This is a genomic window from Sulfitobacter indolifex (genome assembly GCF_022788655.1).
In the GTDB taxonomy this organism is placed as follows: Bacteria; Pseudomonadota; Alphaproteobacteria; order Rhodobacterales; family Rhodobacteraceae; genus Sulfitobacter; species Sulfitobacter indolifex.
This window is the reverse complement of record NZ_CP084955.1, coordinates 114,200-160,516: the sequence shown is the minus strand read 5'-3', so window position 1 is coordinate 160,516 and position 46,317 is coordinate 114,200. Positions and strand designations below refer to the sequence as shown.

Annotated in this window: 46 protein-coding genes and 5 pseudogenes (1 of these 51 running past the window's edge); 23 read left to right on the top strand and 28 right to left on the bottom strand. The window is 57.6% G+C overall.

Annotated elements, in window-relative coordinates:
- Positions 1-54 precede the first annotated feature (54 nt).
- Positions 55-701: pseudogene (locus tag DSM14862_RS20575) on the top strand (IS6 family transposase).
- A 196-nt stretch (positions 702-897) separates the two neighbouring features.
- On the opposite strand, the gene DSM14862_RS20570 reads toward DSM14862_RS20575, so the two are convergent.
- On the bottom strand, positions 898-2,433 hold the full coding sequence (locus DSM14862_RS20570) for an IS3 family transposase (protein WP_243254663.1): 1,536 nt from the start codon (positions 2,431-2,433) through the stop codon (positions 898-900).
- Between the two features lie 139 nt (positions 2,434-2,572).
- Here DSM14862_RS20570 and DSM14862_RS20565 point away from each other — a divergent pair, with 139 nt between their 5' ends.
- The 4 genes from DSM14862_RS20565 (at position 2,573) to DSM14862_RS20550 (ending at position 5,056) form a co-directional block, all read left to right on the top strand.
- The gene (locus tag DSM14862_RS20565; RefSeq protein ID WP_040702139.1) at positions 2,573-3,457 is read left to right on the top strand and encodes a DUF1403 family protein; all 885 of its coding nucleotides are present in this window, start codon (positions 2,573-2,575) and stop codon (positions 3,455-3,457) included.
- 1 nt (position 3,458) lies between these two features.
- Positions 3,459-4,049 carry an SMC-Scp complex subunit ScpB gene (gene scpB / locus DSM14862_RS20560; RefSeq protein ID WP_243254662.1) on the top strand — a complete coding sequence of 197 codons (591 nt, stop codon included), beginning with the start codon at positions 3,459-3,461 and terminating at the stop codon, positions 4,047-4,049.
- A 122-nt stretch (positions 4,050-4,171) separates the two neighbouring features.
- On the top strand, positions 4,172-4,549 hold the full coding sequence (locus DSM14862_RS20555; RefSeq protein WP_007121563.1) for a response regulator: 378 nt from the start codon (positions 4,172-4,174) through the stop codon (positions 4,547-4,549).
- Between the two features lie 150 nt (positions 4,550-4,699).
- Entirely contained in the window at positions 4,700-5,056 is a 357-nt protein-coding gene (locus DSM14862_RS20550; RefSeq protein ID WP_007121564.1) for an H-NS histone family protein, read from the top strand.
- Positions 5,057-5,279: 223 nt separating this feature from the next.
- Here the strand turns inward: DSM14862_RS20550 and DSM14862_RS20545 are convergent, their stop codons facing one another.
- From DSM14862_RS20545 to DSM14862_RS20505, 9 genes are all read right to left on the bottom strand, one after another.
- Positions 5,280-5,777 carry an isoprenylcysteine carboxyl methyltransferase family protein gene (locus tag DSM14862_RS20545; RefSeq protein WP_243254661.1) on the bottom strand — a complete coding sequence of 166 codons (498 nt, stop codon included), beginning with the start codon at positions 5,775-5,777 and terminating at the stop codon, positions 5,280-5,282.
- A complete protein-coding gene (locus DSM14862_RS20540; RefSeq protein WP_243254660.1) occupies positions 5,777-6,841 on the bottom strand; it encodes a type III polyketide synthase in 1,065 nt (354 codons plus the stop codon). The genes DSM14862_RS20545 and DSM14862_RS20540 overlap by 1 nt, the downstream gene beginning before the upstream one ends.
- Before the next feature lie 477 nt (positions 6,842-7,318).
- Positions 7,319-7,705, bottom strand: coding sequence for a DUF2127 domain-containing protein (locus DSM14862_RS20535; protein ID WP_007121531.1), 387 nt, complete (start codon positions 7,703-7,705; stop codon positions 7,319-7,321).
- Positions 7,702-8,301: a DedA family protein gene (locus DSM14862_RS20530; RefSeq protein WP_243254659.1), complete on the bottom strand. Its 600-nt coding sequence runs from the start codon at positions 8,299-8,301 to the stop codon at positions 7,702-7,704. Before DSM14862_RS20530 ends, DSM14862_RS20535 begins: the two co-directional genes overlap by 4 nt.
- Positions 8,302-8,340: 39 nt before the next feature.
- Positions 8,341-9,369, bottom strand: coding sequence for a metallophosphoesterase family protein (locus DSM14862_RS20525; protein ID WP_243254658.1), 1,029 nt, complete (start codon positions 9,367-9,369; stop codon positions 8,341-8,343).
- Positions 9,370-9,536: 167 nt separating this feature from the next.
- Positions 9,537-9,875 carry a PepSY domain-containing protein gene (locus DSM14862_RS20520; protein ID WP_007121560.1) on the bottom strand — a complete coding sequence of 113 codons (339 nt, stop codon included), beginning with the start codon at positions 9,873-9,875 and terminating at the stop codon, positions 9,537-9,539.
- An 87-nt stretch (positions 9,876-9,962) separates the two neighbouring features.
- Complete coding sequence (locus DSM14862_RS20515; protein WP_165481312.1) at positions 9,963-10,364, bottom strand: GtrA family protein; 402 nt, start codon at positions 10,362-10,364, stop codon at positions 9,963-9,965.
- Between the two features lie 26 nt (positions 10,365-10,390).
- A complete protein-coding gene (locus DSM14862_RS20510) occupies positions 10,391-11,386 on the bottom strand; it encodes a glycosyltransferase family 2 protein (protein ID WP_243254656.1) in 996 nt (331 codons plus the stop codon).
- On the bottom strand, positions 11,383-12,903 hold the full coding sequence (locus DSM14862_RS20505; RefSeq protein ID WP_243254655.1) for an ArnT family glycosyltransferase: 1,521 nt from the start codon (positions 12,901-12,903) through the stop codon (positions 11,383-11,385). The genes DSM14862_RS20510 and DSM14862_RS20505 overlap by 4 nt, the downstream gene beginning before the upstream one ends.
- A 144-nt stretch (positions 12,904-13,047) precedes the next feature.
- Here DSM14862_RS20505 and DSM14862_RS20500 point away from each other — a divergent pair, with 144 nt between their 5' ends.
- The 4 genes from DSM14862_RS20500 to DSM14862_RS20485 all read left to right on the top strand — a co-directional run bounded on the left by DSM14862_RS20500 (position 13,048) and on the right by DSM14862_RS20485 (position 17,080).
- Complete coding sequence (locus tag DSM14862_RS20500; RefSeq protein WP_243254654.1) at positions 13,048-13,719, top strand: winged helix-turn-helix domain-containing protein; 672 nt, start codon at positions 13,048-13,050, stop codon at positions 13,717-13,719.
- Positions 13,712-15,085, top strand: a complete 1,374-nt coding sequence (locus DSM14862_RS20495) for a HAMP domain-containing sensor histidine kinase (protein WP_243254653.1) — start codon at positions 13,712-13,714, stop codon at positions 15,083-15,085. Before DSM14862_RS20500 ends, DSM14862_RS20495 begins: the two co-directional genes overlap by 8 nt.
- Positions 15,086-15,389: 304 nt before the next feature.
- Complete coding sequence (locus DSM14862_RS20490; RefSeq protein WP_007120825.1) at positions 15,390-16,055, top strand: transporter substrate-binding domain-containing protein; 666 nt, start codon at positions 15,390-15,392, stop codon at positions 16,053-16,055.
- Positions 16,052-17,080: a cation transporter gene (locus DSM14862_RS20485; protein ID WP_007120826.1), complete on the top strand. Its 1,029-nt coding sequence runs from the start codon at positions 16,052-16,054 to the stop codon at positions 17,078-17,080. Before DSM14862_RS20490 ends, DSM14862_RS20485 begins: the two co-directional genes overlap by 4 nt.
- Before the next feature lie 413 nt (positions 17,081-17,493).
- On the opposite strand, the pseudogene DSM14862_RS22055 reads toward DSM14862_RS20485, so the two are convergent.
- The 3 genes and pseudogenes from DSM14862_RS22055 to DSM14862_RS20470 all read right to left on the bottom strand — a co-directional run.
- Positions 17,494-18,032: pseudogene (locus tag DSM14862_RS22055) on the bottom strand (transposase); the annotation flags it as partial.
- A 155-nt stretch (positions 18,033-18,187) separates the two neighbouring features.
- Positions 18,188-19,417 (bottom strand): MFS transporter, encoded by a 1,230-nt coding sequence (locus tag DSM14862_RS20475; RefSeq protein ID WP_007120828.1) that lies wholly within the window; start codon positions 19,415-19,417, stop codon positions 18,188-18,190.
- Between the two features lie 7 nt (positions 19,418-19,424).
- Positions 19,425-19,685 carry a metal-sensing transcriptional repressor gene (locus DSM14862_RS20470; protein WP_007120829.1) on the bottom strand — a complete coding sequence of 87 codons (261 nt, stop codon included), beginning with the start codon at positions 19,683-19,685 and terminating at the stop codon, positions 19,425-19,427.
- Positions 19,686-19,766: 81 nt separating this feature from the next.
- Between DSM14862_RS20470 and DSM14862_RS20465 the strand changes: the two genes are divergently transcribed.
- Genes DSM14862_RS20465 through DSM14862_RS20455 form a run of 3 tightly spaced genes read left to right on the top strand, consistent with a single transcriptional unit; the run spans position 19,767 to position 21,583 of the window.
- A complete protein-coding gene (locus DSM14862_RS20465; RefSeq protein WP_007120830.1) occupies positions 19,767-20,123 on the top strand; it encodes a hypothetical protein in 357 nt (118 codons plus the stop codon).
- A 57-nt stretch (positions 20,124-20,180) separates the two neighbouring features.
- Positions 20,181-20,909 (top strand): HupE/UreJ family protein, encoded by a 729-nt coding sequence (locus DSM14862_RS20460; RefSeq protein ID WP_243254651.1) that lies wholly within the window; start codon positions 20,181-20,183, stop codon positions 20,907-20,909.
- Positions 20,910-20,926: 17 nt separating this feature from the next.
- Entirely contained in the window at positions 20,927-21,583 is a 657-nt protein-coding gene (locus tag DSM14862_RS20455; RefSeq protein ID WP_007120831.1) for a hypothetical protein, read from the top strand.
- A gap of 38 nt (positions 21,584-21,621) precedes the next feature.
- Here DSM14862_RS20455 and DSM14862_RS20450 read toward each other — a convergent pair whose 3' ends face one another.
- Together DSM14862_RS20450 and DSM14862_RS20445 are read right to left on the bottom strand one after the other, a co-directional pair.
- Positions 21,622-21,945 carry a YnfA family protein gene (locus DSM14862_RS20450; protein WP_007120832.1) on the bottom strand — a complete coding sequence of 108 codons (324 nt, stop codon included), beginning with the start codon at positions 21,943-21,945 and terminating at the stop codon, positions 21,622-21,624.
- Positions 21,945-22,370, bottom strand: a complete 426-nt coding sequence (locus DSM14862_RS20445) for a MerR family transcriptional regulator (protein WP_007120833.1) — start codon at positions 22,368-22,370, stop codon at positions 21,945-21,947. Before DSM14862_RS20445 ends, DSM14862_RS20450 begins: the two co-directional genes overlap by 1 nt.
- Positions 22,371-22,524: 154 nt before the next feature.
- Here DSM14862_RS20445 and DSM14862_RS20440 point away from each other — a divergent pair, with 154 nt between their 5' ends.
- The 6 genes and pseudogenes from DSM14862_RS20440 (at position 22,525) to DSM14862_RS20415 (ending at position 30,451) form a co-directional block, all read left to right on the top strand.
- A complete protein-coding gene (locus tag DSM14862_RS20440; protein ID WP_007120834.1) occupies positions 22,525-23,307 on the top strand; it encodes a ZIP family metal transporter in 783 nt (260 codons plus the stop codon).
- Between the two features lie 82 nt (positions 23,308-23,389).
- Positions 23,390-25,651, top strand: a complete 2,262-nt coding sequence (locus tag DSM14862_RS20435) for a heavy metal translocating P-type ATPase (RefSeq protein ID WP_050770445.1) — start codon at positions 23,390-23,392, stop codon at positions 25,649-25,651.
- Positions 25,652-25,670: 19 nt separating this feature from the next.
- Entirely contained in the window at positions 25,671-26,138 is a 468-nt protein-coding gene (locus DSM14862_RS20430) for a DUF411 domain-containing protein (protein WP_007120836.1), read from the top strand.
- Between the two features lie 94 nt (positions 26,139-26,232).
- On the top strand, positions 26,233-26,667 hold the full coding sequence (locus DSM14862_RS20425) for a CBS domain-containing protein (RefSeq protein ID WP_007120837.1): 435 nt from the start codon (positions 26,233-26,235) through the stop codon (positions 26,665-26,667).
- A 94-nt stretch (positions 26,668-26,761) separates the two neighbouring features.
- Positions 26,762-27,295 (top strand): annotated as a pseudogene (locus DSM14862_RS20420) (cation diffusion facilitator family transporter); the annotation flags it as partial.
- A gap of 600 nt (positions 27,296-27,895) precedes the next feature.
- Positions 27,896-30,451, top strand: coding sequence for an NAD-dependent epimerase/dehydratase family protein (locus tag DSM14862_RS20415; protein ID WP_007120841.1), 2,556 nt, complete (start codon positions 27,896-27,898; stop codon positions 30,449-30,451).
- Positions 30,452-30,882: 431 nt separating this feature from the next.
- Here the strand turns inward: DSM14862_RS20415 and DSM14862_RS22020 are convergent, their stop codons facing one another.
- The gene (locus DSM14862_RS22020) at positions 30,883-31,416 is read right to left on the bottom strand and encodes an ATP-binding protein (protein ID WP_407705397.1); all 534 of its coding nucleotides are present in this window, start codon (positions 31,414-31,416) and stop codon (positions 30,883-30,885) included.
- A 63-nt stretch (positions 31,417-31,479) separates the two neighbouring features.
- Here DSM14862_RS22020 and DSM14862_RS20410 point away from each other — a divergent pair, with 63 nt between their 5' ends.
- From DSM14862_RS20410 to tnpC, 3 genes are read left to right on the top strand one after another with little or no spacing between them, the layout of a single operon-like run.
- Positions 31,480-31,887 carry a transposase gene (locus tag DSM14862_RS20410; RefSeq protein ID WP_040701328.1) on the top strand — a complete coding sequence of 136 codons (408 nt, stop codon included), beginning with the start codon at positions 31,480-31,482 and terminating at the stop codon, positions 31,885-31,887.
- Positions 31,881-32,234, top strand: coding sequence for an IS66 family insertion sequence element accessory protein TnpB (tnpB, locus tag DSM14862_RS20405; protein ID WP_007120093.1), 354 nt, complete (start codon positions 31,881-31,883; stop codon positions 32,232-32,234). The genes DSM14862_RS20410 and tnpB overlap by 7 nt, the downstream gene beginning before the upstream one ends.
- A 55-nt stretch (positions 32,235-32,289) precedes the next feature.
- A complete protein-coding gene (gene tnpC, locus DSM14862_RS20400) occupies positions 32,290-33,882 on the top strand; it encodes an IS66 family transposase (RefSeq protein WP_243254230.1) in 1,593 nt (530 codons plus the stop codon).
- Here tnpC and DSM14862_RS20395 read toward each other — a convergent pair.
- Positions 33,794-34,837 carry a sensor histidine kinase gene (locus DSM14862_RS20395; protein ID WP_243254650.1) on the bottom strand — a complete coding sequence of 348 codons (1,044 nt, stop codon included), beginning with the start codon at positions 34,835-34,837 and terminating at the stop codon, positions 33,794-33,796. The genes tnpC and DSM14862_RS20395 overlap by 89 nt on opposite strands.
- Before the next feature lie 409 nt (positions 34,838-35,246).
- Here DSM14862_RS20395 and DSM14862_RS20390 point away from each other — a divergent pair, with 409 nt between their 5' ends.
- Together DSM14862_RS20390 and DSM14862_RS21900 are read left to right on the top strand one after the other, a co-directional pair.
- Positions 35,247-35,489: a hypothetical protein gene (locus tag DSM14862_RS20390; protein WP_007120843.1), complete on the top strand. Its 243-nt coding sequence runs from the start codon at positions 35,247-35,249 to the stop codon at positions 35,487-35,489.
- Positions 35,490-35,641: 152 nt separating this feature from the next.
- Positions 35,642-35,773 (top strand): annotated as a pseudogene (locus DSM14862_RS21900) (DUF488 family protein); the annotation flags it as partial.
- A 522-nt stretch (positions 35,774-36,295) separates the two neighbouring features.
- Here the strand turns inward: DSM14862_RS21900 and DSM14862_RS20380 are convergent.
- The 11 genes and pseudogenes from DSM14862_RS20380 to DSM14862_RS20330 all read right to left on the bottom strand — a co-directional run.
- Positions 36,296-37,408 (bottom strand): DSD1 family PLP-dependent enzyme, encoded by a 1,113-nt coding sequence (locus DSM14862_RS20380; RefSeq protein WP_007120845.1) that lies wholly within the window; start codon positions 37,406-37,408, stop codon positions 36,296-36,298.
- Positions 37,409-37,516: 108 nt separating this feature from the next.
- A complete protein-coding gene (locus DSM14862_RS20375; RefSeq protein ID WP_007120846.1) occupies positions 37,517-38,071 on the bottom strand; it encodes an IS66 family transposase in 555 nt (184 codons plus the stop codon).
- 29 nt (positions 38,072-38,100) lie between these two features.
- Positions 38,101-38,205 carry a hypothetical protein gene (locus tag DSM14862_RS21840; protein WP_113075752.1) on the bottom strand — a complete coding sequence of 35 codons (105 nt, stop codon included), beginning with the start codon at positions 38,203-38,205 and terminating at the stop codon, positions 38,101-38,103.
- Positions 38,206-38,207: 2 nt separating this feature from the next.
- On the bottom strand, positions 38,208-38,942 hold the full coding sequence (locus tag DSM14862_RS22050) for an IS66 family transposase (protein WP_007120847.1): 735 nt from the start codon (positions 38,940-38,942) through the stop codon (positions 38,208-38,210).
- Positions 38,943-39,204: 262 nt separating this feature from the next.
- On the bottom strand, positions 39,205-40,989 hold the full coding sequence (locus DSM14862_RS20360) for an SLC13 family permease (RefSeq protein ID WP_243254649.1): 1,785 nt from the start codon (positions 40,987-40,989) through the stop codon (positions 39,205-39,207).
- Positions 40,990-41,089: 100 nt separating this feature from the next.
- Positions 41,090-41,380, bottom strand: a pseudogene (locus DSM14862_RS20355) (DDE-type integrase/transposase/recombinase); the annotation flags it as partial.
- Positions 41,381-41,625: 245 nt separating this feature from the next.
- Positions 41,626-41,892 (bottom strand): hypothetical protein, encoded by a 267-nt coding sequence (locus tag DSM14862_RS20350; RefSeq protein ID WP_007120851.1) that lies wholly within the window; start codon positions 41,890-41,892, stop codon positions 41,626-41,628.
- 24 nt (positions 41,893-41,916) lie between these two features.
- Complete coding sequence (locus tag DSM14862_RS20345) at positions 41,917-42,951, bottom strand: sodium:calcium antiporter (RefSeq protein ID WP_007120852.1); 1,035 nt, start codon at positions 42,949-42,951, stop codon at positions 41,917-41,919.
- Between the two features lie 4 nt (positions 42,952-42,955).
- Entirely contained in the window at positions 42,956-45,424 is a 2,469-nt protein-coding gene (locus DSM14862_RS20340) for an NAD-dependent epimerase/dehydratase family protein (RefSeq protein WP_007120853.1), read from the bottom strand.
- A 525-nt stretch (positions 45,425-45,949) separates the two neighbouring features.
- Positions 45,950-46,243 (bottom strand): hypothetical protein, encoded by a 294-nt coding sequence (locus DSM14862_RS20335; RefSeq protein ID WP_007120854.1) that lies wholly within the window; start codon positions 46,241-46,243, stop codon positions 45,950-45,952.
- 65 nt (positions 46,244-46,308) lie between these two features.
- Positions 46,309-46,317, bottom strand: the end of a protein-coding gene (locus DSM14862_RS20330) for a PRC-barrel domain-containing protein (protein ID WP_007120855.1). 738 nt of this gene lie beyond the right edge of the window; only the last 9 of its 747 coding nucleotides appear in the window; the start codon falls outside the window, past its right edge; the stop codon is at positions 46,309-46,311.

Genomic DNA, 46,317 nt, shown 5'->3' with positions numbered 1-46,317 from the left:
GGAGCGGCGTGATGTGGTGCGGTGGGGACATCTCAAAAGCCGGTACGCGTGAGCATGACCAAACAACCTGGTGCCTTTTCATGCCACCGTTTTCTACCTGAAATTATCGCATCCGCCGTCTGAGCCTATCATCGATTTCCCATGAGTTTTCGTGATGTTGAGGATCTGTTAGCCGCACGCGGTGTTGTGGCCAGCTACGAGGCTATCCGCGCTTGGGTTGCGAAGTTCGGGTTACAATACGCCAAGGCGATCCGCCGAGGTCGACTTAAAGTGGCGGACAAATGGCATCTGGACGAAGTCGTCCTTCCGATAAATGTTAAGAAGTATTGGCTGTGCCGCGCCGTCGACAGCAAAGGCGATGTGCTGGACATCCTCATTCAATCCCGGCGCAATAAACGGGCCGCCATTCGGTTCTTCCGTAAATTATTCAAGGCATTCGGTGAGCCACGGGTGATCGTCACCGATAAACTCAAAAGCTACGGGGCCGCCCTGAAGGAGCTGGCCCCGGGAATAGAGCATCGCAGCCATAAGGGCATCAAAATAGATCCGAAGGTTCGCACCGTCCCAGCCGACGACCAGAAAAGGTCATGGGGAGGTTCCAACAATCTTCCGTCCGCGCCGCAGCGGCTGCCTATCGTCAAACCAGAGCCGGTGCCCACTGGATTTGGGGCGACATCACGCGTGAGTTGAAGGCGGCATAAGATCTAGCGCCCCCGCTTTCGATGCCAGAAACGCCGATAACTTGACGAAGCCCATCAAACTTATCAAAGCGTACTGAGGTCGATTTATCGCATTCTGCGCCTTTGATTTTCCAAAGGTCCACTCAGTTTAAGACTGTGCTACAGTATATTCTTTACGGCCCGATAAGGGGGGTGCGGACAAAAACTTGGACTGTTTTCACGGCATAAGGCCGAGGCTTTTACGGTACTCGATTGGGCTTCTGCCACCAAGGGACATCTTGATGCGCGTTTCGTTATACCAATGGATGTAGGCGTCAACCTCGTCAATAAACTGGGCCACGGTGAAGGCTCGCCAATCGCGAGGATAGAAGAACTCAGTCTTCAGGCGTCCGAAGAAGCCTTCACATGCGGCATTGTCCTGCGAGCTCGCTTTTCGTGACATCGAGCGAACGAGCTTCGCTGCGTCAATACGTTCCAGCCAGCCAGGCCAGCGATAGTGGCCCCCACGATCGCTGTGGACGATGGGCCGCGCTTCGCTGTCAGCGATGGTCTCTACCGCTGCATCAAGCATGGTATTTACGAGGTCGGCATTCGGTCTGGTCCCTATGGTCCAACTTATGACGAGGCCGTCGAAGCAATCAATGATCGGGGAAAGATAGACTTTACCTGCTCGGATGTGGAACTCAGTGATATCGGTTAGCCATTTCTCATTTGGCGCTGCCGCCTGGAATTCCCGGTTGATGATATTCTCCGGTGCAGGGCTAATCTCTCCCAGATATGAGCTGTACCGCCGCCGCTTCGGCTTTGGGACGATCAGAGCTTCCTGTTTCATCAGGCGCCGCACCACTTTTTCGGAGATCGAGATGGATTCCCGCGTCATATATGCTTTGAGGCGACGGTACCCGTAGCAGCGATGGTTGCTTTCGAAAGCCTCCTTCATGGCGTATCGAATGGGAAGATACTTATCTTCCAGATTCATGCGAGCGCGGTGGTAAAAGTAAGAGCTGCGCGCGAGACCGAGCCGAGCCAACAGCGCTGGTGTCTTATACCGGTTTTTTAGGGCGACGATGAGCATAGTCTTTTCCCGATTGCTCAGGCTCCGCAGATCGCCGCCAAGTTCCTTTTTTATCATTTCACTCGCAGTCTTGAGCAGATCATGCTCAATCTGGAGCTCGCGAATGTCACGTTGCAGGGCTTCGCGCTGACGCTCCAACTCTTCAAACTCTGGGTGAAGGGCGCTCTTCTTGCGTTTCATCATGGCAGGAGCCTCCGGGCCAAGGATCTGAGTTTTCCAAGCATAGAGCGTCGGCCGACTAACTCCGAACTTTTTGGCCAAAGCCTGGGCACTTTCTTGACGGCTATATAGCCCGACCACAGCAGCCTGCTTCACGGCGTCAGAGTGATTTCCTGGGCCATATGTCGCATTGGAGGTCGTCTTCGTGTCAGGAAAGGCCTCGCGCACCCAAGCCGTCATTGTGGCTCGGCCTGGATAGCCTAAAGCACGCAGCGTCCATGAGATGCAGCGGCCATGGGTTGCATAATGCTCTAACGCCACCTGTTTCTGTGCCGTCGAAAACTTAGGCGTGCGCGGCGCCGATCGTATCGGCAAGTCCTGCAGACGTTGGTATTCTCGATGCCACCCTTTAAGGGCGTTCTTCGTTGGATACCCCAACTCACGGATGGTGGCCTGCGCGCGCTTGCCGAGCTTGATATAAAGCCTAACCGCGCGCAGTCGTTCTTCGTAGCTGTACATGGACTATCTCCAAGATAGTCCAACTTTTCGTCCGCACCCCCAAGTGGTAAACTTATTGGACTTAACTACAAGCGATAACGTGGGGCGGTTTGGGCATAATTTTGTAGCCTAAACCGCCGTTTTGATGTAGTGCGATTAAATGGATTTATCCCGCGCTGGCGACATCGTTCATTTTAAGACAATACCTTGCATGCCGTCGTGGGTCATCTCAGGACGTCCGGAAAACCTTGAAGATGTGGCCTTTTTATCCGGCGCGGCATTGAGTCACCTGCACCTCCTGATGGCGCGGGACGATGTGCATCAAACGCTGATGCGCGCGCGGTTAACGTTGCGCGCAGCTGAGGCCTGCGTCAAATTTTCCGGACGTCCGGAGCGGGTTGGGGACCTGCGCGATGCTATTCATTTTCTGCGCCCCGGGGATTTGGCAGGTCCGGCAGGCGACATCTATCTCAGCTGGCAAAGAGCGGTGGCGCGGCCAGTTACGTTCAAATCATTGCAGCGTGCTTTTCCAACCTACGAGGCTGGGCAGATCGCCGAGTGGTGCGCGGTAGGGCAAGGTAATCCAGTTGCGCGCGCTGCGCAGGTGTTAGAAAGGGTTTTGGCCGTAGCCCCGAGGTCAGCGCGGTTGGCTTTAGCTTTGGCGGATGCCGCGTTGGCACAGGCGCTCGGTTGGCGTCACATCACACCGCTGTTCGCGATAGGCTTGAAACCGGCAGATCTGCGCAAGCTGGGGACTGAGCTGGAGGGTGCCTGTCATCAAGCTGTACGTGTCGCCTGTATCGAAGCTGCGCGTTTGGCAGCTGACCTATTGCGAAAGACGGCGCATCTCGTCGCCGTTGCGCCGAAGCTACGTGCCAAGGGGGCTGGGGAAGCCGTCGAGATGTTTTTGACCCGCGATGCCGTCGCAGCAGCAGAGCTGCCTCTGCCGCCTCGCGCGGCACGGCGCCTTTGTGACAGGCTTGTGGACCTGGGTGCCGTGCGCGAACTCACCGGCCGCGACACGTTCCGGCTCTACGGAGTATAACATGGCGAAGGATCGCTCTGAGGCAGAGCTTGACCGTGAGCTTGCCCACCTTCTGCCAGAGCTGCGCTGGCGGGAATGGATGCGAAGGATTGAGGCTGTGCTTTTTGCCTCTGCCTCACCTGTGCCGCGAGAGGATTTGATGCGGGTTGTAGGGCAGGGGGCGGCAGTCGATCTGCTCATTGAGGACCTGGCCTCCGATTTGGACGGACGCGCATTTGAAGTCGCTGAGGTGGCGGGTGGCTGGATGATGCGCACGCGATCTGCCTACGCCCCCGCGATCCGCGCGGCGGCCGACGTGGGGGATCAACTGCTCGACTTGAATGAATTCGACGTCGCAGTGCTGGCGGCCATCGCATATCATCAGCCTCTTACCCGAGACGGGTTGAAGGATATTTTTGGCAAAGAGATTAGCCGGGACCTGATCGGGCGGCTGCATGCGCGCAATCTGATTGGAATGGGACCACGGGCGCCTCAAAGGGGGGCGCCTTATACGTTTGTGACGACAGAACAGTTTTTGATCGCGTTCGATCTTGAAAGCCTGCGCGACCTTCCGGATCAAGAGCAATTGACGGATGCGGGCTTGGCACAATAGCTCCAAGTTCTGCCTTGCAACGTTCACTCAGATCGAAAAGGTAAAGCTGTCGCGTTTGCGTCAAAGATACTGTAGTGGCGAGGCCGAGACAGGAGCGACCATGATAATTTTTGCGTACCTATATGGCTAAACGAATCCTCCATGTGGATGACGACCCAATCATTTTGGATATCGTCCGAGCGACCTTCGAGAAGGATGATGAGGTTACAGTTACATCCGTCAAAAACGCCTTTGACGCCTTAGCATCCATTCAAGGTCTAAAGCCGGATTTAATCATCGTTGATATAGCGATGCCGACTATGGGCGGCTTCGAGTTCATACTTGAGCTGCGTAAAATTTCGGAGACAGCAACGACGCCGATTATTATCTTGAGCGGTAGAGCCAGAAGTCTCGGTGCGTACAATCCGTTTCAGCAAATGGCCGTGGTGGTTTTAGAGAAGCCTATGGAGCCAGACAGGCTTCGCTATGAAGCCAAGACATTGCTGGCTCGCGTCGAGTGACATAAAATTTTCAGGACGCTCCGCGCGACTGAAATCAGGGCAACTGATCTGATTAGGGCAGATGCCCTACATCAATATATTGAATAGTTAAATCATCGGGCATATGAAGCGTTTCAAGTGTTCAGATCAGCAAACTAATGAAAGAATTGCATGTTCGATAAAAACGAGCTGAAAGCCCTGTCGCGCAAAGAGCTTGAAAAGCTGTTGGCAGACGTCAAGAAAGCATTGTCGTCTGTACAGGCTCGGGATCAAAGAGAGGCGAAGAAAGCGGCGACCAAAGCTGCTGCCGAGTTCGGTTTTTCGCTAAACGATATTACCGAAACCGCCGCGCTGGTTCCCAAGAAAAGGAAAACTAAAGCAAAGGCGGCCAAGAAACAGTCAAAGCCGGTTTTCTTTAACCCGGAAGACACGAATCAGACCTGGACTGGGAAAGGGCGACAGCCCAACTGGTACCGTGAGCAAATTGCAACCGGCATGGACCCCGAGGCGATGCGCATAAAAAATTGAAGAGAACTGGGGACTCGTGGCGGCGGCGAGCCCGTTCAAATCCTGTTCCTGCGCAACGTCGTCGGATAGAAACGCCCGGTGGATGTCTTCGTCAAAAGTCACACGCGGCAAGCTGAGCGCGATGAATGCCATGAGAGCCATAAAGACAACCGTGGCGGCCTTTGGAAGCCTCAGCGCCAGAAGGCCAATGCGTTCCGCGCCAAACCCGATCCCAAGAGACACTCTATCCGGCCCGCAGCGGGGCAAGTGCCTTGTGTTCGACCCCGATACGCACCCAAAGCATCGCCGCGTTAAGCAGGCTGAACACCAAAGCGACCCAGACGAGGCCGAGCACCATGGGGGCCACGATGATCTCGGCCACAACAAGCATGTAGTTCGGGTGAGAGAGGTATTTGAACGGGCCGCGCACCACCAGCGGCTCTTCGAGGATGATGATCCGGGTAGTCCAGCGGCTGCCAAGCGAGGTCAGAATCCACAGGCGCATGATCTGAAGCAGGGCAAAGGCCGCAAGCCAGCCATAGGACAGATGCTCATCATAGCCAAATAACATAAGACAGACGACCCAAGCGCTGTGCAGCGCGACCATCACCGGGTAATGCGCCGCCCCCACCTCGTAGGCACCCCTATCCAGCAATCGCGCCGTATTGCGCCGCGCAATGACCAACTCGCTCAGCCGTTGCAGGATGATGAACGCGAGGAAAAGAGCCGTCGCCAACTCCATCAAGCCGCCCGCTTGGACACGTGAAACGGCAAGAAAGAAGCTGTGAACCCCGGGCCAAGCGCGCAGGCCATCATCTGCCCACTCTGGCCCGCATCAATTACCTTTTGCATGACAAACATCACCGTCGGCGCCGACATGTTGCCCGCACGGCGCAGGGTGCTGCGCTCAGCGTCCAGAGAGCCTTGGTCCAGATGCAACGCACCTTCAATGGCATCAACCACTTTGGCACCGCCCGGATGGCAGACGTATCGGTCAATCTGCGCGTGGTTCAGGTTAGCAGCCTTCAGCGCGCTGTCGGTCGCGGCGGCGAACTCGGTTTTGACAAAATCCGGGATTGATCGGTCGAAGACCACGCCGAAGCCGGTCTCATCCACGTTCCACCCCATGATCTGGAGCGTGTCAGGCCATGTCTTTTGATGACCACGGGACACCGTGACAGTCTTGCCGGTTGTGGGGGGCGTGTCACTGATGCAGGCCGCCGCCGAACCGTCGCCGAAGAGCACCGTGGCGATGATATCGGCCTTTTGCAGACGGTCCGCGCGGAATGACAGTGAACAAGCTTCAACCACCACCAGGAGCACTTTTGCGCCGGGCAGTCCCGCCGCGATCGTCTGTGCTGTGGACAGCCCTGAGACACCGCCCGCGCAGCCGAGCCCAAAGACAGGTACGCGCATGATGTCCTCGCGAAAGCCCATTTCGGTCAGGGCCTGCGCGTCGAGTGAGGGGGTCGCGATCCCGGTCGAGCAGACGGTGACGACACAATCTACGTCTGCACCGCGCCACCCAGCCTCAATCAGCGCGCCCTGAGCCGCGTCGATGAACATTTGCCTGGCCCCGGTCATAAAGGCCGAGTTGCGATCGGCCCAGCCGTGGTCTTGGGAAAACCAGTCCATTGGCACGACGGAATGCCGCTGGTCGATTCCGGCCGTATCAAAGGTGCGAGAAAGCCGTCCGAACTGCGGATATCTGTCCCTAAAAATGAGGGCAGCTCGGTCGCGTACATCCGATTGGTTTAGGCAATAAGGCGGCAGCGCCGTAGCAAGACTGTGAAGATAGATCGACATAACGGACCTTTTTAATATCAGGTCTGACCATCGACGTTCAGTCCTTTTGAATGCGCCCACAGAACGCTCGGGTCCAACTCATCAGACATTGTTCTGTTCCAGAGCCACGTCGAAGGCAGATCAGCAAACCCAATGCGAAGACGACGAGGAGGGTGCGTTTGAATGTCGCGAGGTTCGAGTTGACGTGCCGCATCCCGACTTAGAAAAGATTGACGTGAGCGCGGCAGAGGGGGCGACGAGAAACGCTTCGAAGAGTTAGGTTTCTATAACGAAATGCACGATTTTTCTCTGTTAGGCTGAAGGCTTTAGTCAGGGTGACAATTTGCTTCGCCGGTCAAGATCAGGCGCATTGAAAGCGCTGCAATTTTTACGTTAGGGCCCCCACGACGCACGGCTGCGCTGTTCGCGTACAGTGACATAGATGACCGTCAGATCAATCGCAGTCAGAACCAGCAGAGCCATGCCGCCAACAGTGAGCTATTCGAACAACTGATAGATGACAAACGCCCAAAGCACGTAGACTGCGGCACGATGCGCCCATGCTGCGCCGTAAAGCAGGGCCGCAACAATAGCGATATGAAGCCCGCCATGCGCCAGAAAGTAGGTGGTATAGAAATTTAGATCCGATGTCGGGATGACACCGACGAGCGAGAAGGCGCGGGTGGCGAGGAAATCGTTCGGATCTTCCGCGAGCTCTGTGCGAAAGTACCATTGGGTGAGAGCAGGAAGGCGATCTACTGCTCCCGCGAAGATCGCCGCAGCCATTGCCAATTGAAGAACGCCCAAGACTGCTTTTGCAAAAAGGGTCACCGCAAATAATCGGTGGTTCAGGCTTTTTGAATTATGCTGTTTTAACGCTGTCATCTTTCTGCCTTGGGACGAAGCAACCGCCAAACATAAAGCGCGAGAAGGCCCAGCAGCAGGACGTTTGTCACTGGATTGATCCACGTCTCAACCTTGGCAAACTGTGCCTCAAGCAAATAGCCCGATACGGTGAGGGCGGCCGTCCAAAGCAAGCTGCCCAACCCGGTGTAGAGAAGAAACGGCAATAGCGGCATTCCCGTCATACCAGCGGGGACGGATATGAGCGTTCGGACCCCCGGCACCATCCGGCCCAGAAACACCGCCATGCCGCCATTGCGCCGAAACCACGCAAGGGACCGGTCGAGGTCCCGCTCTGAGATAGTCAGCCACCTGCCGTGCCGCGCGATGAACCTGCGCAATCGTGCTTCGGATGCCAATGTGCCGATCCAATACCATAGGAATGCTCCGGCCACTGAACCGATCGTGCCAGCGATAACGACGCTGACGAAAGAGAGATCACCGCTCGCCGCGAGATAGCCAGCGAAGGGCATGATGACTTCCGAAGGGATTGGGGGGAAGACGTTCTCGATCAGCATCAGGGCTGCAACGCCGAGGCTGCCCATGGAAGCCAGTAGCGAGGTGATGAAGTCAAACATAGTCGAACCTTTTTGATAGGTTTTGCAGAGTTGCGGGTATCAACATTGGATCGTGCCACTGTCTGTTTCCGTCGATCCGGAACCGGTGAGGTAGGTCCAGCTGGCCGCTTTATCTTTGAAGGTCAGCTTCAACATGCCCATCGTCCCTGTAATCAGCCGCTCGGAGAAGGCCGCAGGCTCAATGTTGCCCCGTGTCGACTTGCCGCCGGCCCCTACCACAAAGGCGATCGTGCCGTCCTTTGTCGGCTTGCCATCAGCATTAAGTGGCACAGTGCGTTCGTAGAAGTGGTTATGGCCATGCAAGACAAAACGGACGCCTGCGTCAGCGACAAGCCGGAACAGCGCCCGCGCACTGTCAGTTCGGCTGCGCGTCACGCTCGAATATGCGGGTTTGTGGAAATATGCCGCGGCGCAACTGTCCATGTGCGCTGCGAGCACTTCTTTTACCCATTCTGCCTGTGCAGACCCTGGGGACGCATCAATCTCGCTGTTCAGCGACAGGATCAACCAGTTCCCGGCTTTCAGGGCGTAATAGCCGTTTCGGTCTGGCCCTGCACGATCTTGCCAGTAGTCGTAATAGGCATAGGCAAAAGGTGATTGGTATTCGTGGTTTCCGGGGGTTGGCCATGTGCGGGCCCATGCAGCTCCCCAATAAGGGTCGTAGCAATCTTCAAAGCCCACGGCTTCGCCGCGTCTGTAGACCAGATCCCCCAGGGCGAGCACCATCGTCTCGGGGTATTGCTCCAAGATCGCTGTGGTTTCTATCATGCCCTCGTTCGGCACCGTCTTCGCTCGAGGGAGACCAACCGCATAGCGCAGGTTTCTGTCCATTCGGCTGAGATAACCCCTGCCTGCACAAGAGGCGATGTCACCTGCTGCCAAAACAGAGAAAGGCAGCGTCACATCCAGTTTGTGGACCCGGTTATTGTCGAATAACTGCGATTGCGAGGGGCTGGCCAGTGACCGGATGCCGGAACCCGCGATGGAAAAAATCTGTCCTTCGGTTCCGCCGATCAGAACGAGGGCCGTTGCTGACGCCAGCAGGGTTCGAAAGACGGTCTTATTCATCGGGCTCTCCTTAACTGAAGCTGTAGAGTTTGCCGACTGATCAGACTCTTACCGTAACATTACTATTTGGTAAGGCGCCGATGAGACCGTTGGTGTGGCATGCGAGGGTAGGCAGGGAAGACGTCCAGCGCGGCACCGCGATGACGCTGTGCCGCGCTGAGGTGGACTCAGTCATTGTCGTCATCTTCTTCGTCATCATCGTCCCCATAGGGGCCTTGAGCGATCACGGTGCCGTCATTTACATCGATCAGAATCTCGGTCATAGCCCCGTCCGGTGCGACGGCGACCGCCTCGTAGACCGCCTTGCCATCCTCGCTTTCAAATTCAATTGAGGCGATCTTTCCATCCATCGCATCCAAAGCAACCGTAAGTGCTTTCTGGATGTCGATTTGCGCTTCAGAGAACATCGCCATCTCGTTCGCATCATCGGTCTCAGCCAAAGCCATTCCGGTCGTTGCGACGGTGCCTGCGACAATCATTGCTGTAAGGGAAATCATATGTTTCATCGTGGTCTTCCTGTCTTGCACGGCCCCCAACTGGAGCCTCGCCTTAAGAGATAACCGACCCTTGTAGCCGGGAACGTCTCCACCAGATTACTGATTGGTTAGATTGGCAGACGGATCCACATCGACCGGCCCGCCGGCTTTGTGCGGGGTGCGAAACGCCCACAATCTGCTGAGTGCAAAAGTCAAAACCGCCGCGGAACCGGTTGAGATCCACAGGCTCACTGTGTCAGATAGATCCCCTTCGGATAGCAACATGATCAGAAGCACTTCGTTAAAGGCAAAGCCGATCAGGGCGACAAGCGCAAATTTCCACAGCGCGCTTGATGCGCTGACTTCCTGATCGGCAAAGGAAAATCCGAGATGGCCGATGAAGCTGACCACGAAAGCGATTGTGAAGGCGAACAGGTTCGCCAAAAGAGGATGCCAGGTCGACTGGATCAGCAGAAAGCCGATCATCATGTGAACGAAGGTCGCGAGCAGACCGACCATCCCGAACCGCAACAACTGGCGCCACATCACAGGTGCTCCGAATCTGCGGAAAAATCCTCGGCGATGATAAAGCCAGGACGGCCTTTGACCTCGGTAAAGACCCGCGAGAGGTATTCGCCCAACACACCGATGGAGATAAGCTGCACCCCGCCCAATAACATAACGGCCACCACAAGGGTCGACCAACCCGGCACGTCGATGCCGAAGATCAGGGTGCGGACGGCAATCCAGAGGGCGTAGAGGATCGAACAGGCAGCAATTGTCATACCAACTCCTGTCCAGACCCGCAGCGGCCAAGCAGTGAAGGACGTGAGGCCGGTCAAACCTAACTTAAACAAGCCAGCAAAGCCGAATTTAGAGGCCCCGGTCGCCCGCGGGTCCAACTCAATCGCCACAGCCTTGGTGCAAAAGCCAACCCAACCATACAGCCCTTTCATGAAGCGGTTGCGCTCTGGCAAAGCGCAGAGCGCATCGACAACCCGTCGATCCATGAGCCTAAAATCGCGCGCATTGGCTGGTATCGCGGTATCGCCGCCGATATTTAGCAGGGCGTAGAACGCGCGGGTGAATAACCGTTTACGCCATGTCTCGTCCCGGCGCTGCGCGCGGACGGCATAGACCATCTCATACCCCTCGGCGCGATGTTTCAACATGGTTTCGAGATGAAAAAGGGGTTCCTGAAGATCAGCATCGAGGACAACCACCGCTGCACCCACCGTGCGCTCCAGACCGGCCATGATCGCGTGTTCCTTGCCGAAATTCCGCGACAAGCGCAGCACACGAAGCGGATATCTGGCGCATAGCTCTCGGCTTTCTTCAAATGTTCCATCAAGGCTGCCGTCATCCACAATGATGATCTCGAAGCTGGGCACCAGCCTGCGGGCATGCGCCTCTACCTCGGCCACCGTTCTGGCAATATTGCCCGCCTCATTGAAAGCGGGGATCACAAAGGAAAGATCAGGAACACGCTTTGCAGGCGGAACGATCCGGGGTTTTACAAACCCTTCGGGACGACGGTTCATGATGCTTCACCCTGATCCAGATCTTCGACGAACAAAATGCGGTGCCCGAACCGTCCGGCGGGGCCAAACCGCGGTCCCAAATAGGGAGCGATTTCCGAGGCGACAGCCCTCGGGATGGCCACCGCGTCGCGCAGGCCATTGTCAGCGAAAATGTCGAATGTCGCGGTTCGTTCGGTGAATTTGACGCGACCGCGGGTATAGAACTCGGCAGAAAAGCTGCGACCGCCCCAATAGGTAATCTGCACATCAAGGTCGTAACTTTGCGCCGCAACTACCAATGCGCGCTCGGATCGGTTGGTGACGCTTTCTGGCTGGTAGCGCGCCAGAATCGTCACCGTTAGGAATGCTGCCCCAACGAGGCCGATGGCCACGGCTGTCGCTCTTCGAATCCAACAGCCCGGCTGCCCCCTCACTTGAGCCCAAAGCGAGACCAGGAGAACCGCTGCGGCGGGAAGCCCGGGCAAAGCATAGGCCGGCAAAATGTTTGCGGCGGGCGTGAAGAGGATCAGCGGCGCGACGACCCAAAGTGCAAGATAGCTGTGCCAATCACGGTCACTGCCGGTAATCTCATTGACGCAAGAACCCGCCCGGGGAAGTAAGGCCAAGAAGAACAAGCTCCACGGCAGAAACGTAGCCGAAGCATAGAGCCAGATCAGGCCTTTGGGCTGCTGATGGCCGGACCCGTAGAGATCCCCCTGCCAGCCCGGCACGACAAAGCGCTGGAAGTGCTCTCCGACAAGAAAGTAACGCAGGAACCCCGGCGTCTTGATCTCGGCCAGGATATACCATGGAAGGGTCAGCGCCGCCGCGATCAACAGCCCCGACAGCCAAGGAAATCCATGTAACTCGCGCCAGCGCCCTGTCAGCGCGAGCCACGGCACAAGCGCGATCATCAGGATGACAAGCGCGACCGGTCCCTTTGCCAAAAGGCCGATAGCGATTCCAACAAAGAACCACCGCCCCCAGGCGTTGCGCGCGGGGCTGTGCGACAGGGAATTATAAAAGCCGATCATGCTCAAGGTAGTGCCAAGCACCATGACCATGTCCGTCATCACGAAGGCCGACGCGCCGAAAAACATTAAAGATGAGGTGAGCACCGTCGTCACGACAAGAGCCTGATCTGCGCCTCGATGCTGGCGCACCCAAGTGAAAATTAGGCTTAGCACCCCCAATGAGGCAGCAAAGATGAATACCCGCGCGCCAAAGGTTCCAACGCCAAAAATCTTCATCCCTAAGGCAGACAGCCAAGTATGTAAGGGAGGTTTGCCCCAAAACGGGACGCCATAGTCGAACTGAGGTGTGACCCAGTTCCCGGTCTCGACCATCTTACGCGCGATTTCGGCATAACGGGCTTCTGTTGAATCTGTGAAAGGCCACCAGAACATGGCAAGCAGACGCAAGGCGAACAAAGCACCGAGCGCAAACAACAGGAACCGTTGGTCACCGCGGGTTAAGGCAAAGCGTCCCGCAGGCTCATGCCGCACGGCTGTATCAAATTTCGGATCTATTGCGACCATGATGCCCTGTCCTTTTTCTCAGGGCATAAGACGGTGGTGGTCTGCGAAAGATGGTCGGCACTATACCGATCCGTAATATTACGAAGATGGTGCAAAGCCGCAAAGCAGGCTATTTTCTCAATACCTTATGGAGCTTAGACTTAGATGCGGGTGCTTGTTGTAGAAGATGATGGCGAGACGGCTGAGTATATCTGCACCAGCCTAAAGGCGCTTGGTCATGTGACGAAACATGCGTCGGATGGCAAACAGGGCTTTCTTGATGCGCTGGACAATGACTTTGACGTCATCGTAGTCGACCGGATGCTGCCCGGCTTAGATGGGTTGACCCTCGTCAAATCAGTGCGCAGTGCGAATGTCGACACGCCGATCTTGTTCCTGAGTGCGCTTGGCGGTTTGAACGACCGGGTAAACGGATTGGAGGCCGGGGCAGACGACTACCTTGTGAAACCTTTTGCGTTTTCAGAGCTATCTGCGCGTCTGACTGCGCTCGCACGTCGCCCCCCGATGCAGACCGAAGAAACGCGACTTCAGGTGGCCGATCTGGAGGTCGACTTGATCCGCCATACTGTGAGCAGATCGGGCCAAGAGATCGCTGTGCAACCGCGCGAGTTTCGCCTGTTATCCTATCTGATGAAGAACGCCGAGCGGGTGGTGACACGCACCATGTTGCTGGAAGCCGTTTGGGATTTTCACTTCGACCCGAACACCAATGTCGTGGAAACGCATATCAGCCGCCTGCGCAACAAGATAGACAAACCCTTCGACCGGGCGTTGATCCATACCGTTCGAGGCGCGGGATACAGTCTTCATGGATAAGCCTAAGCGCAAAGGCCCTTCAGCGTTGCGGACATCCATACGGCTGTCTTTGCAATACTCGTTTCTCTATTCGGTGCTCTCTGCGCTCGTCTTCGCCTTGGCATATTGGTTCACGCAATACGAAGTCCAAGACTGGGTCCTCGACCAAATGCGCAGCGATGCGGCCACGCTCGTTGAAATCTTCGAGCTGGGCGGCGATGAGGTGCTGGTCGACCGCGTCGATGCCCTTGCCGAAGTCAGCTTTCAGAATGCCCGGGTTTACCAGCTTCTGAACGCCGAGGGCGCGATTGTTTCTGGCAACTTGTCTTCGGCCTTCGAAAACCCATTGCCGGACTATCTTCCGGCACAGGAATTGCCCCTTGCCGGAGAAATTCACGACGAAGTCACTGGTTATTGGCTGCGCGCGGATGACGTCGGCCCCTATCTCCTCATCCAAGGGGCAGGCGACCATATCGTCTTGGAAATACTGGAAGCGCTCGGCATGGCTTTGGTGGCAGGCTATCTGGCGGTTGTGATCCTCGGCCTTATTGTCGGTGTCCTGATTGGCCGATTCACCGAGCGGCGCATCGCAGCCATATCCAATACTTTGACAGAGGTCTCTTCTGGCAACCTTGATCCCCGGATTCCCATCGCCGAAAACGCGCGCGATGATCTGTCGCGGGTTTCAACTGAGATCAACGCGATGCTCGGTCAGATCAAGCGCCTGCTAGAAAGCCAAGAGCAAATCTCGAATGACATCGCCCATGATATGCGCACACCGCTCCAACATCTTCGGCAGCGGTTGGAAAAGCTACGTGATAGTCCGATTATCCGCCCGGACGATATTTCCGCCAGTCTCGATCAAACCGAAGAAATCATAGCGACCTTTAACGCCCTTTTGCGTATCGCTCAGATTGAGGGGAGTGACCGTCGCGAAAGGTTCGCATGGAACGACCTGCGTGAAATCATAGCCAATGTTACGGAAGTCTTTGAACCTACGGCCGAGGATGCTGGCATTGAGTTGACCACTAAGATACCGGGCGAACAGCTTGAGGTTGTTGGTGATAGAAATCTTCTGACGCAATTACTGTCGAACCTTGTCGAAAACGGGATCAAACATTGCCCGGCTGGATCTAACGTTTCGGTTTCGTGTGAAAACACGCCCGCCGGTCCGACCTTGCAGATTGCCGACAATGGGCCTGGAATCGAATGCGAGGATCGAGAGCGTATTTTTAGACGGTTCTTTAGGGGCGAGAAGAGCCGAAACAGCGCCGGGAATGGCCTTGGCTTGCCACTGGCCAAAGCGATCTGCGATTTACATGGCGCTGAAATAGTCGTTTCGGATAATGACCCGGGGACAACTTTCGAGATCAGGTTTTTGGGATGAATGCGACTTTAGCCTGACCATAGACTGGCTTCGCCGTATTCAAGTAGTGCAGTTAATCCGCTTAATAGCAGAAGACGCCTACTTTTGCTGCTCTGCCTGCCGAGCCCATGTAGTACCTGCCGCAAGGAACATCTTGAATGGCAGTTAGTTGACTTGTTGTTGATCCGGAGCGGAGCAGGTCGTGAGGAACGTCATTAAAGCAAACAGCTGTAGCTTGCAGGCACGGACAGGTGCTTTGAATGGCGTGACGATCAGAGCCAGCTTGCTTTATTCAAGGGTTGTAGCGCTACTTGTGGTCTGCAGCATGCTGATAGCCTGCGACGACATACGTTTCCCCCGCGATCCCGAAAAAACCTTGGAGACCGTTCTTGCCGACGGGGAAATGACCGTAGCATTCGCGGACAATTCACCTTGGGTAACCTTTCACGGCGAAGGACCGCCGCAGGGAATAGAGGTTGATCTGGTTCGCGCATTCGCTGACGAACTGGGAGTCGTGATCGATTGGAAGCGTCTCGGCGCATTCTCAGCGCTTGAGGGGCTGGAGCGTGGCGACATCGACCTCGCAATTGGCGGCTTCGACCGCAAGGATGTGACGCCAGTCGCAGGCGCGGCACCAAGCTACGTTTATTTCAAGGAAGTGTTCGATGTTGGCGCTCGGCCAGCAACTGTTGGCTCGGATGATATGGCGGGGCGTAAGGTCTATGTGCCGCAGGACCTACCCCTGACGAAGATTGTCGAAAATAAGGGCGGAATTCCGGTTGAGGCGTGGTCCGATGCCGTTGACTACGCCGCAGGCCCACGCTGGCTTCTCGAAACTAAAGGCCTTCTTCCAACTGATATTGAGCTGCATCGGGCAGAACATGTGATGGCCGTGCGACAGGGTGAAAGCGCTTGGCTTATGCGGCTTGAGCGGTTCCTCCGGCGCGAAACAAAAGACATCGGAGCACGACTGCGCGAGATCATGCAATGAGCCGGTCGATCCGCACTATGCCCGAAAAGCAGAAGAAGGCGCTGCGACGCGCACGCTGGCTGGAAGGTATTTGGATTGTAGTCTTAGCGACTATCGTGACCGCGATTTACTTCGCGGTGGGCAGCAGTCAAGCAATGAAGACTGCATGGATCGAAGACTTACTCAGCTTTGTCCCACCTATCGCGTTTTTGGTCGGCTCTTGGATCGAGGGGTGGAAGCCGAACCGGCGTTTCCCTCTTGGATACATCCGCGTCACATCAATTGCCTATTTGATCAGTGCAGTGGCCCTTGGAGGCGTCGGGATTTTTCTCATAGTCGACTCGTCTATTGCTTTGATTAAGCAAGAGCACCCGACGATCGGCAGTGTCGAACTCTTCGGGGCAACCATTTGGTTTGGCTGGGTGATGATCGGTGCGCTGGCCTATAGCGTCGTGATGCCGGTCATTTTCGGTCACCTGAAGATGAAGCCGGCCCAAATGTTGCACGACAAGACGCTCTACGCAGATGCCATGATGAATAAGGCTGATTGGATGACGGGCCTTGCTGGCATTGTGGGTATCCTTGGGATCGGCATGGGCTGGTGGTGGGCCGATGCGGTCGCGGCCATCGTGATCGCGCTCGATGTGCTGCACGACGGTTTCAAACATACAGGGGCTGCGATCCGTGACCTCAGCGACGAGATGCCGCGAACGATTGACGACAAGGAGTTTGATCCTTTGATTGGCAAGGTTCAGAAGACCTTTGAGGCGCTCCTATGGGTGAGCGAAAGTCGGCTTCGTTTGCGGGAGGAGGGGCGCTTTTTAACTGGCACAATCTATGTTGTTGCTCACGAGAACTGTCTTTCTGCTGAAATGATAGATGCCGCCGAGGCTAAACTTCTGACTCTACATTGGCGCTTGCACGACATATCCATCATGCCGCGAGCTAAGATAGAGCAAACGCTTACTGTCGATGGCGAGGATGATGGCTCACTGCCGCTCCGGCCTGGCGCCGTGCGGTGCGCTGAACGCCACAGGTATCCCTAATGTCTTTGCGCCAGCCTTGTCCCACATTCGACCGAAACGGATGTCGCCAAAGGGCTGCGAGCGCTTATTGCACTCTTTAGACGGGACGGCAGCTTCTTCCGGAGAACGGACCTCGGTTTTGTCAAAATGTTGCGCGTCTGCCCAAAGGTCCGCTTCTCTAAACGGGCGTTTGGGTCAAGCTCGTTTTCCTTTTTCTTGTGGATCATTGTCACTCATCTGGATCACCGTTCTCTTCGCAGTCTGGTTGATGCCTTCGGGCATGGGTGCACGCATGTGTCGGATGGCAGCGGAGAACCTTGCTAAGGGACGCGCTTCTTGGTGCGCAGCAGCCAATTTCGGCCTTTTTCCACAGACCTCGTCCGGTGAGGGACGTTCCCGTTCGACTTTGGAGGGTGGCGGATTAGGACATGCCGACCCTCCACCTCAGCCGGACGGAACTCGGTACCATCTGCCCACATTCTATGCAGCAGGACGGCCAACCCTCTGGCCACCGCGACAACGGCGCGGCGGCGTCCTTTGGTTCGCACCAGTCGCATGCCCCAAGACTTGATCCAAGAGCCTATCATCGTGCGCATTCGCGGCCGCATAAAGCGTTGCCCGGACATCTTAGTCTCCGACTTTGGAAATCCTGTCGGGATTGTCATGCTCACCAGATTGATAGCGCCTTGGTGTCAACCAAGAAGGGCGGCAACAGTGCGAGAACGTTTGAAGCGCGCAGGATCGTCAACGGCAGCCGTGCAGGTCAACGCCGAAATCGGCCCGACTCCCGGAACGGTCATTATGCGGAGACAGACCTCGTCCCGGGCGGCCGCGCGTTTGACCTGCCAGCCAGCTCCAGAAAGTGCTGATACAAGACCCGGCGTGCATCGAGCAGCAGAATACTCGCGTGTGTCAGGATCTTATCCATTTCACTTATCGGGCGGACAAGGCCGTCAAAGCTGCCATGCTGCACCCCCGCCAGTGACGACGAACGAGCCTGTCGACTGATTGGAGTTCATCCTTTTTTAGCTGGGCGAGGAAGCGCAGCCGCGTCTAAATCTTGGCGTCGCAAAGACCCCTGATGTGGGAGGACAATGCGGCGACGCCCTACGCTGCGGCCCCTCATATTCAGAACTCAGTGTGAGACGCGCCCGTGTTATCCGATACGTCAGCGGGCCAAACGCGCAGGGCTGCTACGATCCCGAGCACGGCCAAACTACCCAGCAGTATCAGCACTGGAACCGTTCCGAATGCGGTCATGGTCCAACCTGCCAAAGGATAGGTGATCAGCCAGCAAGCATGAGACAGCGCGAATTGCGCTGCAAATACAGCAGGCCGGTCTTCTGGCTGAGCCGATCGGCGCAAGAGACGGCCCGAGGGGGTCAGAACCGCAGAATTGCCCAGACCGATCAGCAGCCAAATCGTCAGCAGGAGGGGCCAAGATAAGCCGAAACCTATGATGCCCGCTGCGATCCCAAACAGAGCCAGCATCATCAGCCAAGCCCCTGTCAGCATGACGGGTCTGTCCGGGTACTTGTCCAGCACTCTGGGCAGAGCCAGCGCCGCCACCATGCTGCCAGCCCCGTAGGCGAACATGGACCAAGCCAGCGCCGTATCATCAAGCCCCAGTTGCCCCCGCACCAGCACGACCGAGTTCACCAAAACCATCGCGCCCGCCGACGACACCGCGAGGTTCAGCCCCAGCAGCCCGCGCAACCGCGGTGTTGCGAGGTAGATCCGAAGCCCCCGCGTGGTGCGGTCATAAATCCCGCGCGCGACTGTCGCCTTGGGAACGGGCAGAACGACCGTCAGCACCAACAGCGCCGAGGCCCCAAAACCTGCGACCGTCCCAAGGAAAAGAGCGTTGTAGCTCATCACCGTCAGCAGCACAGCGGCCAGCGCGGGCGAGATGATGTTCTCCAGATCATAGGCCAAACGGGACAAGGACAGCGCTCTGGTATAGCGCGCCTCGTCGGGCAGCACGTCAGGGATGGTTGCCTGAAAGGTCGGCGTAAAGGCGGCTGAGGCTGATTGCAGGAAGAAGATCAGGATATAGATCTGCCAAACCTCGGTCACGAAGGGGAGAGCCAAGGCCACCGCCGCCCGCACCAGGTCCAACGTGACCAACAGAGCGCGGCGCGGCAGACGCTCGGCAAAGGCACCAGCAATCGGCGCGATGCCGACATAGGCCACCATCTTGATCGTAAAGACAGTGCCCAGCACCATGGCGGCCCGATCCCCGGCCAGATCATAGGCCAACAGGCCAAGCGCCATCGTTGCCAAGCCAGTGCCAAGAAGCGCGACAACTTGGGCGAGGAAGAGGTGTCTGTAGGTTCGATCCGAAAGAACACCCAGCATAATGTCCTCAGAGGTAACGGGTGATAGCTTTGAGCTCGGCGCGGTCACTCTCGGAGCCATCGACTTCAAGGCAATGGTCGATGTGGTCATGGATCAACACGCGCTTGGCGTTGGTCACGGCCTTCTCAACGGCCTGCAGCTGCTGCGCCACGTCAACGCAGGGTTTGCCTGCCTCTAACATCGCGATCACCGCACGCAGATGCCCATCGGCACGTTTCAGCCGGGCAATGAGGGCGGGATGACTTGCATGAATATGGTTGTCTGACATACTAAGACCGTATCCCCCTAGGGGGGATAGAGCAAGACGGCGAAAAGCGCCGCGTAATTGACGAGAGGGCAGACAGGGCAGATGACTTTTCTACGGACAACTGGGCAAGCCGCTTTTGCGATGCTTCTCTGTGTGGCCGTGCTTGTCTGGTCCGTGGCGCCGACCTCTTCCCATGTTCCTGCGGTGTTGGATGTTCTTCAAGATCATGAACAGATGATCGCGGATCACGGGCACTCTCACGGGTTAGAAGAGGACCTTGCTTGGGCCATGCATGGGCACAGCCACGACAGCGCAGACCATGACCATAGCCAAGCCGTCGTGTTTGGCCGCGCCCTGGCCGCGCAACCTGTTGAGGTCTACAGGGCCGCTTGGCGGCTCAGTGCCGCTTCTGCAAATACCTCAAGGGTCTACCTGATCGAACGACCGCCGCGCGTGTGACTGGCCGCGCCACTGGCGCTCCCATTCATCAGAAAACACATACGCGGAGTTCAATCCATGAACACAGTCCCACGGGGCTGGACCGATTTTGGCGCACGCCGGATCGCGATCCTGTCCCTTGTCACAGTTACCTTGCTCATTCAGAGCGCAAGCTATGCCTTGGCACATAACGTCACGCCCGGAGATGCCGGCTATATTCAGGAAATCTGGGGGGTGAACATCATTCCCTTCATGTATCTCGGTGCCAAACACATGGTGACGGGTTACGACCACATCCTGTTTTTGTTCGGCGTCGTCTTCTTTCTCTACAAGATGAAAGACGTCGGCATCTATGTCAGCATCTTTGCACTGGGGCATTCGACCACGATGCTGGCCGGTGTCTGGTTCGGCTGGGGCATCAACGCCTATATCGTTGACACCATCATTGGCCTGTCGGTCGTCTACAAGGCGCTCGATAACCTTGGCGCCTATCAACGCTGGTTCGGCGTGCAGCCCAATACCAAGGTTGCAACGCTGATCTTCGGCTTCTTCCACGGCACCGGTCTGGCCACCAAGCTTCTCGACTACGAGATCGCCTCGGACGGCCTTTTGGCCAACCTTCTGGCGTTTAACGTAGGCGTTGAGATGGGCCAGCTGATGGCGCTTGCCGTCATCCTTATCGTCATGGGCTTTTGGCGGAAATCACCCAACTTCTTCCGCCAAGCCTACACCGCAAACGTCATCATGATGGCTATGGGGTTCATCCTCATGGGCCTTCAAATCACCGGCTATTTCGTAGCCGCGTAAGCAAATAGGAGAACCACATGTTCAACGCAGAAAAACCAAGCCTCAACGAATTGCCCACCTCCGCGCAGCTCATCCGCTCCACCGCCATTGCAGCGGCCAGCGCTGTCGCGATCCTCGTGACCGTGGTGCTGCCCGCGGAATACGACATCGACCCCACCGGGATCGGCAGCGTGCTCGGTCTGGCTGAAATGGGCGAGATAAAAAGCCAGCTTGCCGCAGAGGCCGAAGCAGACCGCATCAAAGCGCTGGAAGAGCAGGGCGCGCTTGTGACCCAAGAGCAATCCAGCCTGATGAACGACATCTTCAGCGTCTTCGTCGGCGCCGCCCATGCCGAAGAGGTGCCGTCTGAAGCCGTGCAAGAATGGCGCGATGAAATCACCTTCACGCTGGCACCGGGCGAGTCTGCCGAGTGGAAGTTGGTGATGGAAGAAGGCCAAACCGCGCAATACGCTATGTTGGTCGACGGGGGGCGTGTGAACTTTGACCTGCACGGTCATGGGTCGGGCCAATCCGAGACCTATTACAAAGGCCGCGGCTCGACAGGTGATGAGGGCGAAATCACTGCCGGTTTCGCAGGTGAACACGGCTGGTTCTGGCGCAACCGTGACAAGACAGCGGTCACCGTGACCGTTCAGGTGCGCGGCGAATACGACGAATTCAAAGACGCCAGCTAAACCACATGGCTGCCGGTCCTTTCAGAAGGGTCGGCAGCCTATCCGGCGCGGGGCGCAAGAATAATCACCGCTGCGCCAAGAATGCAGAGGCCCGCCCCGGCAGCATCCCAAAGATCAGGCCGCTGCCCTTCTACAGCCCACATCCACGCCAGCGAAGCCGCGATATAGATGCCGCCATAGGCCGCAAAAGCGCGCCCGGCGAAGCCTGCCTCAACCAAGGCCAACAATCCCGCAAACAGCGCCAAGCTGAGCAGCCCCGGCACCAGCCAAAGTGGCGAAGCGCCGCGCCACCACGTCCAGACCGCGAAACACCCGACGATCTCAGCCAATGCCGCAAGCGGATAGAGCAGGGCGGCAGGCATCAGGCGGTGGTCCCGTGATCGGCGAGACATTCCTCATGGTCGCGCAGCACCTCAAGAATGCGACAATCGCTCACCCGATCCGCGTTGCAGGCACCGATCATGCGCTGCAATTCCACGCGGAGGGCCTGGAGCCGCACCAGCCGCGCCTCGACTTGGCGAAGTTGCCTTTGGGCGATGGCATCGACATCAGCACAGGATCGGTCGGGCGTGTCTGAAAGGTCCAGCAACTCTCGGATCGCCTCCAGCGAAAAGCCGAGCTGGCGGGAATGGCGGATGAAGGAGAGGCGGTCCAACTCGGCATCGCCATAGCGCCGCTGGCCGCCTTCGGTCCTTCCGGGTTCAGGCATTAGACCGATCTGCTCGTAATAGCGGATCGTCTGCACTTTGGTGCCGGTGCGCTTTGCGAGTGTGCCGATGGCGAGCATATCTGAGCCTCTTGTAACCTACAGTCTCTGTAGGTTGTCCGGGGCACTGGCGCAAGTGGACGAGGCGCTCTCCTTTGCCTAGTCTTGGCCCGCTGGCCCGGCGGGCTACGTCGTCGGCGGCTGCAGATAGCTAATGTTAAGGAAGGATTCCCCCTTGGAGACGATGTCACCCCTGATGCTTGGATTTCTTGGCAGCCTGGCTGCGGGGGCCATGACCGCCGTGGGGGCCGTGCCGGTGCTCTTTGGGCGCACCCCGTCGCGGGCAACGCGCGACCTGTCGTTGGGGTTTGCCGCGGGGGTGATGCTGGCGGCGTCTTTCTTTTCGCTCATCATCCCGGCACTGGATGCAGCAGGTCTGCGGTATGACAGCGAGGCCACGCCTGCCGCGATCGTTTGTGTGGCGATCTTGCTCGGCATGGGAGCCGTGGCGCTGATGAACGAGCTTCTGCCGCATGAGCACTTCAAGACGGGCCGCGAGGGGCCGGCGGCTGCATCGCTTCGGCGGGTATGGCTTTTCATTATCGCGATCACGATTCACAACTTCCCCGAAGGTCTGGCCGTTGGTGTGGGCTTCGGCGCGGATGGGCTGTCGGGCGGCACGCCACTGGCGCTCGGCATCGGGTTGCAAAACGCGCCCGAAGGGCTCGCTGTGGCGGTGGCACTCTTGGGCGAAGGCTATTCCAAAGGTCGCGCTTGGGGCATTGCAGCCCTGACCGGGATGGTTGAGCCGATCGGCGGGCTGCTCGGCGCCGGGATCATCGCGCTGTCTGAACCGTTGCTGCCTTGGGGCCTGGCCTTTGCCGCTGGGGCGATGCTTTTCGTCATCAGCCATGAGATCATTCCCGAAACTCATCGCAGCGGGCATCAGAACAAGGCGACGCTCGGTTTGGCGATTGGGCTGGTGCTTATGTTGTTTCTTGACGTTTGGCTGGGCTAAAAAAACTTCAAAAAGCGCTTGAAGCTACAGTTGCTGTAGGTCGTATCTCTGCTTCTGACGGTGAATCGGATTGGAAACAGACATGGCGGACGGCAGCAGAGCACAACGGGAATGGCGCGTCACGGGGATGGACTGCGGTGCCTGCGCGGCCAAGGTGCGCGGCGCGGTGGAGCGCTTGCCGGGGGTCGCGGATGTCGACGTCGCGCTGATGTCCGAACGCCTGCGCCTGACGCTGAACGAGAATGAGACCTCGTCAGAGCGGATCGAGAAAGAAGTGCGCGGTATCGGTTTTGGTATCTCTCCGAAGGGGGCAAAGGCAGAGAGGCCGAAGGGTGGTTTCATCCTACCGGACGATGCGGTGATCGGCGGGGCAGGGGCCGTGCCTCAGGAGCCTGCGCTTGAAGAAACACCAGACCCCGCTTGGTATCAAACCACGAAAGGCCGCTTGGTCCTCGGCAGCGGCGCGTTGCTCGCAGCGGCATGGGCCTCGCGGCTTCTCCTGTCGGCTGAGATTTCACATTGGGCCTTTGTCATAGCCACGCTGATCGGCCTGATCCCCGTCGCCCGCCGGGCCTTTGCCATGGCGCGGGTGGGGATGCCCTTTACCATCGAAATGCTGATGACCATCGCCGCCAGCGGTGCGCTTGTGATCGGAGAGCCAGAAGAGGCCGCACTGGTGGTCTTTCTCTTTGCCGTGGGCGAATTGCTGGAGGGTGTTTCCGCCGGGAAGGCGCGTAACAGCATCCGTGCGCTGACCAAGCTGGTGCCGAAAACCGCGCGCCTTGAGGTCGGCAACAAGACGCGGGAGGTGGCGGCCGAGGCACTCAGCGTCGGCCAGATCGTTCAGGTGCGCCCCGGTGACCGGGTGCCCTGTGACGGCGAGGTGGTTAGCGGCACTTCGGGCGTAGATGAAAGCCCCGTAACCGGGGAGAGCGTGCCGCGTCTTAAGGAGCCGGGTGTGGATGTCTTTGCCGGATCGATCAACACAGAAGCGTTGCTGCGCATCCGAGTCACAAAGGCTGCGGCGGACAACACCATCGCGCGCATTGTGCGGCTGGTGGAAGAGGCCGAGAGCGCCCGCGCGCCGACCGAGCGCTTCATTGATCGGTTCAGCCGCGTCTACATGCCCGCCGTGGTCGGCATGGCCGCTTTGGTGGCCGTGGGGCCGCCGCTCGCCTTCGGGGGCGCTTGGGACGAATGGATCTATCGGGCGCTGGCTTTGCTGCTGATCGGCTGCCCCTGCGCGCTGGTGATCTCGGTGCCTGCGTCGATCACTTCGGCCCTGTCGACCGGGGCGCGCAACGGGTTGCTGATGAAGGGCGGCGCGGTGATCGAAGCAGCGGCGCGGGTCACCCATGTGGCCTTTGACAAGACCGGAACGCTGACCCATGGCAAGCCGCGCGTGACCGATGTGCAGGTGCTTGTGGGAAATGAAGCCGATCTTCTGGCCCTTGCCGCCGGAGTTGAGAACGGCGCGAGCCATCCTCTCGGCCAGGCCATTTGCGGTGCGGCTGAGGCACGCGACATCGACCCCGCCGCCGCGACACAGTCCCGCGCCTTGCCCGGCAAAGGGGCCGAGGCGGTGATCGCAGGAGCGACCATCTGCGTCGGCTCGCCCCGTTTGGCGGCAGAGCGCAGGGCGCTGCCAGAGACTTTGCGTGCTCAGGTCGAGGCGCTCGAAGCGCAGGGCAAAACCGTGGTGATTGTTTTGCGCGACAACGAGGCCCAAGGCCTCATTGCACTGCGCGATGAACCCCGCGCCGATGCGGCAGAGGCGGTGGCGCAGTTGCGCGCCCTTGGCGTTTCATCGGTGATGCTCACCGGGGACAACCGACGCACCGCTGCGGCCATCGCCGACGGGCTGGGCATCGACCACCGCGCTGAATTGATGCCGGAGGATAAGGTTGCGGCCATTCAAAACCTCACGGCTGAGGCGAAGGTCATGATGATCGGCGACGGCATCAATGACGCCCCGGCATTGGCCGCAGCGCACGTAGGTGTCGCAATGGGCTCCGGCACCGATGTGGCACTCGAGACCGCCGATGCCGCGATCCTGCGCGACCGGGTGACAGATGTGCCCGGCCAAATCCGCCTCGCCCGCGCCGCGATGGGCAATATCCGGCAGAACATCGCTATCGCGCTCGGGCTAAAGGCCGTGTTCCTTGTCACCACAGTGCTCGGCATCACCGGCCTCTGGATCGCGATCTTGGCGGATACCGGGGCAACCGTTCTGGTGACGCTCAATGCCCTGCGGCTGCTGTTTTTCCGGCCAACCACCGCCGAGCGGTTGGCCGCCCCCGGTCGGCGCCCTACAACACATGCAACCAACGAAACGACAGTTTGAACCTTTGGAAGGATTTCACATGACCCTCACACGACGCAGCCTGCTGGCCTGTTCCGCAAGCTTTGCCGCCGCCGCACCATTCGCCGTCTGGGCCAAAGAAAAGCCTGCGATCCACGTGATGAAAGACCCTAACTGCGGCTGCTGTTCGGCGTGGATCGAGATTCTGGAGAACGAGGGTTTCGCCGTGACGACCGAACGCAGCATGGGAACGCTCTTGATCAAATACAAACAAGACAACGGCATCCCGCAGAAAATGGCTTCTTGCCACACCGGAAAGATCGACGGCTATATGATTGAAGGTCACGTCCCACCTGCCGACATCCGCAAACTGCTGGCCGAGCGCCCAGATGCCATCGGTCTTGCCGTGCCGGGGATGCCCTATGGCTCGCCGGGGATGGGGCCGGAGAGTGAGAGCGACGCCTATGATGTTTATCTGATTGCCCGTGATGGCAGCAGTGAGGTGTTCTCAAGCTATGACGCTGCATAGAGCCATGCGCTGAGAGTTGCTTGGCGTCGTGCCCCCGGAACTTGCACGTCGGCCTTCGGGTTTTGATCCTGTTACCCAATCAAGGAGTAAGATCATGCAAGTTCAAGAAATCATGACGAGCAACCCCACCTGCTGCGGCCCCGACAACTCGGTTCAGGAGGCAGCGAAGCTGATGGATGACAAGTCGGTCGGTTCTATTCCGGTGGTGAATGACGCCGGTGAGCCGGTTGGCATCGTGACGGACCGAGACATCTGCTGCGGTGCGGTTGCGCAGGGAAAAGGCGCCGATACACGCGTGTCTGATGTTATGTCGAAAGACGTGCTGACCGCGTCCCCCGACGAAGATGTCGAAAGTTGCTGCAACAAGATGGAAGAGAAGCAGGTGCGGCGTGCCGTGGTGACCGACGACACTGGGAAGTGCTGCGGGATCGTCGCTCAGGCCGATGTAACGCGGGAAGCCGATGGCAAAGAAACAGCAGAACTGGTGCAGAAGGTTTCACGCGCCGAAAAACGCTCGGGCTGCTGTTGATCCGGCTTGAACCGAAGCTGACTACGCCTGTGGGCGAAGTGTCTTTGAAGACGCTGATACGACTTCAAAAGACTCAGGAACGCCCCAATGGCACATGATCACGCCCGACCCTAAAGGCGGGGATCGCAGAGTATCACTGGCCATCTGGGCGAATGCCCTTCTAACGGTGGCCCAGATCGTGGGCGGTGACTTTGCGGGGTCGCTCGCACTTATCGCAGACGCGCTACATAATTTTTCGGACATGGCCTCATTGGTCATCGCTTTTGTCGCCCGTAAAATCGCACGGCGTCCGGCAGATGCGCGGATGACCTTTTGCTATGGCCGGATCGAAATCGTTGCGGCTTTGATTAACTACACCACGCTTATCTTGTCGGGATATATCTGATCTACGAAGGCGGAATGCGCATGATTGATCCGCCTGCGCTGGCGGGTTGGACGGTGGTCATTCTGGGCGGGGTCGCGCTTGTCGTCGATACGTTGACGGCGCTTCTGACCTACTCGATGCAGAAGGGCAGCGTGAATATCAGGGCGCTGTTTCTGCACAACCTGTCAGATGCGCTGGCCTCGGTCGCGGTGATTTTCGGCGGCACGCTCATCATCTTTTACGATCTGCGTTGGGTTGATCACACCACCGCGTCGGGTTCCTATATCTCTGCCATGCGCATGCTGCTTCGCCTTGCCACATTCTGCCTCTTGCTCATACTTGCCGCAGTTGGTTCTGCGCTGATCCTACCTCATGTCTCCCTTGCAATGACAACGGGGGCGGCGGTCTATGCCCTTCATTATGACGGCATCGGACCGATCCTCGGCGCAATCCTGACGGCCAGTGCGGCAAGCGCCACGGTATCGAAAGGTGTTTGGCTGTTGGCGATTGGTGCGGTTGGGCGGTGTCTGCATCAAGTGGCGGGCGGGGTCATGGTCCTTATGGGGATCGGGATGATGACGGGCCAGCTTAGCGCTTTTTCGTAGTGGTTATTGGAAACCTTCCCAATGCTGGGGGCAATCGGGTGAAACCGTTTCGGAACCTTCCAGCGCGGGAGGACGGTTATACCTGTAGACTGATCTTTTAACTGTAAGGGGCAAGAGGAGAGCGATGATGGACGGTGACATGATGGGCGGCGGCATGATGTTTGGCATGGGGGTCGGCTGGCTTCTGGTTATCGTGCTTTTGGTTCTGGCGATCGCAGCATTGGTTAAATATCTGCGCAAATAAGACGGGAGGTGGGACATGGAGTCGTCTGACAAGCCAGTCATCGTCGTTACCGGATCAAGCGGCTATCTGGGCGTGGCGGTCGTCAAACGCCTGCATGAGAAATACCGCGTTGTCGGGCTGGACCGCAGTTCGCCGCCGCATCCGCCTCATCAAGCTGAATGTATCTGTTTTGACATCACGGACCAAGGCAGCGTCGATAAAGCCCTGGCGCGGCTGCGGTTGGCCTACGGCGACCGCATCGCTACATGTGTCCACCTCGCGGCGTTCTTTGATCTGAGCGGAGAGGACGATCCGGCCTATGACGCGGTGACGGTGGAGGGAAGTAAGCGGCTGCTGAAAGGTCTGCAAGACTTTGAGCTGGAGCAGTTCATTTTCACCTCAACGATGCTGGTCCACGCGCCGACCACACCCGGCAACCTGATAGATGAAAACGCGCCCCTGGACCCCAAGCTGCCCTACCGCGCCTCGAAAATCCGCACCGAGGCGATGTTGCGCGAGGAAAAGGGCGATGAGAAACTCGTCCTCATGCGCCCCGCTGGCATCTATGATGACGAGGGGCATTCGACCTTTCTCGCCCACCAAATATCCCGCATCTACGAAAAACGCCTGAGCGGTAAGGTCTATCCCGGTGATCTCTCTCGCGGACAAGCGTTCTTACATCTCGACGATCTGCTCGACGCGATCGAACGCATCGTCGACCGCCGCCAAACTCTCCCGGATGTCTTCCCCGTGCTGCTGGGGGAAGCTGAGCCGATCCCCTTTGGCGACCTGCAACGGTTGATCGGGCGCGAGCTGCATGGCGAAGATTGGGTGACATGGAACGTCCCGCCCGCCGCCGCGAAACTGGGGGCATGGGCCGAGAACCGCATTTTTGGGGAAGATGCGTTCATCCGCACTTGGATGGTGGATATTTCCAGCGATCACTACGAACTCAACCTGTCGCAGGCCGAGGAGCATTTGGGTTGGACCCCTGAGCACGCCCTGCGCCAAGACATGCCGCATATGCTGCAAAGGCTGAAAGCCGATCCTTATCACTGGTATGAGGAAAACGGCCTGAACGCGGCGCGGGTCTCTGCCGCCAAGGTGGATCAGGCAGCAGAAAAGGCCGCCGCCGAAGCGAAAGACGAGAGTGCCGCCGAACATCAAAGCGCTGTGCGCGAACATGATAAACACATGCGCATGATGCATTTCCAGATGCTCTGGGTGCATTGGCTGGTCGCGGCACTGGGCCTCTGGCTCGCCACCGCGCCGTCGGTCTTCGGCACATTTGACCAAACCGAGTTCAGCGCCGCCGTGCTGCGCGTGACCGAAGATCGCGGGCTTTGGGCGGCCTCACTGCGCAGTTGGCTGACGGCGTGGAACAACGTGTTTACAGGGCTGGCCATCACCGCGCTGGCCTTCGTCTCGATGAAACCCGGCAACGGCTGGGCGCAATGGGCGAACGCGGCGCTTGGGGTCTGGCTGCTCGCTGCGCCCCTGGTGTTCTGGACGCCGGACCCGGCGGTCTATGCCAATGACACGCTGATCGGTGCGCTTGTGATCGCGCTGACGATCCTGATCCCGATGATGCCCGGTATGTCGCGCGAGGGTATGATGGACGACGGGGACATCCCGCCAGGATGGACTTATTGCCCCTCGACTTATGTCCAGCGTCTGCCAATTATCGCGCTCGGACTGGTGGGCTTCCTATTGTCGCGCATTCTCTCGGCCTATCAGCTGGGGCATGTCGACGGGATTTGGGAGCCGTTCTTTTCCTCGCCCACGGGCCTCAATGGCAGCGAGTATATCGTCACCTCTGATGTCTCCAAAGCTTGGCCCGTCGCCGACGGCGGCTTGGGCGCAATGAGTTATATGTTTGAGATTCTCATGGGCGTTATGGGCAGCCGCCGGCGCTGGCGCACGATGCCGTGGATGGTGGCGCTTTTTGGCATTGTGGTGGGGCCCTTGGGGGTGATCAGCATCTATTTCATCATTATCCAGCCGATCGCAATCGGAACCTATTGCACGATCTGTCTGCTCGCCGCGGCAGCGATGCTGATCATGATCCCGTTCTCTTTGGACGAAATCGTTGCAATGGTGCAGTTCATGGTCTGGAACACCCGGCGCGGACGCCCCTTCTGGCGGGCGTTTTTCCGGGGCGATGCACTTCCAGGCTCAACTAAGGGCGGCACCATGAGCTTTGACGCGCCCCCTCGCGAGATTGCCCGGCAAAGTGCGCGGGGCGTCACTGTGCCTTGGACCCTGGGGGTGAGCGCCGCCATCGGTCTGTTCCTGATGCTGTCACGCACGATCTTTGGCAATGCCATGCCGCTTGCGGGCAGTGATCACTTGGTGGGCGCATTGGTTCTGACGACCGCTGTCATTGCTTGGGCCGAAGTGGCGCGCCCGCTGCGGTTCCTGAACATCGGCCTTGGGCTGTGGCTGATCGTGGCACCTTGGGTTCTGGGCGGTGGAACCGTCGCGGGTAGCCTAATTGGTGTGCTCTCTGGCATCGCTTTGTTAGCGCTCAGCCTGCCGCGTGGGAAGCGGAGCGCGGAGCACTATGGCAGTTTGGATCGCTATATCGTTTAAAGTCGAAGTGTCCAGAATTCGCAGACGGTAGTCGTGTCGAATTTTCGGAGTGTGTTTTAGGGCTAAGAATAACGCCTAACTCCCAGGCGACTGCTTCTCGATAGCTGCGGTGCGGTATATCGAGATTGAAGAAAGTCCGGTTGAGCCGGACGCATTGGTCGAGACCATGAGCGGAAAGCTACTGTGCGCGGCGGATAGCGGGCAAATAAGGGCGACGCACGCTCTTGTGCCACGAATGGCTGCTCTGGGCCGCTCGTGTCAGCCGTCGAAACCCTCACATATCCGTAACTCATTCTGTCACCCTGTTTTTGTCGCTTTTTGAGTACATACAGGTTGATTATGAAAAAGACGACAAAAACTAGTGATTTTGGCGCCTTATATGTGCACGGCTAAAGATAATCTTGGGATGCACTAATAGGCGAAGGCTCATTTCATTTGTCGCGCTTAGCTGCCGCCCGCATTGCTCTATAGGCGCCGCTCGATAGCTCAAAATCTTCTGGTAATCCCCACTTAGCCCGATACACTTCAGGGGACATACCGTGTTCTTGCCTGAGATGACGTCGCAGAAGGCTGAGTTTCGCGCCACATTCGAGGCAAGTAAGCTGACTAGGATCGCTTTGCGGCTCGCTCTCCAACTGTGTATTGTTTGCTAAACTCCCGGCAGTCGGTAGGTAAACCTCGAATTGGGTTCCTTTGCCGAGATGACTCGTTAGAGATATGGTGCCGCCTAGCAGCTCAATCTCACGCTTTATGATGTTCATTCCCAGCCCGGTTCCGCCTCCTTCACGGGCGGTTCGGGGGTCATGCCCCTCGAATTCTTCAAATAGCTTGCCTTGAAGATTAGGCCCAATCCCGACACCGGTATCGCTTACGCGAATAATTACAAAGGCGTTTGGGGGGGTCTCTTCTACCGTTATCCGGACGTCGCCTACCGCAGTGAATTGTAAGCGGTGGCCCGAGGGCACGTTGTAGGGTGTGATCAGGACTGCGAGAACGAACCCATCTTATGATGGGGAGTGCGTTTCGCAATGTGCGCTACAAATTCGTTTCTCAGATCACTGGGCGTTGAGATTTATGCGTCCGGCCACCGCCGTTGGTCGGATACCGCAAAGGCGCGGGCGGTGGCGGACACGCTTGAGGTCGGCGCAACGGTGAACGCTGTCGCTGAGCGGTATGGCATCCTTCCGAACCAGCTATCGGCGTGGCGCCGACAGGCTAAGCAAGGGAAGCTGTTGTTACCCGCCCCGGAGACTGACGAGCCACTCTTCGCTCCGTTGGTGGTTTCTGCTGCGCCGGAAGAGCCCACAGAAGCTCTGACTGTTCCGAATGAGGCGATCAGATTAATCTTTGGACAGATCGCCATCGAGCTGCCGTTGCAGACACCGGCGGTTAGGATTGCAAAGATCGCTCATGCGCTTGAAGCTTCTTCATGCTGATGCCATCGCAAGGCATTCGGATATTGGTTGCAACGCGGCCGGTGGACTTCCGTAAAGGACACGATGGATTGGCTTCGATGGTGCAGTCGGCATTGGCCCAAGACCCCTTTACCGGAACAGTCTTTGTATTCCGCGCCAAGCGGGCTGACAGGATGAAGATTTTGTTCTGGGACGGGAGCGGGCTCGTGATGACCTACAAACGACTTGAGGAGAACAGCTTCATTTGGCCAGCCATTCGAGATGGCGCGATCACCTTGAACCGCCCCCAATTCGAGGCGTTATTTGCAGGGTTGGACTGGCGCCGGGTGCGTTCGTTAGAACCCCGCAGACCGGCTGCGGCAGAGTGACTCGGGGGCGCAAAAAGCCTGCCCATTTGGGCGTAAATCAAGCTATAATCCGGGCATGTCTAACTTGCCGCCCATCGATTTATCTGCCATCCCCGAGAGCCAGCGTGAAGCTGTCTTGGCGGTGCTGCGCGAGAACAAATCGCTGAAGCAAGAGACGACCGGGCTGCAAACCAAAACATCTGAGCTGGAAGTTTTGGTTAAGCGTCTGGAGCACCTTATTGCCGAACTCAAGAACGCCACACATGGCAAGCGGTCGGAGAAGTTAAGCGAGGATGAGCGTCAGCTGGCTTTTGAAGACCTTGAGGTGGCCGTCGCCGAAGTTGAGACTCAGCAAGCTGAGCAGACCTTCTCAGAGGCACGGCCTCGCAAAGCTGCCCGGCGTAACCGTGGCAATCTTCCCGCAGACCTTCCACGGGTTGAACGGGTGGTCGAGCCTCAGAGTTTGAACTGCCCCTGCGGATGTGGCGAGATGCACCGTATAGGCGAAGACCGCACCGAGCGGCTGGATATCATTCCAGCGCAGCTGCGTGTCATCGTCACCGTTCGCCCCAAATATGCTTGCCGTTCCTGCGCTGAAGGTATCACGCAGGCCCCGGCTCCTGCGTATCTGATCGAAGGCGGGTTGCCGACTGAGGGTGCCATCGCACATGTGCTGGTCAGCAAATTCTCAGACCACCTGCCGTTGTATCGCCAAAGCCAAATCCTTGCCCGCTCCGGCGTCGATATCCACCGTAGCACTTTGGCCGATTGGGTCGGCACAGCGGCTTTCCATCTTGGCCCTGTCGTGGACCGCTTGGCTGAGCATCTAAAGAAGTCCGGCAAGCTATTTATGGATGAGACAACGGCCCCCGTCCTGGACCCAGGTCGAGGCCGCACGAAGACCGGATACCTTTGGGCACTGGCGCGCGACGACCGAGGATGGGGTGGAGATGATCCACCAGGCGTTGTCTTCACCTATGCCCCGGGTCGTGCGGGGCAGAATGCAGAACAGATCTTGCAGGGCTTTGACGGCACTCTGCAACTGGACGGCTATGCTGGCTACAATCGGCTGACGCGCCCGTCGCGGAAAGGCGGCGCGCCGATCTCCGTCGCGTATTGTTGGGCACACGCGCGTCGCAAGCTGAAAGAAGTCTTTGATCGAGACGGCTCAGAGATCGCCGCAGAAGGGCTGCGTCGGATCGCGGAGTTCTACCGCATTGAAAGCGAGATCCGTGGGATGGGTCCCGGTCAGCGCCTCTCGGCACGCCAGACCCGCACGGCGCCATTGATTGCAGAGTTCGGCGAGTGGCTTCAGAACCAACGGCGCCGGATCTCCTCGAAGTCCCGCCTCGGCGAAAAGTTGACCTATATCCATCGGCAATGGAGCGGGCTGCAAACCTTTCTGCACGACGGTCGGGTCGAGATTGACTCCAATGCCGTCGAGAACTTGATCCGCCCAATTGCCCTGACGCGAAAAAATGCGCTTTTTGCCGGTCACGACGAAGGTGGTCACGCCTGGGGCCGCATCGCATCTCTCATCGCCACCGCGAAGGTCAATGATGTCGAACCGTTCGCATACCTCAAAGCGACCCTTGAAGCGATTGCGTCAGGTCATCCTGCCAATCGCATCGACGACCTTCTTCCTTGGAATTTCCAGCCGTCAAGCTGATCCCAAGTGCTGGCCAGACACCGCTTACAGTGAATTTGATCGCATTAGATACGAGACGATCTATTACGTTGGTGAGGACGGCAGCATCAAACAAGAAAGTTAGGCTATTTATAGTCTCGGTACTGAGGACCAAGTTTAAGCCTTTGGAATGGGCCGCACCCTCATATTTTGCGAAAATATCCTTGATCAGCTCAATAAGGTCAACAGACTCCGCCTCTATAGAAGCGGTGGCCGTATCCAACTCAGCAATACGGATTAAGTCATCTGTGAGAGCGCGAAGGCGCAACGTATTTCGATCAATCACCTCTACCAGACTACGCGTCTTTGTGTCTGTTGAAGCGGCACTAAGAAGGCGTGCGGCCCCCGAAATAGCGCTTAGAGGGGTACGTACTTCGTGATTTGCATGAGACAAAAAGCTGCTTCGGGCGAGGGCAGCGCGCTCTGCCAAAAGTTTAGCTCTTGCACGATCCCTGACGGCAGAGGCCAACTGGAACTGATCATCCGCGATGGAAGCCAGATGCATCAGTATCTCAACATCTTGATCGGCCCATTCTCGAGGGCGTATATCCATGCAGCATAGTGCACCAATTGGCTCACCGCGCTCGCCGTGAAACGGAACGCCAAGATAGCTAACGACCCCAAAAGCATCTATTGCGGGGTTATGCATATGGATTGGGTCGGCCCGAGCATCAGTTAAAGACAACGGTGCTCCGCTATCCCGTACATACTTGCAGAAAGAATGACTTAGCGGTGTTGCACGATTCTGGTGCAGCTCATCCGGGACACCTACTGCCGACTTTAGAAGCTGGAGATCAGCTGTATCGTCGATGACAGTGAGCAATGAAACCGGTGTGCTTAGGAGGCGCGAAGCCAGATGGGTGATTTTATCGAACCGGATGTCGAAATCAGACAGAGGTATGCCGAACTCTGATAGAGCTAGATGATCGTAATTCATGAGGGGGCTTTCGGACAGAAGGGCATTCGCTCAAACGCTCTGATAAGCATGCAAACGCAAGTAATCAGGATGTAGGAAGACGCCCGACATTGCGCAATATCCGACTTTCGTCTTGCCAACGTTCAGATTTGAAGAGGCAATAAAATGCCTACTTATAGCCGATTCTTGCGCGGATATTGGCCTAATAGAGGAGTCAGCGGCACTTCAAGAAGCGCTTTGAATTAGGGCCCAAGATAGCCACCCTATCTCGGAAGCCTGAGAAGCCGTCGCTTGTCGATCATTGTAAGCCTAGCACTCAGAGCGACCTAGAGGACAGCTCTATAAGCAAAAATACGCAGCACGCCTCTGCGCTGATTGCAATGAGAGTTTGGAAGCTTAGTTTTACTATATCTAGGAAAGGAGCTCACCGGTGAAACAGAGCGATTTTGAAGAAAAGGTTCATGAGCTGGAAAAAGCATTAATCGAGCGTAGAGCTGAACTTGGACGGACAAAAACTTCAGAAGTTGAAGAGCAAAAACTGTTGGATATCCAGAAAAGGATTGAAGCCCTCCTGGATGACGCAAAGCGGGCGAATGGTGAAGAGAATAAGCAAGAAATTGTCCATCGCGCAAATGAAATGCTTATCGAGCTAAGGCAGTATCCCATAGCGTGAACTCCCAGCGATAGATCAGCCTTTGAGTGAGACGGTGCTCAACTGTCACGATGATGAAGAGCACGCTACACGTTGGCACTCCCAATGCACCATGCACTTAGCCGATCTGCGCCGAGCCACGCGCCAGTTAGAAGCGTGTCCGCAGTTTCCAAAACTACGCGGATTATGCCCTTGGGGACGCGTTCCAGACAGCCTTCGCAGAGTTAGTCGATCTGGGGCGAACCAAAATCGTCGCAATGATGTGCTCTGAGGCAGTCTGGTGGCGCTGTCACCGGCGGATCATCACGGATTATCTTCTGCTGCATGGTCATTCTGTCGGGCACATCATGTCAGCAAAGAAAATCACCAAGGCGACACCGTCAGAAGCGGCCGAGCTTCGTCCAGACGGCACCGTGGTCTATCCTCCGCTGAATGTTTCAGACTGAATTTAGAGGCCATTCTGCATGCGGTTTTCAGAAAGCCTCAATCGTACGGGATTTTTTGCGAGAATTTTGATCGGTAGAAAAATATTGATATATCCCGGCGTGACTTAAAAATAGTGAAAGCATCTATTTGGTGGAACTTGCCGCAAGAGTTGGCTGAGCAAATTGGAGATCATTCGAGAAATTGCGGACGCACCGTAGACTTTCGTGAAGTTGCTTTGAGATTTCTGCCCCACGGCCAACGGATCCACGCGGTTCCAGTATAGCTTGGCAGTAATGGCCCATATGCGTAGGCTGCAATCTTAATACTAGATTGAAAAGACAAGCTTGGGCGTGCCGGTTACGGTTGATTGGGCTTCTGTGATGCGAGTTATGCTCTGCTTCTTACCAGCCGTTAAAACGCGGCCAAACGTCAAGCGGACCGCCGTCTTGCCGCACCAGATGGTAGCGGTCGTGCTGGGCGGCGGTGGCACAGGCGTGGTTGGGCAGGATCCTCAGGCGGGTGCCGACGGGAAGGTCCAGCGGCGGCGGGTTTGCCCCCTCGCGCTGCGCGATGATCCCGTGTTCCTGATTGGCGCTGACGACGAAATAGTCGGTCAGGATTTGACCAGTCTCGTCGCACACTAGGCCGTAGCCTTGGTCCACGTCCTGCGCCGCCGTGCCCCGGTCGCGGGACATGGCCATCCAGCCTGCGTCGATCATGGTCCACCCCTTTGCGGGTTGGTGGCCGATGACCGTGGTCAGAACGCTCAGGGCGATGTCATCTTGGGTGCAGACGTCGATCCCGGCCATGACCAGATCGAAGAACATATAAACACCGGCGCGCAGTTCGGTCACGCCTGTCAGGTCGCGCGCGGCATGGGCGGTGGGGGTCGAGCCGATGCTGACCACGGGGCAGGAGAGGCCCGCGCCGCGCAGGTTTTCGGCGGCGGTGACAGCGGCTTTGCGCTCCTGTTCTGCGAAGTTGGCATGGGCCTCGCGGCCCCGGACCGTATAACTTTCGCCCGCATGGGTCATCACACCGCGCAGGCATTCGACGGCGTACAGGATGCGTCCGACCTCAACGAGTGCCGGGTCATCCGGGCGCAGCCCGCCGCGGTGACCATCGCAGTCGATTTCGATCATAGCGGGGACGGCGGCCTCCGCCACGGCCTGCGCTTGGGCTGCGTTGTCGAGGATCACGACTAGATCGCAGCCCCTCTGGCGCAGCGCCTGTACGCGTTTCAACTTTTGCGGCGCGATCCCCACGGCGTAGAGAATATCGCTGTGGCCTGTGGCAAAGAAAACCTCGGCTTCGGCCAATGTCGACACGGTAATCGGGCCGGGCGCCCCACCGGTGAGCTGGCGGGCAACATCGACGGATTTTGCCGTTTTCAGATGCGGCCGCAGCGTGACGCCAAGCTTTTCCGCATGGTCAGCAAGACGCGCGATGTTCCGTTGCATCCGCGCTTCATCAAGCAAAAGGGCAGGGGTGTCGGGGGCGTATGCGTCAATCATCGAGCAATCCTTTCGCGGTTTCGCAATGGCTTAGCATCGTACGCACCGGCGCGATATATTCAAACACATGTCACGCGGTGACTCTCTATCAAGCTCAAAAGCCCGCACCTACCATGCGCGAGCCAGTCCAACCAACCGCAAAAACTTTGCGACAGAACCGGGCAATACGCGCAACGTGTCGGAGAGGTAACTGACCGGATCGACGTCGCACATTTTGCAGTTCGCGATCAGGCTGGCAAGCAATGCCCAGCTCTCTGCGCCGCCCTCGTGTCCAACGAAGAGGGCGTTCTTCCGAATCAGAGCAATCTTCCTGATCTGGTTCTCGACCGGGTTGGTGTCCGGTTCCAGACACCCGTCGTTCAGGAACCGTGTCAAGCTGGGCCAGCGCGCAAGAGTGTAGCAGATGCCCTCAGCCCGCTTTGACGAACGCGGAATACGCGACAACTGCGCCTCGAGCCAAGGGCGGATGGCGGTGATGATCGGGTCGGCCAGCTCCCGTCGGACGACAAGCCGGGTTTGGGGGCCCCTTGCGGGCAAGGATTTCTCAACGGAATAGAGTTCGGCGATCTGACGCAGGGCTTCCTCGGCGACCGGCGGCCGTCCTTTTCCAGACGCTTCACGAAGTGTCGGCGCGCATGGGTCCAGCAATGGACCAGCGTCCATGGCCGCTCGGTCCGATTGACCTTGGTGAGTTAGTCATGGGCTTCATAGCCGTCGCATTGCACGAAGCTCCCGCGATAGCCTTCGAGGAAGCGGAGCGCATGCACGGCGCCACAACTTGGCGCATAATGGAACATCACTATGGGAGGATCAGTGCGCCGTGACCCCGATCGTCTCCAACGATGGCCCAGAAGTATCCGGTCTTCGTTTTTCGCCCTCCCGGAACCGGGGCGCGGGTTTCGCCCATGAAGATCCGGTCCACGCCTTTCAGGCGCTCCTTCAGGTGATGGGCGATCGGGCGCGGGTGAAAGCAGGCGCGCCGGACCAGATGCCGAGCGTCGCTCGGTCCAGCGTGATCCTCTGTCGGGTGCAGATTTCCTCTTCGCGGTAGAATGGAAAGTGGCGGCCGCACAACATGTTCCGGCGCATGCGCTTGGATCACCGTGCCGGGTGACCAGGACCCGCTGTTGCGGTTGGGGGCGCCCTTCTCAGCAGCATCTTGTCCCTTCAGCGCACGCCGCGCCTTCTCCTGCGGTACGTCCAGAACGCCCTGGTCCCAGTTCCACATCCTCGAGCGGCAGATTGAACTGCTCCGGGCCGAGTTTTTCGGATCTCTGCCCGAACTTCTCCCGGCGCAATTCGCTGACGATGCTTTCCAGCCACCTCTGAGCCTCGACCGCATCCACGAGCGCCGCCTCTCGAGGAAACGGGCTTTCAGGCGGGCGTTTTCTTCGGCCAGAGCGGTGTCGGTCATCACTGCGATCAAGCACATAAGCTGGATAGCGACCAGCGGTAGAACAAAGGGCAGCATCTCCGGATGCAGCATCTGGTCCACATGTTGGCGATAATCAAAAGCCAAAAACTTGCCGTGCATGACCTGCGGGTCATGCTGTTCTATCCCCCCGCCAACTTAAGAGGGGCATCGTTCTGCCCTGTGCCAGATTGCTCGTCATTTGTCGTTTTGCAGCATTTCAGACCTTGCGGGTTGCGAGCCTCTGGACATTGATGCGCTTGAATAGATGAATGGAAGGAATGGGGCCGTCGACAACGACACAGCTCATCGACGGCTAGCGGATCATCGATTTTAGGGCATCCGGCAAGAAACGGAAATACCGGCAATTGCCGCAGCCACAGTTTCAAAGAGGAAAGAAGATGCTGATCGCGAAGGACGAGGTCAGCCCTACGATGACGTTCATCGGAATGCCTATCTTGAGAAAATCCGTGAACCGGTAGTTTCCGGCGCCATATACCAGTGTGTTCGTCTGATATCCGATAGGCGTTGCAAAGCTGGCGCTCGCGGCGACCATTACGGCCACGGCAAGCGGGCGCGCATCGACGCCCAGTTCCGGCGCTAGCGCAATGACAATGGGTGTGAACACCACGGCCACAGCATTGTTGGTGACGCTCTCGGTTAGAATGGAGGCCACGAAGTAAACCGCCAATAGCGTCAAGAAAGGCGGCAGCCCGGACAGTAGCGGGGTAAGCATATCGACGATCAGCTGGACCGCTCCCGTGTGTTCCAGCCCTGTCCCGATGATCAGCATCGCAAAGATCAGCACAAGGATCGAGCCGTCGACAGATTGCCACGCCTCGTCGCTGTCGATGCAGCGCAGCAGCAGGATCCCGGCCACGGCGACCAGCGCCAGAATACCGATAGGCATGACATTCAGCGCCGCGAGGACCACAATCCCAAGCAGCGCGATAATAGCGACCGGTGCTTGCTTGCGGCGAAATGCACGACCTGATGGCTGGGTAATCGATGCCACGTCGCCGACCTCGGCCAGCGACCGGAAGCCGTCGGCGGGTCCTTCCAGCAGCAGCTTGTCGGCAGCGCGCAGGCGCACGCTTGAGAGATCGGGCCCAGCAATATGCCCATGCCGGAACGCACCCAAAACACGCACGCCTGCTTTGCGCCCAAGCGCCAGATCGGCAATGCTCCTTCCAACAGAGCGGCGTTTTGGAGTTACAATGGCTTCGGCCGTTAATAGCACTTCATCGGGATCGGGATCCGATGTGCGTTGCATTCCGGCTCGCAGCCCCGCTTTCTCGACGAAGGTTAACAGCTCGGATGTGGTGGTCACAACGATCACCACATCCCCCTTTTGCAGAACATAATCTTCCAGATCGCTCCTTTTGATCTTGCCGGCACGCTTCACACCTTTGACTTGCACGCCATCACGGCCAAAATCGGCGATCTTGGCCAGAGGGGCATCGACATGTGGGTAGGATTCAAGAACCGTGATTTCAGACAGGTACCGGGTTTCTCGATCGCCGCCGGCGGCGATATCCGCTTTGCGGTGGGGCAGCAGCCAACGTCCGAGAATTAGTAGGGATACGCTTCCGACCAGCGTGGCTGTCAGCCCGACGGGCGCGATCTCGAAGATCGAAAACGGTTCCATCCCGTTTTTGCGCGCGATGCCATCGACAATGATATTTGTGGACGTTCCGATCAGCGTGCAGGTACCGCCAAGGATCGCCATGTAAGAGAGCGGAATCAACAGCCGCGTCGGGGCCAGTTGCAAATTGTTTGCCAGCCGAATGACCACCGGAATGAGAACCAGTACGACCGGCGTGTTGTTCATGAAGGCTGAGGCGGCGACCGCCGAAATCAAGAACACCACCACGGCCAGCAGGGGGCGATCTTGTGCGCGATTGATCACCAGATTTGCCAACGCATCCAAAACGCCGGTGCGCACCAGCGCGCCCGAAACGATGAACATGGCCCCGATCGTGATGGGGGCCGGGTTTGAAAAGACGTTCATCACCCCATCGTGAGGCACCAGTCCCAGCACGATATATAGGGCCGCCGCTCCCGACGCAGTGACCTCGGGCGGGAATTTCTCCAACGTGAGCACAACAAAGAGAAGCACTAGGATCCCAAGCGCCAGATAAGCGGCATTGAAGCCGACAGCGTCGATCATTGTGCAACAATCTCCATAGGTCATTCATGAGTGAATATCATGGCACGTGGTGTTGTCACGTTAACTCGCCGAGTTTTCAAGTTGGCATGCCAGTCGTTGATCAAGTGGCATATGCCGCGGATTTCCACGCTTTTAATGCTTCTATCCGATGGTAGCGGATGGTGAGAGCGGAACGACGACGGCGGGCAGGTACGGAGAAACGATTGCGGGTTGTGGAATGCATAGAGACGAAGCGCTGCAATCCACCCGGTGATCGGAAGCCCTGCATTACCCGCTCTCGTTTCCGTATGGGCAGATGGCTGTTTTCTGCGCGGTTATTGAACCCCTTGTGTGACCAATGATCAACGCCGGGTGCGATCTCGCGCTTTGCGGCGTCATAGAAGCGCAGTTTAAATTTTCGTTTACACAAGTGGACGCTGACGTAGTTCAAGAAGAAATTCATTGGCTTGCCGGATAAAATCGTGCTTCTCTTCATATTGGTTCGGTTCCATTGGTATCTCCCTGTTGGTGTTGCGATGATTATGTGTCTCGCTGTGGCATCCGTTGTATGGAATTTAGATCCCCATATCGGTCCCTAGAAATGAAGCGAAAGTCGCTGAAAAGAGAAGTTTCGCGCCGAGCCACAGAAGCAGCTTCTCACAAGCTATCTTCCGCTTTGGGGTCGCCCGGGACGTTTTCGTTTAGAATATCGGTGATCTCGTCCACCAGTTCGGCGCGGGTGCCGTTCGGACTTTCGCGCTGCTCGATTGCCAACCGAGTCAGAACCTGTTTCAGCCAGCCTTTCCGTCCACCCGCCGGATAGCCCTCATCGGCTAATACGTCCATGATCTCGTTGCGGGTCAGGTTCTCTCCAATTTCAGGCAGATCCGCGCCATCTTGCGCCGGTTTTTCGGGTTCGGTCATGTCAGCCTCCTTTTTTCTGGGGCGTCATCGCATCGTGAACAACAGCGCGATTCCTCCGATATAGATAATGGTAACCGCATAGGAATCGAGTCCAATCCCAAAAAGAGCAGGGTCGCGCCGCTCGATTAGGCCGACCACATAGACGGCTGTGACCGCAATGCCAGTCAGTCCAGCGACAATTGAGAACATTCCAACCTCGTTTAGGACCGCGCCGCCCGGATAGAACAGATCAACTAAGAATATCACGCCAATGTCGAACAAGTTGGTGCCGAAGATATCCGACACTGCCATCACGTGGCGGCCTAGTTTGACCGCAGCGAGCACGGTGCTGATTTCCGGCAAGGATGTCGAAATGGCGATGAATACTGCGCCGAAAAAGCTGTCGCCTAGCCCCGTGCGTTCAGCCAGCACTTCGCCGCTGGTGGCCAGAAGATATCCCATGGTCAGAATCGCCAGAGCTACTGCCGCCGTCGCACCCATCAGTTGTAGACGTGAAAGGTCGTCTTTGGGGTCTTTCACGTCAATATCGGGAGAGGGCGGTTCACCGATCACTTCCCAGCCAGGGTTGTCCTGCGTGCGGGCAACCATACGCACCGCATAGACGAAAAGAGCGGCAATGCCCCATGTCCAGAGGCCTGCCCCGGCGAAGGAAACATCGCCCACGCCGATGCCAGTGATCGTCGCAGCAATGAGGATGATGCCCAGCACGCCTTGGAGGAGTACGATAGGGTCGGGCACGGTCGCAGTGAGGGCGTTGCGACGGATTGCCATATCGGCCAACGCCAGCACCGTGACCTGCATCGTGAACCCGCCTAACAGGTTGTTGACCGCCAGCGCCGCATTGCCGCTGATCGCCGCCGTACCGGTCACGGCGATTTCCGGCAATGAAGTGACCCCGCCCAGCAGGATCACCCCCAGCACCGCCTGCCCAACCCCGAATTCACGCGCGATCCCGTCTGCATAGCGTGACAAACGCATGCCCGCGAACCAAACGGCCCCCGCTGCGATGCAGAATATTACGACAACAACAACTAGAGGGAGATCATTGAATGGAACCATTATGCTACCTAATGAACCTGTCCCAAGTTCCGTAAGTACTTCTGACCGTGCCGCGCGGGATGCTGAGCGCGATCAACGCAATACCCACAAGCGCGGAAAACAACAGGGCCTCCCAGCTGGCTCCGACGACCAGAGGCGCAAAAAGCAGGACTATTCCCATCAGCACGTTTAGAAAACGTCCCAGCCGAGCCACTGGCGCGAGTGCGGCCACGGTCACGGTGATGACCAGTGCGCCCACGACATGGTTCGTCGCGGCGGTCCCGCTGTCCCATCCGAAAAGCAGCGGCGACAGCATCAGCACGAGGCCGAGCGCGAGTGATGCCATAAGCGTCCAGGGAAAGGTCATCCCGCCTGAAACCATGTCTTTTACGATCACTTGGGGGCTGCGTTCGAAATCGTCCAGCGTGCGGGCGTCGGAGCCTTCATCGGTGTCGCCTGTGAAAAACACCCGCAACCAAGGCTGGCCAGCCCTGTGACGCCGTCGCAGGAACTGGTAGGTCGCGACCAGTTCGTCCAGCGAATAGGGGATCTGCCAGACCATCGCGGCGGCGGCAATCAGGGCTAGTGTTGAGTAGGTTCCGATCACAATAGGCTGGATCACGATGAAAAAGATCGACACTGCGCCCAGCGGCACGATCATAATGCCGAACAGCACCACGAGCCATGGCATCGTGCGCCACCGCCGCGCCGAACCTATTGTACCAACGATGATTTCCAATGCATAGGTCAGCGCACCGATACCAGCGTCTGGCACCGGCCAAGCTTCGGAAACGGATGAGGTGATGATCTGTTCGGTTCCGTTCTTCCCTTCCAAGGTGCCGCTAAAAAACGGTTCCCAAACACCGCCAATGGATTCGAGTTGATAGGCTGTGAGATAACGGGAGACGAGGAGGCCGACGACCGCCAACATGATGACCGGAAGGCGTTGGAACCAGTCAGATGGAGAGTAATCCCAGCCCTTGGGAATTGTCGGCCCGGTTTGTGCGGCCACTGGCGAAACCCCTGGCACCGGCAACAGGCATAGCGCGAAGGCCACGGCGAGCATGCCGACGAGGGTGCCATTCAGATAAGCGGCGCCATTGTCCGTCCAGAAGACCAGCGGCGCAAACATGATCCAACAGCCCAGAACTGCGGCACCAAACCGGGCCCAAGGCATCTGCCAGGACAGCGATAGCATACCAAAGGCAAACAGCAGCAACCCAGCGATCACGTCGCTGACGATCATACCGGGGTCCTCTACGCCCAACAAAGGTGGAGATGTCAGCAACCACAGACCAAGGCCAGCGTTAGCCCAGCCGCCCCAAAGGTTAGCCCGGTGTTGATCGCGATATTCCGTCTCATGCCGCGCGCGCAACGCTTCAGGGTCATTTACCCGCTCGCTTGCCGCTTCAAGCCAGGGCGGCGGCGTGATGCCATTTGCGCGGTACCAACCCAAAGGGTTATCCTTCAATGCCTTGATCAGCGTCGGCAGCCGGTCCATGATGCGCCGTTCCGGCTCCCAGTCCAGCAAATGACGCGCTTTTGAGATGTCGAGCGCGTATTGATCGCTCGCCATGTCGATCATGAAGGGTCGGATGAATGGCTTTTCCCCTTGATCAAGGGTATCGGGCACCACCGGCTCGGACTCTGTTTCAAGTTTCGCGCCCAACTTAGCCACGGGAGCCGGCAGGACAAACGTTCTCCAAGTGTCTTCACCGTGGATCAATTCCCCAATGCGTTCTTGTAGCGCGTCATAGCTCACCGTATCTGGCTCACCCGCGAGAATTATCTCTCCGGCTTGCAGCTCGGTGCGGCGGTTCACCACGCGAACGAAAAGCTCCAACATGTCATCGAGATGAATGAATGCCTGTCCGGCATCGGTATTGCCGGAATAAACATGCGCCTTGAAGCTGCGCTCATAGATGCGGGCGATCTGGTGGCTCAGCGTAGGTACTGCGGTCTCGTCGTCATAGAGCCCGGCCAGATGTAGAAAGACGGTGGGTATATCGCCTGCTTCTTCGCGGATAATCTCTTCGGTGCGGGCCTTTGACTGCGGATAGGCCCATCCGGGGGCCAACGGTGTATCCTCGGTGATCCGTTCACCCGGGCGTCCCGCCTGATGTACAAGCATGGTTCCCGAATAGACGAATTGTTCAACCTCGATATCTTGCAGGGCGCGCAGCAGGTTGCGCGTTCCTTCCTCGTTAACCGCCTCGTATTGCGGGCGATCTTCGCCGCTGAAATCGAAATAGGCAGCCAGATGGATGACTGATGCAATAGGTTCGTTAGCTGTTGCCTCGTGCAGTTTCTCTATGGCCCGCGCAGTCGATCCCGGATCAGTGATGTCGCAGCCGATCAATCCTTCCCGCCCTTCGCAGTTCTGCGGAAGGTCGAGGCCGATCACTCGATGCTTGTGCGCAAGAACCTTGCTAAGCTTGCTGCCGATGTTACCTGCTGCGCCGGTAACAACTACAACTGGTTTGTTCTCTGTCATGCTTCTGAGCTCCCCTGTTGCGTATTCTATCAACTCTTCACACAACGATATGATCCAGCGGAGCACTCTCAATAACGCAATCGCCAAGGGTGCTGAGTTGAGTCCCATAGTCCACAATATCACCCCCACCTGTGAAAAAAGCTGAGAGAAAGGAAATATGGGAGCGCAGGGGGGACTGAGGACGGCCGCCGCACGGCGCGATATTTCGCGGTTTGGGTTATGGCTTGATAAAATGCGGCTGATTTTGCCACTGCCGCCGGACTGAAGGTACGACAGCGTGTCGAAAGCTTAGCCTGCAGCGTCTGAGGCCCTTCCTGGCCTGATACGACAAAGACCGCGCACACGCGGCAGGCCAGCGCGCGGCTTGATCAGTTCAACTGGAAAATGCCCATCATTCGGCGTGAACTTTATCTCCCTCAGGCGTAATCAGATACCATTCATCACCGTAGGATTCGACATCCTGCCCCTGCGGCGCATCCGCATTTTCATCGCGGGTAAAGTAATAGAGGGGTCACCCGTGATAAGTCACAACTCGTAGTCCACTGTTCCAAGCATATCTTCCCTGACACCGTCCTGTGGCGTGTCCGGTGCCCCCACCAAAGGCCACGCATTCAGGCATTCTGCAGTTGTGCAGGAGATTTCTGCCGCTTTGCCATCCGCAGCGCGGGTGTCAGCAGTGAAAAGATAGACTGGTCTCCCGGCTTCGTTCGCGAGATATTCACCATATTTAACGCTTTCGACGACTTTAATCGATGCCGCATCCTGAGCGGCAGCAGGGGCTGCGATAAGCGCTGCGGCGGCAATGATGTATCTATGCATTGAAGTCTCCCTTTCGGCCTTTTTCTGAAATAGCCCGCTCGATAGTGCCGAGCGGGCTGATTGAATTATTGCTG

Bases quoted from the DNA above. Each gene is read 5' to 3' on its own strand.
- DSM14862_RS20465 (WP_007120830.1), top strand. From the start codon at position 19,767: ATGACTTTTCTACGGACAACTGGGCAAGCCGCTTTTGCGATGCTTCTC.
- DSM14862_RS20475 (WP_007120828.1), bottom strand. From the start codon at position 19,417: ATGCTGGGTGTTCTTTCGGATCGAACCTACAGACACCTCTTCCTCGCC.
- DSM14862_RS20335 (WP_007120854.1), bottom strand. From the start codon at position 46,243: ATGCATAGATACATCATTGCCGCCGCAGCGCTTATCGCAGCCCCTGCT.
- DSM14862_RS20525 (WP_243254658.1), bottom strand. From the start codon at position 9,369: ATGAATAAGACCGTCTTTCGAACCCTGCTGGCGTCAGCAACGGCCCTC.
- DSM14862_RS20485 (WP_007120826.1), top strand. From the start codon at position 16,052: ATGAGCCGGTCGATCCGCACTATGCCCGAAAAGCAGAAGAAGGCGCTG.
- DSM14862_RS20430 (WP_007120836.1), top strand. From the start codon at position 25,671: ATGACCCTCACACGACGCAGCCTGCTGGCCTGTTCCGCAAGCTTTGCC.
- DSM14862_RS20425 (WP_007120837.1), top strand. From the start codon at position 26,233: ATGCAAGTTCAAGAAATCATGACGAGCAACCCCACCTGCTGCGGCCCC.
- DSM14862_RS20550 (WP_007121564.1), top strand. From the start codon at position 4,700: ATGTTCGATAAAAACGAGCTGAAAGCCCTGTCGCGCAAAGAGCTTGAA.
- DSM14862_RS20460 (WP_243254651.1), top strand. From the start codon at position 20,181: ATGAACACAGTCCCACGGGGCTGGACCGATTTTGGCGCACGCCGGATC.
- DSM14862_RS20505 (WP_243254655.1), bottom strand. From the start codon at position 12,903: ATGGTCGCAATAGATCCGAAATTTGATACAGCCGTGCGGCATGAGCCT.
- scpB (WP_243254662.1), top strand. From the start codon at position 3,459: ATGGCGAAGGATCGCTCTGAGGCAGAGCTTGACCGTGAGCTTGCCCAC.
- DSM14862_RS20410 (WP_040701328.1), top strand. From the start codon at position 31,480: ATGTGCGCTACAAATTCGTTTCTCAGATCACTGGGCGTTGAGATTTAT.
- DSM14862_RS20500 (WP_243254654.1), top strand. From the start codon at position 13,048: ATGCGGGTGCTTGTTGTAGAAGATGATGGCGAGACGGCTGAGTATATC.
- DSM14862_RS20350 (WP_007120851.1), bottom strand. From the start codon at position 41,892: ATGACCGAACCCGAAAAACCGGCGCAAGATGGCGCGGATCTGCCTGAA.
- DSM14862_RS20490 (WP_007120825.1), top strand. From the start codon at position 15,390: ATGCTGATAGCCTGCGACGACATACGTTTCCCCCGCGATCCCGAAAAA.
- DSM14862_RS20340 (WP_007120853.1), bottom strand. From the start codon at position 45,424: ATGACAGAGAACAAACCAGTTGTAGTTGTTACCGGCGCAGCAGGTAAC.
- tnpC (WP_243254230.1), top strand. From the start codon at position 32,290: ATGTCTAACTTGCCGCCCATCGATTTATCTGCCATCCCCGAGAGCCAG.
- DSM14862_RS20345 (WP_007120852.1), bottom strand. From the start codon at position 42,951: ATGGTTCCATTCAATGATCTCCCTCTAGTTGTTGTTGTCGTAATATTC.
- DSM14862_RS20380 (WP_007120845.1), bottom strand. From the start codon at position 37,408: ATGATTGACGCATACGCCCCCGACACCCCTGCCCTTTTGCTTGATGAA.
- DSM14862_RS20520 (WP_007121560.1), bottom strand. From the start codon at position 9,875: ATGAAACATATGATTTCCCTTACAGCAATGATTGTCGCAGGCACCGTC.
- DSM14862_RS20455 (WP_007120831.1), top strand. From the start codon at position 20,927: ATGTTCAACGCAGAAAAACCAAGCCTCAACGAATTGCCCACCTCCGCG.
- DSM14862_RS20375 (WP_007120846.1), bottom strand. From the start codon at position 38,071: ATGGACGCTGGTCCATTGCTGGACCCATGCGCGCCGACACTTCGTGAA.
- DSM14862_RS20495 (WP_243254653.1), top strand. From the start codon at position 13,712: ATGGATAAGCCTAAGCGCAAAGGCCCTTCAGCGTTGCGGACATCCATA.
- tnpB (WP_007120093.1), top strand. From the start codon at position 31,881: ATGCTGATGCCATCGCAAGGCATTCGGATATTGGTTGCAACGCGGCCG.
- DSM14862_RS21840 (WP_113075752.1), bottom strand. From the start codon at position 38,205: ATGTTCCATTATGCGCCAAGTTGTGGCGCCGTGCATGCGCTCCGCTTC.
- DSM14862_RS20570 (WP_243254663.1), bottom strand. From the start codon at position 2,433: ATGTACAGCTACGAAGAACGACTGCGCGCGGTTAGGCTTTATATCAAG.
- DSM14862_RS20515 (WP_165481312.1), bottom strand. From the start codon at position 10,364: ATGGTCGGTCTGCTCGCGACCTTCGTTCACATGATGATCGGCTTTCTG.
- DSM14862_RS20360 (WP_243254649.1), bottom strand. From the start codon at position 40,989: ATGATCGACGCTGTCGGCTTCAATGCCGCTTATCTGGCGCTTGGGATC.
- DSM14862_RS20565 (WP_040702139.1), top strand. From the start codon at position 2,573: ATGGATTTATCCCGCGCTGGCGACATCGTTCATTTTAAGACAATACCT.
- DSM14862_RS22050 (WP_007120847.1), bottom strand. From the start codon at position 38,942: ATGCACGGCAAGTTTTTGGCTTTTGATTATCGCCAACATGTGGACCAG.
- DSM14862_RS20535 (WP_007121531.1), bottom strand. From the start codon at position 7,705: ATGACAGCGTTAAAACAGCATAATTCAAAAAGCCTGAACCACCGATTA.
- DSM14862_RS20450 (WP_007120832.1), bottom strand. From the start codon at position 21,945: ATGCCTGCCGCCCTGCTCTATCCGCTTGCGGCATTGGCTGAGATCGTC.
- DSM14862_RS20415 (WP_007120841.1), top strand. From the start codon at position 27,896: ATGGAGTCGTCTGACAAGCCAGTCATCGTCGTTACCGGATCAAGCGGC.
- DSM14862_RS20530 (WP_243254659.1), bottom strand. From the start codon at position 8,301: ATGTTTGACTTCATCACCTCGCTACTGGCTTCCATGGGCAGCCTCGGC.
- DSM14862_RS20445 (WP_007120833.1), bottom strand. From the start codon at position 22,370: ATGCTCGCCATCGGCACACTCGCAAAGCGCACCGGCACCAAAGTGCAG.
- DSM14862_RS20555 (WP_007121563.1), top strand. From the start codon at position 4,172: ATGGCTAAACGAATCCTCCATGTGGATGACGACCCAATCATTTTGGAT.
- DSM14862_RS20540 (WP_243254660.1), bottom strand. From the start codon at position 6,841: ATGTCGATCTATCTTCACAGTCTTGCTACGGCGCTGCCGCCTTATTGC.
- DSM14862_RS20395 (WP_243254650.1), bottom strand. From the start codon at position 34,837: ATGAATTACGATCATCTAGCTCTATCAGAGTTCGGCATACCTCTGTCT.
- DSM14862_RS20470 (WP_007120829.1), bottom strand. From the start codon at position 19,685: ATGTCAGACAACCATATTCATGCAAGTCATCCCGCCCTCATTGCCCGG.
- DSM14862_RS20435 (WP_050770445.1), top strand. From the start codon at position 23,390: ATGGCGGACGGCAGCAGAGCACAACGGGAATGGCGCGTCACGGGGATG.
- DSM14862_RS20545 (WP_243254661.1), bottom strand. From the start codon at position 5,777: ATGGAGTTGGCGACGGCTCTTTTCCTCGCGTTCATCATCCTGCAACGG.
- DSM14862_RS20510 (WP_243254656.1), bottom strand. From the start codon at position 11,386: ATGAACCGTCGTCCCGAAGGGTTTGTAAAACCCCGGATCGTTCCGCCT.